The sequence below is a fragment of the Pseudomonas sp. 2hn genome (genome assembly GCF_019646095.1).
Classification (GTDB): domain Bacteria; phylum Pseudomonadota; class Gammaproteobacteria; order Pseudomonadales; family Pseudomonadaceae; genus Aquipseudomonas; species Aquipseudomonas peradeniyensis.
The window spans coordinates 5054791-5100000 of record NZ_CP081016.1 but is presented as its reverse complement, the minus strand read 5'-3'; the positions used below and the strand labels follow the sequence as shown (position 1 = coordinate 5100000).

42 protein-coding genes, 7 tRNA genes, 3 rRNA genes and 1 pseudogene (1 of these 53 only partly in view) are annotated in these 45210 nt (G+C 64.0%); 35 read left to right on the top strand and 18 right to left on the bottom strand.

Annotation, left to right across the window (positions count from 1 at the left end):
* The 9 genes from K2O50_RS23050 to K2O50_RS23010 all read left to right on the top strand — a co-directional run.
* Positions 1 to 173: ribosomal RNA gene (locus tag K2O50_RS23050) — 16S ribosomal RNA — on the top strand; it begins 1364 nt to the left of the window's first position.
* 77 nt (positions 174 to 250) lie between these two features.
* Positions 251 to 327 (top strand) — tRNA-Ile (locus K2O50_RS23045).
* 6 nt (positions 328 to 333) lie between these two features.
* Positions 334 to 409 (top strand) — tRNA-Ala (locus K2O50_RS23040).
* 242 nt (positions 410 to 651) lie between these two features.
* A 23S ribosomal RNA gene (locus K2O50_RS23035) occupies positions 652 to 3544 on the top strand.
* Positions 3545 to 3674: 130 nt separating this feature from the next.
* Positions 3675 to 3790: ribosomal RNA gene (gene rrf / locus K2O50_RS23030) — 5S ribosomal RNA — on the top strand.
* Together the 16S, 23S and 5S rRNA genes with 2 tRNA genes alongside form the textbook arrangement of a ribosomal RNA operon.
* Positions 3791 to 4112: 322 nt before the next feature.
* A complete protein-coding gene (locus tag K2O50_RS23025; protein WP_050703645.1) occupies positions 4113 to 4772 on the top strand; it encodes a paraquat-inducible protein A in 660 nt (219 codons plus the stop codon).
* Entirely contained in the window at positions 4759 to 5382 is a 624-nt protein-coding gene (locus K2O50_RS23020; protein ID WP_050703646.1) for a paraquat-inducible protein A, read from the top strand. The genes K2O50_RS23025 and K2O50_RS23020 overlap by 14 nt, the downstream gene beginning before the upstream one ends.
* Entirely contained in the window at positions 5375 to 7675 is a 2301-nt protein-coding gene (locus K2O50_RS23015; RefSeq protein ID WP_050703647.1) for a PqiB family protein, read from the top strand. Before K2O50_RS23020 ends, K2O50_RS23015 begins: the two co-directional genes overlap by 8 nt.
* A gap of 57 nt (positions 7676 to 7732) precedes the next feature.
* Positions 7733 to 8248, top strand: coding sequence for a histidine phosphatase family protein (locus K2O50_RS23010; protein ID WP_050703648.1), 516 nt, complete (start codon positions 7733 to 7735; stop codon positions 8246 to 8248).
* Here K2O50_RS23010 and K2O50_RS23005 read toward each other — a convergent pair.
* Positions 8245 to 9201 carry an arsenic resistance protein gene (locus K2O50_RS23005; RefSeq protein WP_050703649.1) on the bottom strand — a complete coding sequence of 319 codons (957 nt, stop codon included), beginning with the start codon at positions 9199 to 9201 and terminating at the stop codon, positions 8245 to 8247. The genes K2O50_RS23010 and K2O50_RS23005 overlap by 4 nt on opposite strands.
* Before the next feature lie 75 nt (positions 9202 to 9276).
* Here K2O50_RS23005 and K2O50_RS23000 point away from each other — a divergent pair, with 75 nt between their 5' ends.
* The gene (locus K2O50_RS23000) at positions 9277 to 9984 is read left to right on the top strand and encodes an SDR family oxidoreductase (protein WP_050703650.1); all 708 of its coding nucleotides are present in this window, start codon (positions 9277 to 9279) and stop codon (positions 9982 to 9984) included.
* 70 nt (positions 9985 to 10054) lie between these two features.
* On the opposite strand, the gene K2O50_RS22995 is transcribed toward K2O50_RS23000, so the two are convergent.
* On the bottom strand, positions 10055 to 11224 hold the full coding sequence (locus K2O50_RS22995) for a hypothetical protein (protein ID WP_050703651.1): 1170 nt from the start codon (positions 11222 to 11224) through the stop codon (positions 10055 to 10057).
* Between the two features lie 66 nt (positions 11225 to 11290).
* On the opposite strand from K2O50_RS22995, the gene K2O50_RS22990 reads away from it, so the two are divergent.
* Positions 11291 to 11875 (top strand): D-Ala-D-Ala carboxypeptidase family metallohydrolase, encoded by a 585-nt coding sequence (locus tag K2O50_RS22990; protein WP_177330816.1) that lies wholly within the window; start codon positions 11291 to 11293, stop codon positions 11873 to 11875.
* Here K2O50_RS22990 and K2O50_RS22985 read toward each other — a convergent pair.
* Positions 11815 to 12720, bottom strand: a complete 906-nt coding sequence (locus K2O50_RS22985; protein WP_050703652.1) for a LysR substrate-binding domain-containing protein — start codon at positions 12718 to 12720, stop codon at positions 11815 to 11817. The genes K2O50_RS22990 and K2O50_RS22985 overlap by 61 nt on opposite strands.
* A 218-nt stretch (positions 12721 to 12938) precedes the next feature.
* On the opposite strand from K2O50_RS22985, the gene K2O50_RS22980 reads away from it, so the two are divergent.
* A complete protein-coding gene (locus tag K2O50_RS22980; RefSeq protein ID WP_050703653.1) occupies positions 12939 to 13553 on the top strand; it encodes a LysE family translocator in 615 nt (204 codons plus the stop codon).
* A 54-nt stretch (positions 13554 to 13607) separates the two neighbouring features.
* Here K2O50_RS22980 and K2O50_RS22975 read toward each other — a convergent pair.
* Both K2O50_RS22975 and K2O50_RS22970 read right to left on the bottom strand, forming a co-directional pair.
* A tRNA-Met gene (locus tag K2O50_RS22975) sits at positions 13608 to 13684 on the bottom strand.
* A gap of 96 nt (positions 13685 to 13780) precedes the next feature.
* Positions 13781 to 14704 carry a FecR domain-containing protein gene (locus K2O50_RS22970; protein ID WP_050703654.1) on the bottom strand — a complete coding sequence of 308 codons (924 nt, stop codon included), beginning with the start codon at positions 14702 to 14704 and terminating at the stop codon, positions 13781 to 13783.
* A gap of 200 nt (positions 14705 to 14904) precedes the next feature.
* Here K2O50_RS22970 and K2O50_RS22965 point away from each other — a divergent pair, with 200 nt between their 5' ends.
* Both K2O50_RS22965 and K2O50_RS22960 read left to right on the top strand, forming a co-directional pair.
* On the top strand, positions 14905 to 16119 hold the full coding sequence (locus tag K2O50_RS22965; protein ID WP_050703655.1) for an MFS transporter: 1215 nt from the start codon (positions 14905 to 14907) through the stop codon (positions 16117 to 16119).
* A gap of 492 nt (positions 16120 to 16611) precedes the next feature.
* Positions 16612 to 17772, top strand: coding sequence for an MFS transporter (locus tag K2O50_RS22960; RefSeq protein WP_050703656.1), 1161 nt, complete (start codon positions 16612 to 16614; stop codon positions 17770 to 17772).
* A 345-nt stretch (positions 17773 to 18117) separates the two neighbouring features.
* Here the strand turns inward: K2O50_RS22960 and rpsT are convergent, their stop codons facing one another.
* Positions 18118 to 18396 (bottom strand): 30S ribosomal protein S20, encoded by a 279-nt coding sequence (gene rpsT, locus K2O50_RS22955; RefSeq protein WP_023533220.1) that lies wholly within the window; start codon positions 18394 to 18396, stop codon positions 18118 to 18120.
* Positions 18397 to 18646: 250 nt separating this feature from the next.
* Here rpsT and murJ point away from each other — a divergent pair, with 250 nt between their 5' ends.
* The 6 genes from murJ to ispH all read left to right on the top strand — a co-directional run bounded on the left by murJ (position 18647) and on the right by ispH (position 25979).
* Positions 18647 to 20185 carry a murein biosynthesis integral membrane protein MurJ gene (gene murJ, locus K2O50_RS22950; RefSeq protein ID WP_050703657.1) on the top strand — a complete coding sequence of 513 codons (1539 nt, stop codon included), beginning with the start codon at positions 18647 to 18649 and terminating at the stop codon, positions 20183 to 20185.
* 118 nt (positions 20186 to 20303) lie between these two features.
* Positions 20304 to 21254: a bifunctional riboflavin kinase/FAD synthetase gene (gene ribF, locus K2O50_RS22945; RefSeq protein ID WP_050703658.1), complete on the top strand. Its 951-nt coding sequence runs from the start codon at positions 20304 to 20306 to the stop codon at positions 21252 to 21254.
* Positions 21251 to 24082: an isoleucine--tRNA ligase gene (gene ileS, locus K2O50_RS22940; protein WP_050703659.1), complete on the top strand. Its 2832-nt coding sequence runs from the start codon at positions 21251 to 21253 to the stop codon at positions 24080 to 24082. The genes ribF and ileS overlap by 4 nt, the downstream gene beginning before the upstream one ends.
* A complete protein-coding gene (lspA, locus tag K2O50_RS22935; protein ID WP_028689904.1) occupies positions 24075 to 24590 on the top strand; it encodes a signal peptidase II in 516 nt (171 codons plus the stop codon). The genes ileS and lspA overlap by 8 nt, the downstream gene beginning before the upstream one ends.
* On the top strand, positions 24583 to 25020 hold the full coding sequence (locus tag K2O50_RS22930; RefSeq protein WP_023629753.1) for a peptidylprolyl isomerase: 438 nt from the start codon (positions 24583 to 24585) through the stop codon (positions 25018 to 25020). The genes lspA and K2O50_RS22930 overlap by 8 nt, the downstream gene beginning before the upstream one ends.
* Before the next feature lie 14 nt (positions 25021 to 25034).
* Positions 25035 to 25979 (top strand): 4-hydroxy-3-methylbut-2-enyl diphosphate reductase, encoded by a 945-nt coding sequence (gene ispH, locus K2O50_RS22925; protein ID WP_050703660.1) that lies wholly within the window; start codon positions 25035 to 25037, stop codon positions 25977 to 25979.
* Position 25980: 1 nt separating this feature from the next.
* Here ispH and K2O50_RS22920 read toward each other — a convergent pair whose 3' ends face one another.
* Complete coding sequence (locus tag K2O50_RS22920) at positions 25981 to 26430, bottom strand: GspH/FimT family protein (RefSeq protein ID WP_050703661.1); 450 nt, start codon at positions 26428 to 26430, stop codon at positions 25981 to 25983.
* A gap of 136 nt (positions 26431 to 26566) precedes the next feature.
* Here K2O50_RS22920 and K2O50_RS22915 point away from each other — a divergent pair.
* The 5 genes and pseudogenes from K2O50_RS22915 to thiO all read left to right on the top strand — a co-directional run.
* Positions 26567 to 26743 (top strand): annotated as a pseudogene (locus tag K2O50_RS22915) (pilus assembly protein PilV); the annotation flags it as partial.
* 179 nt (positions 26744 to 26922) lie between these two features.
* A complete protein-coding gene (locus tag K2O50_RS22910; protein ID WP_050703662.1) occupies positions 26923 to 27570 on the top strand; it encodes a hypothetical protein in 648 nt (215 codons plus the stop codon).
* A complete protein-coding gene (locus tag K2O50_RS22905) occupies positions 27567 to 28037 on the top strand; it encodes a hypothetical protein (RefSeq protein ID WP_050703663.1) in 471 nt (156 codons plus the stop codon). Before K2O50_RS22910 ends, K2O50_RS22905 begins: the two co-directional genes overlap by 4 nt.
* 1 nt (position 28038) lies before the next feature.
* Entirely contained in the window at positions 28039 to 28431 is a 393-nt protein-coding gene (locus K2O50_RS22900) for a type IV pilin protein (RefSeq protein WP_050703664.1), read from the top strand.
* 53 nt (positions 28432 to 28484) lie between these two features.
* Positions 28485 to 29582: a glycine oxidase ThiO gene (thiO, locus tag K2O50_RS22895; protein ID WP_050703665.1), complete on the top strand. Its 1098-nt coding sequence runs from the start codon at positions 28485 to 28487 to the stop codon at positions 29580 to 29582.
* A 145-nt stretch (positions 29583 to 29727) separates the two neighbouring features.
* On the opposite strand, the gene K2O50_RS22890 is transcribed toward thiO, so the two are convergent.
* Together K2O50_RS22890 and K2O50_RS22885 are read right to left on the bottom strand one after the other, a co-directional pair.
* Complete coding sequence (locus tag K2O50_RS22890; RefSeq protein WP_050703666.1) at positions 29728 to 29958, bottom strand: PP0621 family protein; 231 nt, start codon at positions 29956 to 29958, stop codon at positions 29728 to 29730.
* Positions 29959 to 30052: 94 nt separating this feature from the next.
* On the bottom strand, positions 30053 to 31072 hold the full coding sequence (locus K2O50_RS22885) for an outer membrane protein assembly factor BamD (protein WP_050703667.1): 1020 nt from the start codon (positions 31070 to 31072) through the stop codon (positions 30053 to 30055).
* Positions 31073 to 31221: 149 nt separating this feature from the next.
* Between K2O50_RS22885 and rluD the strand changes: the two genes are divergently transcribed.
* The 7 genes from rluD (at position 31222) to K2O50_RS22850 (ending at position 37110) form a co-directional block, all read left to right on the top strand.
* Positions 31222 to 32184, top strand: a complete 963-nt coding sequence (rluD, locus tag K2O50_RS22880) for a 23S rRNA pseudouridine(1911/1915/1917) synthase RluD (protein ID WP_028689894.1) — start codon at positions 31222 to 31224, stop codon at positions 32182 to 32184.
* Positions 32181 to 32921: a peptidoglycan editing factor PgeF gene (gene pgeF / locus K2O50_RS22875; RefSeq protein WP_050703668.1), complete on the top strand. Its 741-nt coding sequence runs from the start codon at positions 32181 to 32183 to the stop codon at positions 32919 to 32921. Before rluD ends, pgeF begins: the two co-directional genes overlap by 4 nt.
* Before the next feature lie 262 nt (positions 32922 to 33183).
* On the top strand, positions 33184 to 35748 hold the full coding sequence (clpB, locus tag K2O50_RS22870) for an ATP-dependent chaperone ClpB (protein WP_050703669.1): 2565 nt from the start codon (positions 33184 to 33186) through the stop codon (positions 35746 to 35748).
* 474 nt (positions 35749 to 36222) lie between these two features.
* Positions 36223 to 36298 (top strand) — tRNA-Asn (locus tag K2O50_RS22865).
* A 4-nt stretch (positions 36299 to 36302) separates the two neighbouring features.
* A tRNA-Pro gene (locus K2O50_RS22860) sits at positions 36303 to 36379 on the top strand.
* A gap of 6 nt (positions 36380 to 36385) precedes the next feature.
* Positions 36386 to 36461: transfer RNA gene (locus K2O50_RS22855), tRNA-Lys, on the top strand.
* Positions 36462 to 36573: 112 nt separating this feature from the next.
* Positions 36574 to 37110 carry a dihydrofolate reductase family protein gene (locus K2O50_RS22850; RefSeq protein ID WP_050703670.1) on the top strand — a complete coding sequence of 179 codons (537 nt, stop codon included), beginning with the start codon at positions 36574 to 36576 and terminating at the stop codon, positions 37108 to 37110.
* A gap of 118 nt (positions 37111 to 37228) precedes the next feature.
* Here the strand turns inward: K2O50_RS22850 and K2O50_RS22845 are convergent, their stop codons facing one another.
* From K2O50_RS22845 to K2O50_RS22830, 4 genes are all read right to left on the bottom strand, one after another.
* Positions 37229 to 38524, bottom strand: coding sequence for an NAD(P)/FAD-dependent oxidoreductase (locus K2O50_RS22845; RefSeq protein WP_050703671.1), 1296 nt, complete (start codon positions 38522 to 38524; stop codon positions 37229 to 37231).
* An 84-nt stretch (positions 38525 to 38608) separates the two neighbouring features.
* Entirely contained in the window at positions 38609 to 38782 is a 174-nt protein-coding gene (locus K2O50_RS22840) for a DUF3094 family protein (RefSeq protein ID WP_050703672.1), read from the bottom strand.
* Positions 38783 to 38914: 132 nt separating this feature from the next.
* Complete coding sequence (locus K2O50_RS22835; RefSeq protein ID WP_050703673.1) at positions 38915 to 39544, bottom strand: DUF1780 domain-containing protein; 630 nt, start codon at positions 39542 to 39544, stop codon at positions 38915 to 38917.
* A 55-nt stretch (positions 39545 to 39599) separates the two neighbouring features.
* Positions 39600 to 40031: a hypothetical protein gene (locus K2O50_RS22830; RefSeq protein ID WP_220689944.1), complete on the bottom strand. Its 432-nt coding sequence runs from the start codon at positions 40029 to 40031 to the stop codon at positions 39600 to 39602.
* An 86-nt stretch (positions 40032 to 40117) separates the two neighbouring features.
* Here K2O50_RS22830 and K2O50_RS22825 point away from each other — a divergent pair, with 86 nt between their 5' ends.
* Positions 40118 to 40825, top strand: a complete 708-nt coding sequence (locus K2O50_RS22825; RefSeq protein WP_050703675.1) for an energy-coupling factor ABC transporter permease — start codon at positions 40118 to 40120, stop codon at positions 40823 to 40825.
* Positions 40826 to 41022: 197 nt separating this feature from the next.
* Here K2O50_RS22825 and K2O50_RS22820 read toward each other — a convergent pair whose 3' ends face one another.
* The 5 genes from K2O50_RS22820 to K2O50_RS22800 all read right to left on the bottom strand — a co-directional run bounded on the left by K2O50_RS22820 (position 41023) and on the right by K2O50_RS22800 (position 44379).
* Positions 41023 to 41271 carry a hypothetical protein gene (locus K2O50_RS22820; RefSeq protein ID WP_050703676.1) on the bottom strand — a complete coding sequence of 83 codons (249 nt, stop codon included), beginning with the start codon at positions 41269 to 41271 and terminating at the stop codon, positions 41023 to 41025.
* A gap of 210 nt (positions 41272 to 41481) precedes the next feature.
* Positions 41482 to 41682, bottom strand: a complete 201-nt coding sequence (yacG, locus tag K2O50_RS22815) for a DNA gyrase inhibitor YacG (RefSeq protein WP_011535705.1) — start codon at positions 41680 to 41682, stop codon at positions 41482 to 41484.
* Entirely contained in the window at positions 41679 to 42302 is a 624-nt protein-coding gene (gene coaE / locus K2O50_RS22810) for a dephospho-CoA kinase (protein ID WP_011535704.1), read from the bottom strand. Before coaE ends, yacG begins: the two co-directional genes overlap by 4 nt.
* Positions 42302 to 43168, bottom strand: a complete 867-nt coding sequence (locus K2O50_RS22805; protein ID WP_050703677.1) for an A24 family peptidase — start codon at positions 43166 to 43168, stop codon at positions 42302 to 42304. The genes coaE and K2O50_RS22805 overlap by 1 nt, the downstream gene beginning before the upstream one ends.
* 2 nt (positions 43169 to 43170) lie before the next feature.
* Entirely contained in the window at positions 43171 to 44379 is a 1209-nt protein-coding gene (locus K2O50_RS22800) for a type II secretion system F family protein (RefSeq protein WP_220689943.1), read from the bottom strand.
* A 227-nt stretch (positions 44380 to 44606) separates the two neighbouring features.
* Here K2O50_RS22800 and K2O50_RS22795 point away from each other — a divergent pair, with 227 nt between their 5' ends.
* The gene (locus K2O50_RS22795) at positions 44607 to 45017 is read left to right on the top strand and encodes a pilin (protein WP_050703679.1); all 411 of its coding nucleotides are present in this window, start codon (positions 44607 to 44609) and stop codon (positions 45015 to 45017) included.
* A gap of 58 nt (positions 45018 to 45075) precedes the next feature.
* A tRNA-Thr gene (locus K2O50_RS22790) sits at positions 45076 to 45151 on the top strand.
* The last annotated feature ends 59 nt before the right edge of the window (positions 45152 to 45210 follow it).

The following is a 45210-nucleotide window of genomic DNA, read 5'->3' as shown; positions in this document are numbered from 1 at the left end:
GGTGAATACGTTCCCGGGCCTTGTACACACCGCCCGTCACACCATGGGAGTGGGTTGCACCAGAAGTAGCTAGTCTAACCTTCGGGAGGACGGTTACCACGGTGTGATTCATGACTGGGGTGAAGTCGTAACAAGGTAGCCGTAGGGGAACCTGCGGCTGGATCACCTCCTTAATCGAAGACATCAGCCTGCTGATGAGCTCCCACACGAATTGCTTGATTCATATGTGAAGACGATCAAGACCCTATATAGGTCTGTAGCTCAGTTGGTTAGAGCGCACCCCTGATAAGGGTGAGGTCGGCAGTTCAAATCTGCCCAGACCTACCAATATGCGGGGCCATAGCTCAGCTGGGAGAGCGCCTGCCTTGCACGCAGGAGGTCAGCGGTTCGATCCCGCTTGGCTCCACCACTTTCTGTTGTGTCTACTTGATCAGAACTTAGAAATGAGCATTCGTTGATGAATGTTGATTTCTGACTTTTGTCAGATCGTTCTTTAAAAATTCGGATATGTGATAGATAGACTGAATACCAGTTTCACTGCTGGTTATTCAGGCTAAGGTAAAATTTGTGAGTTCTGCTCAGCAATGAGCGAAATGCGAATTTTCGGCGAATGTCGTCTTCACAGTATAACCAGATTGCTTGGGGTTATATGGTCAAGTGAAGAAGCGCATACGGTGGATGCCTTGGCAGTCAGAGGCGATGAAAGACGTGGTAGCCTGCGATAAGCTTTGGGGAGTCGGCAAACAGACTGTGATCCAGAGATCTCTGAATGGGGGAACCCAGCCAGCATAAGCTGGTTATCTTGTACTGAATACATAGGTGCAAGAGGCGAACCAGGGGAACTGAAACATCTAAGTACCCTGAGGAAAAGAAATCAACCGAGATTCCCTTAGTAGTGGCGAGCGAACGGGGACCAGCCCTTAAGCTGGTTTGAGATTAGTGGAACGCTCTGGAAAGTGCGGCCATAGTGGGTGATAGCCCCGTACACGAAAATCTCTTGCCAGTGAAATCGAGTAGGACGGAGCACGAGAAACTTTGTCTGAACATGGGGGGACCATCCTCCAAGGCTAAATACTACTGACTGACCGATAGTGAACCAGTACCGTGAGGGAAAGGCGAAAAGAACCCCGGAGAGGGGAGTGAAATAGAACCTGAAACCGTATGCGTACAAGCAGTGGGAGCCTACTTTGTTAGGTGACTGCGTACCTTTTGTATAATGGGTCAGCGACTTATATTCAGTGGCGAGCTTAACCGAATAGGGGAGGCGTAGCGAAAGCGAGTCTTAATAGGGCGCTTTAGTCGCTGGGTATAGACCCGAAACCGGGCGATCTATCCATGGGCAGGTTGAAGGTTAGGTAACACTGACTGGAGGACCGAACCGACTACCGTTGAAAAGTTAGCGGATGACCTGTGGATCGGAGTGAAAGGCTAATCAAGCTCGGAGATAGCTGGTTCTCCTCGAAAGCTATTTAGGTAGCGCCTCATGTATCACTGTAGGGGGTAGAGCACTGTTTCGGCTAGGGGGTCATCCCGACTTACCAAACCGATGCAAACTCCGAATACCTACAAGTGCCGAGCATGGGAGACACACGGCGGGTGCTAACGTCCGTCGTGAAAAGGGAAACAACCCAGACCGTCAGCTAAGGTCCCAAAGTCATGGTTAAGTGGGAAACGATGTGGGAAGGCTTAGACAGCTAGGAGGTTGGCTTAGAAGCAGCCACCCTTTAAAGAAAGCGTAATAGCTCACTAGTCGAGTCGGCCTGCGCGGAAGATGTAACGGGGCTCAAACCATGCACCGAAGCTACGGGTATCACCTCTGGTGATGCGGTAGAGGAGCGTTCTGTAAGCCTGTGAAGGTGAGTTGAGAAGCTTGCTGGAGGTATCAGAAGTGCGAATGCTGACATGAGTAACGACAATGCGAGTGAAAAACTCGCACGCCGAAAGACCAAGGTTTCCTGCGCAACGTTAATCGACGCAGGGTTAGTCGGTCCCTAAGGCGAGGCTGAAAAGCGTAGTCGATGGAAAACAGGTTAATATTCCTGTACTTCCAGTTATTGCGATGGAGGGACGGAGAAGGCTAGGCCAGCTTGGCGTTGGTTGTCCAAGTTTAAGGTGGTAGGCTGAGATCTTAGGCAAATCCGGGATCTCAAGGCCGAGAGCTGATGACGAGTGCTCTTTAGAGCGCGAAGTGGTTGATGCCATGCTTCCAAGAAAAGCTCCTAAGCTTCAGATAACTGGGAACCGTACCCCAAACCGACACAGGTGGTTAGGTAGAGAATACCAAGGCGCTTGAGAGAACTCGGGTGAAGGAACTAGGCAAAATGGCACCGTAACTTCGGGAGAAGGTGCGCCGGTGAGGGTGAAGCACTTGCTGCGTAAGCCCACGCCGGTCGAAGATACCAGGCCGCTGCGACTGTTTATTAAAAACACAGCACTCTGCAAACACGAAAGTGGACGTATAGGGTGTGACGCCTGCCCGGTGCCGGAAGGTTAATTGATGGGGTTAGCGCAAGCGAAGCTCTTGATCGAAGCCCCGGTAAACGGCGGCCGTAACTATAACGGTCCTAAGGTAGCGAAATTCCTTGTCGGGTAAGTTCCGACCTGCACGAATGGCGTAACGATGGCGGCGCTGTCTCCACCCGAGACTCAGTGAAATTGAAATCGCTGTGAAGATGCAGTGTATCCGCGGCTAGACGGAAAGACCCCGTGAACCTTTACTATAGCTTTGCACTGGACTTTGAGCTTGCTTGTGTAGGATAGGTGGGAGGCTTTGAAGTGGGGACGCCAGTTCTCATGGAGCCATCCTTGAAATACCACCCTGGCAACCTTGAGGTTCTAACTCAGGTCCGTTATCCGGATCGAGGACAGTGTATGGTGGGTAGTTTGACTGGGGCGGTCTCCTCCCAAAGAGTAACGGAGGAGTACGAAGGTGCGCTCAGACCGGTCGGAAATCGGTCGTAGAGTATAAAGGCAAAAGCGCGCTTGACTGCGAGACACACACGTCGAGCAGGTACGAAAGTAGGTCTTAGTGATCCGGTGGTTCTGTATGGAAGGGCCATCGCTCAACGGATAAAAGGTACTCCGGGGATAACAGGCTGATACCGCCCAAGAGTTCATATCGACGGCGGTGTTTGGCACCTCGATGTCGGCTCATCACATCCTGGGGCTGAAGCCGGTCCCAAGGGTATGGCTGTTCGCCATTTAAAGTGGTACGCGAGCTGGGTTTAGAACGTCGTGAGACAGTTCGGTCCCTATCTGCCGTGGACGTTTGAGATTTGAGAGGGGCTGCTCCTAGTACGAGAGGACCGGAGTGGACGAACCTCTGGTGTTCCGGTTGTCACGCCAGTGGCATTGCCGGGTAGCTATGTTCGGAAGAGATAACCGCTGAAAGCATCTAAGCGGGAAACTTGCCTCAAGATGAGATCTCACTGGAGCCTTGAGCTCCCTGAAGGGCCGTCGAAGACTACGACGTTGATAGGTTGGGTGTGTAAGCGCTGTGAGGCGTTGAGCTAACCAATACTAATTGCCCGTGAGGCTTGACCATATAACACCCAAGCAATTTGCAAAGCGCAGATTGCGGTGGTGAAGACGAAAGAACCGAAAGTTCGCAACATCACAAATCGCATATCCGAATTCGCTGGAGTATCCATCTGGATGTTCTGGCAACAGAATTTCTTGACGACCATAGAGCATTGGAACCACCTGATCCCATCCCGAACTCAGCAGTGAAACGATGCATCGCCGATGGTAGTGTGGGGTTTCCCCATGTGAGAGTAGGTCATCGTCAAGATTCATTTCGCAAAACCCCTATCTGCGCGAGCAGGTAGGGGTTTTGTCTTTTCCGCGTAACAGAAACCAACACCGCCCCCTCCTGTAGGAGCGGCCTCGTGCCGCGAAAGGGCCGCAACGCGGCCCCGGCGATATCAGCGTGATGCACAAATCCTGGGTCTGCTACGCAGCCCATTCGCGGCACAAGGCCGCTCCTACAGGGGAGTAGCGTTGTCTGCGGAAAGTGTGACCCGAACACCGATACAGTTCCTCATAATGGCCATCTCCCACAATTCGAGTCGGAACACTAGAATAGAGCCGACGCATCCATTCAGAATGCCTTTATGCCCAACCCTGTCGATCCCGAAGCGCTCGCGCAGATGCCGCTGGACGAGCTCGTGGCCTGCCATGAGTGCGACCTGCTGATGCGCAAGACCACGCTGCAAAATGACGAGAAGGCCCTGTGCCCGCGCTGCGGCTACGAGCTGTATGCCCATCGCCACAACCTGATCAACCGCAGCCTGGCCCTGGTCCTGACCGCGTTGCTGCTGTATGTGCCGGCCAACTTCCTGCCGATCATGCAGTTGCACCTGCTCGGCCAGACCTCCGACGACACCGTCTGGAGCGGTGTGCTTGGCCTGTACAACTCAGAGATGCGCGGCATCGCCGTGGTGGTGTTCCTGTGCAGCATGGCCATCCCATTGCTCAAGCTGCTCTGCCAGTTGATGGTGCTGTTGAGCATCCGCCTGGACTTCGGCCGCAGCTACGGCCTGCTGATCTATCGTATCTATCACCACCTGCGTGAGTGGGGCATGCTCGAGGTCTACTTCATGGGCGTGCTGGTGGCCATCGTCAAGCTGGTCGACCTGGCCGAGCTGAGTATCGGCCTGGGCCTGTTCTGCTTCATCAGCCTGTTGCTGGTGCAGGTGTGGCTCGAGGTGGTCATGTCGCCGCACCAGATCTGGGTGGCCTTGTCGGGGGAGGATGTCCATGCGGGCGATTGATGCAGGCATCCTGGTCTGCAATGAATGTCACGAGCTGAATCGCCAGGAGCCGGACAGCACCTCGCAGGCCTGCACCCGCTGCGGCGCGGTGGTGCATGCCCGGCGCCCCAACAGCATCGTGCGCACCTGGGCGTTGCTGATCACGGCCATGGTGCTCTACATCCCGGCCAATGTGCTGCCGATCATGACCGTCAGCGCCCTCGGCCAGGGCAGCCCGGACACCATCATGTCCGGCGTCATCACCTTGATGAAGCACGGCATGCTGCCGATCGCCGCGGTGGTGTTCATCGCCAGCATCCTGGTGCCGACCTTCAAGCTGGTTGGCATCGCCCTGCTGCTGTACTCGGTGCAGCGCCACCAGCCGCTCTCGGCGCGCCAGCGCATCCTGATGTACCGCTTCATCGAATTCATCGGCCGCTGGTCGATGCTGGACATCTTCGTTATCGCCATCCTGGTGGCGGTGGTGAATTTCGGCCGCATCGCCAGTGTCGAAGCCAACCTGGGCGCCGTCGCCTTCGCCACCGTGGTGATCCTGACGATGCTCGCCGCTTTAACTTTCGATCCCCGACTGATCTGGGACAACACGGAGTCGGATGACGACCATGAGTGATTTGCCTACGGCTAAAACCCGCCCCGCTTCGAACTGGTCGGCCATCTGGATCCTGCCGCTGATTGCCTTGGCGATTGGTGGCTGGCTGGCCTGGAAGGCCTACAGCGATGCCGGTATCGAGATCCAGGTGCGCTTCGAGAGTGGCGAGGGCATCGTCGCCAACAAGACCGAGGTCATCTACAAGGGCATGTCGGTGGGCAAGGTCGTCGCCCTGGTGCTGGATGACAAGGGGGAAAACCGCGGTGTCATCGCCACCATCGAGATGCGCAAGGAGGCAGGACCTCACCTCACCAAGGGCACGCGATTCTGGCTGGTGAAGCCAAGTGTCAGCCTGGCCGGTATTTCGGGGCTGGAAACACTGGTTTCAGGCAACTATATCGCTGTCGATCCGGGGGAGGGCGAGCAGACCAAGCGTTTCACTGCGCTCAAGGAGGCGCCGCCGTTGTCCGATTCCGAGCCGGGCCTGCACCTCACACTCAAGGCCGAGCGCCTGGGCTCGCTCAATCGTGACAGCCCCGTGTTCTACAAGCAGATCCAGGTGGGCCGGGTGAAGAGCTATCGCCTGTCCGAAGACCAGGGCACGGTGGAGATCAAGGTGTTCATCGCCCCGGCCTACGCCAGCCTGGTACGCAAGCACACGCGGTTCTGGAACGCCAGCGGGGTCAGCATCGACGCCGACCTGTCCGGCGTGAAGGTGCGTACCGAGTCGCTGTCGAGCATCGTCGCCGGCGGTATCGCCTTCGCCACGCCGGAAAACCGCAAGGACAGCCCGCCCACCGATCCGAGCCTGCCGTTCCGCCTGTACGAAGACTTCGACGCCGCCCAGGCCGGCATCCGGGTCAAGGTCAAGCTCAGTGACTTCGAGGGGCTGCAGAAGGGGCGCACGCCGGTGCTGTACAAAGGTATCCAGGTGGGAACGCTGAAGGAATTGAAAGTCGAAGGCGATCTCTCCACTGCCATGGCCGAGCTGACCCTCGATCCGCTGGCCGAGGACTACCTGGTCGAAGGCACCCAGTTCTGGGTGGTCAAGCCGTCCATCTCGCTTGCCGGCATCACCGGCCTCGAGGCGTTGGTCAAGGGCAACTACATTGCCGTGCGCCCGGGTGAGCCAGGTGCCAAGCCGCTGCGCGAGTTCGAGGCGCGACCCAAGGCGCCGCCGCTGGACCTGAAGGCGCCGGGCCGGCACATGGTGCTGTTCGCCGATACCCTGGGCTCGCTGGAAGTGGGCAGCCCGGTGATGTATCGCCAGGTGCGCGTGGGTAGCGTGCAGAGCTACCAGTTCGCCCGCAACAGCAAGCGCATCCTGATCGGGGTGCACATCGAGAAGGAATACGAGAACCTGGTCAACGGCTCCTCGCGCTTCTGGAATGCCAGTGGCATCACCCTGACCGGCGGCCTCTCGGGGATCCAGGTCAAGAGCGAGTCGTTGCAGACGCTGATGGCCGGTGGCATCGCCTTCGATACGCCGAAACCGGATGTGCCGCTCAAGCGCCGCATTCCGCGCTTCCGCCTGCATGAAAGCCAGGATGCGGCCAACCGTGCCGGTACCCTGGTCACCATTCGCGTGGAGCGCGCCGAGGGCCTGAAACCGGGCACGCCGATCCGCTTCCGTGGGCTGGATGTTGGCAGTGTCGAGAGTGTCGACCTGACCGCCGACCTGCAGGCCGTGGTGCTGCGTGCACGGATCACCCAGGCGGCCGAGCGCATCGCCCGTGCCGGCACTCAGTTCTGGGTGGTCAAGCCGGCCTTGGGCCTGGTGCGTACCCAGAACCTCGACACGCTGATCGGCGGCCAGTACCTCGAGGTGCTGCCGGCGCTCAAGGACAAGGGGCCGCAGCGTGACTTCATCGCCCTGAGCGATGCGCCGGAAGTGAAAGGCGAAGAGGTCGGCCTGCCGCTGACCCTGAGCGCGGCGCGCCGTGGCTCGATCAAACCGGGCGTGCCGGTGACCTACCGCGAGGTCACGGTGGGCAGGGTCACCGGCTTCGAGCTGGGCCAGACCGCCGACCGGGTACTTATCCACATCCTGATCGAGCCGCGTTACGCCGGGTTGGTGCGCGGCGGCAGCCGCTTCTGGAACAGCAGCGGCTTCGGCTTCGACTGGGGCCTGTTCAAGGGCGCCACGGTGCGCACCGAGTCGGTGGAGACCCTGATCGAGGGCGGCATCGCCTTCGCCACGCCGGACGGCGAGCAGATGGGTAATCCGGCGCGACCGCAGCAGACCTTCGCCTTGTTCGACAAGCCCGAGGATGCCTGGCTGGAGTGGGCACCGAAGATCCAGATCGGCAAGTGATGCATGCCGGGCCGCCCGCCTGGGTGGCCCGGATTTGCGGGAGGGCGCGCGCCAGCCATGAAACCCATTCACCTCACCCTGGTCTGCCACGCCCGCACCGAGGCGCAGCGGGTGGGCCGCTTCGCGCTTGATGACGAGCCGCTGCGTGATCCTTCGGCGCCGCTATCGACAACCGCCCGTTGCCTCAGCGCGCCGGAGTTGCGTGCCCGCCAGACGGCCGAGGGCCTGAGCGCGACTGTCGATGAGGGGCTGCGCGACTGCGACCTGGGCGAGTGGAAGGGGCTGCTTCTCAAACAGCTGGACGAAGACGCCCTCCAGGCCTGGCTGTCCGACCCGCATGCCACGCCGCACGGCGGTGAGTCGATCGCCGCCTTGTGCGAGCGCGTCGCCAGTTGGATGGACAACGCGCTGATGCCTGGCCAGTGGCTCGCCATTACCCACCCCTTTGTCATCCGCGCCGCGATGCTGCATGCGTTGGCTGCGCCCCTGGCGTCCTTCCACCGGATCGATGTGCCACCCCTGGCCGAGGTGCGCTTCAGCCATTGCGGCCAGTGGCGCTTGCAACTGGCCTAACGGCGAATCAACGCCGGTACGGCGCGGACGTAGATCAACTCGCTGACCAGTTCCACCAAGGTCTGGGTAATCACCGCCGCCGCTGCCAGCGCCCGGATCGACTCTGGCAACGCCAGCGCCAAAGGCAGCACCACCAGCGAATTGCGCGTGGCGGCACTGAAGGTCACCGCCCGGGCCTCGCCTGTGGATAACCTCAATAGCCGCGCCGCAAGCAACCCGAGCAGCGGTGCCAGCAGGGCGAAGCCGACATACACCGGCAGCACCGGCAGCAGGTCGTCGAGACGGCTGGCCACCACGCCGATCTGCGAAGCGATCACCAGCACCAGCACCAGTGCCATGGCCGGCACCGGCAGCCAGGCCCAGGCGTCGTTCCACTTCGCGACCAGGGTCGAGCGCCGCGCCCCGGCGCTGCTGGCGACGGCCAGCAACAGCGGCAGTACGATCAATAGCACGAACGCCTCGACAAAGGGTGCCAGCGAGATTTCCACGCTGCCGGCGCCTTCGAGCATCAGCGCCAGGTACAAGGGCAGCAGCGCCAGTTGCACCAGCAACAGCACCGGCGTGGCGGCAAGGGTCAGGCGCGAGTCGCCTTTACCGATATGGGTGAACACCACCACGTAGTCGATGCACGGCGTCAGCAGCACCAGCAAGGCGCCGACCAGCACGGCGGGGTGTTCGACCAGGCCACGAGTGCCCGCCCACACCAACAGCGGCACCAGTACGAAGTTGGCCAGCAGCAGCGCGCCCATGAAACGCCGGTTGCCCAGGCCCGCGCGCAGGTCGAGGAAGGGGATCTGCAGGAACATCGCGTACATCAGCACGGCGATGGCCGGGGTCACCAGCGCCGCTAGTGGCGCGGCGGCGCCCGGTGCCAGCAGGCCGAGGGCGGCGGCCAGCGCCACGGCAACGAAGTAGAAGGGGATCTGGTTGCGTTCGAGTTGATCTCTGTCCACGGTGTCCTGGTATTTCCGACTGATTTGCTGGGTGGGGCAGGGTACTATCTGGCGCAGTCCATAGGGAGTGATTCGATGCGAATTCTAGTGGTCGGTGCAAGCAAGGGATTGGGACGGGCGCTGGTACAGGGCCTGGGTGGCGTGGGTGATACGCTGGTCGGTGTATCGCGCACCCGGCCAGCGGCGTTGCCGGGCGCGGTACGCTGGATCGAGGCCGACCTCGGCCAGCCGCGCCAGGCCGCCGCGATTATCCACGAGGCGGTGGCCGGGGACGGGCTGGATGTGCTGGTCTACAACGTCGGAATCTGGGAGGCGCGGGCCTTCGACGAGGGCTACAGCTTCCTCGACGACGACGAGGCGCAGATCGAGCGCATGGTCGACACCAACATCACTGCGCCGTTGTTGTTGATCAAGCGCCTGCTGCCGGTGCTGCTGCAAAGCGACCGGCCACGAATCATTCTTACCGGTTCGACCTCCGGCCTGCCAGGAAGCGGGCGCCCAGAGGTGACCTTCGGCGCCAGCAAGTTCGGCCTGCGCGGCATTGCCGAGGCGCTGCGCGAAGGCTTCCGCGACCAGGGCCTGGGCGTGAGTTGCCTGAACCTGGGCTACCTGAACACCGAGGACGGCCTGGATGTGCCGCTGGCCCAGGCCGAGCGGCGCGGGGAGGGGACGTTGATCCCCGTGCACGATGTGGTGCAGGTGTGCCGGATGATGCTGAGCCTGTCGTCGTCCAGCTACGTGCGTGACATCACCTTGCCGGCCTTGCGTGACGAGCGCTTCTGAATCCGTGTGACGCCAAAGGGGCACGGTGGCCCCTTTGGCCCAGGCTACCTGGAGCGATCGACTGGGCGGCTCAAAGCGCCCGGTCGGTCTCGTTGGTCTCCAAGGGTTTGCGCAGATCACGCAGACTGCGCGTCACCGTCCCGGTATTGCACTTGGCCGCCGCCTGTTCCGGCGTCATGTCGCGGATGGTGCGGTAGAACAGCTCGCAGGTCTGCTTCTTCTGGGTCACCTGCCACTTGCTGGTGCAGGCCTGCAGGGTGAGCGTGGCGTCGGCCTGCGGGTTGCGACCCATGCCGGCCTGCCAGCAGGCGGCGGAAAGGTCCTGGCCCATCATCTTCAGGCCCGCGGCGTCGGCCTTGTCCTGGTCGCCGTCGTAGCTTTTCGGGTCGGCGGCGTACCAGATCGCGCTTGGGTGGTTGGCGCCGAGCACAGGCACCTTGGCGCTGTCCGGCTCCGGCGCGATGCTGACCAGTCCCAGCACGTTGACCTTCGGTCCGTACTGCTGCTGGATCCACGCGCGCACCGGCGCGCCGAAGGCGACCATCGGCAAGGCGGTCTTGCCGTCGTGGGTGAGGGCCACTTCCTTGACCATTCGCACCTGGTAGTCGTTGAAGTAGCTGTAGACCCCTTCCAGGTCCTTGCCCGCGCTGGCCGGCGCGGCGATCGGGGCGATGTCGACGATGGTCTGGTAGGCCGGGGTCTGGGTGGCCTCGACGCCGTTGAAGGTCAGAAGCTCGGCCCAGCGGTCGGTGGTGTTGGACTTCAGGTAGTCTTGATAGCGGGTCAGCGAGTAGTCCGGCGGGAAGTGCAGCAGCTCGATGCTGCGGCGGTTTTCCAGGGCCATCCCCAGGGGCAGGAACAGGTACCAGCTGTAGTCCCAGCCGCCTTTCTGGTTGAGGCGGGTGGCGCCCTGGTAGGCCAGGTCGCCGCTGTCGAGCAGCTTGCGCAAGGGTTCGCTGTAGCTGGCCGGCACGCCGGTGATGCTGGCGTGCAGCTTGTCGTTGTCGCGGTTCACCGTGACCTTGGCGTTGGCGTAGCCATCGCGCTGCACGCTCTGGGTGAGGTAGTGCTCGACGGTCTGTTCGAGTGTCCAGTCGCGGTAGCAGATCACGTTGCAGTTGTTGGGGTAGGCGAACAACCGCGTGACCCGTTGGGCGTCGCCCAGGTCGATCTGCGCGTCGGCCATGGCCAGGCCGCTGAAGGCGAGGGCGGCCAGGCCCGATACAGCAATCTTGTGCATGCTTAACTCCTTGTCAGTGGCCGCCAGGACGGCGGGCGCGCCCATGGTGGACGAAGAGGAGGGGGAATGAAAAGCGCCAGGACATGGCTATTGGCTAGCGCGTTGATCGGGCTCGGTGCGGTCCAGGCCGATGAACGCGATGTGTGGATGTTCGCCCAGTGGGCCGGGGATCACGAGAACCGCAGGTTTCGTGAAATGTTGGTGGACGCCCGGCTGTATGGCGTGGTGCCGATCCATCAGCTGCTGCGCTCGGCCTCGGACTGGCGCCTGTGCAACGCCTCGCCGTTCGCGGTGCCGCCAGCGAGCCATTGGCCGGCGGTACGCTCGACGCTGGCCTTGATCCAGACCCTCGACCGACAGGGCATCCTGCGTCAGTTCGAAGTGGTGTCGGCCTACCGCGATCCCCGGCTCAATGCCTGTGCCGGCGGCGCGCCAAGCAGCGCGCACATGCGCGCTTTCGCCGTCGACCTGCTGCTGCCGCGCCGGGCCGAGCCGAGCCCGTTGTGCCGCTTCTGGCAGCAGCACGGCCAGGCCTGGAACATGGGGCTGGGCCGTTACCCTTCCGGGCGTATCCATATCGACACGGCCGGCTATCGCACCTGGGGCGGTGATGGCAGTGCCGGTTCGTCGTTCTGCAGCAAGCCCAGGTGAGCCAGGCAGGCCCGGCACTCGTCGCCGACCCACTGCGCGAAACACTGGCGCTTGCTGCCGTCATCCAGCGGCTGCGGGCTAAGCAGGTGGTAGCCGGAGCCATCGCGCAGGAAGCCGTACGGCGCCTGTAGCTGACCGTTGTCCAGTTCGTCACGGACCATCAGCGCCGAGGCGATGGCCATTCCCATGCCCGCGCTGGCGGCCTGGATCGACAGGTAGAAGTGTTCGAAGTCGCTGCGCGCCGTTTGCCGCAAGTCCTGGCCACTCAGGCGCAGCCAGGTGGCCCAGGCGTCGGGGCGGGTGGCGCTGTGCAGCAGGCGCTGGCTTTGGCGATCCGGCGTGGCGACCGGGCCGATCCACTCATCGCAGATCTTCAGGCTGTGCAGCTGGCGGTCCCAGTGGAAGTCATCGCGGCGCAGGGCGAGGTCGATGCCGCCGCGGGCGAAATCCACCGGGCCGCCGGCCGCCACCAGGTGCAGTTGCAGGTCGGGGTGCCGGGCATGGAAGCGCGGCAGGCGCGGGATCAGCCAGCGCATGGCGATGGTTGGCTCGCAGGACACCACCAGCACGTTGTCGTGAGCTTGCTGGTGCAGACGCTGCACGGCGCCCTCCAGTTGCTCGAAGATCGCCTGGGTGGTGGCCTGCAGGTCGCGTCCGGCGCGGGTGAGGAAGATCGCCCGGTTGCGCCGTTCGAACAGTTCCACGCCGAGGCTTTCCTCGAGCAGGCGCACCTGGCGGCTGACGGCGCCGTGGGTGACGTGCAGGTGCTCGGCAGCGCGCACGAAGCTTTCGGTGCGGGCGGCGATGTCGAAGTAGCGAAAGGCGGTGAGGGGAGGCAGTTTCATGTGCTGGCCTGTCCCGGCCCTGTCGCGGGGCAAGCCCGCTCCCACAAGTGCAGCGTGAAGCACGCGTGGGAGCGGGCTTGCCCCGCGATAGGCCGGTCGATTCAATGCAAATAGGTGAGTAAAACTAGCAGATTAGCCTCACTATAAATCGATTTTTACCCGTTCAAGGCAACAGGATAATCCGGTCTTCCGTGAATTTTCATCGAGGATACCTGTTCGTGAACGAGCTCATTGCCGTCGCCCTCTTCACCCTCCTGGCCGTCATCAGCCCCGGCGCCGACTTCGCCATGGTCACCCGCAGCAGTTATGCACAGGGGTGCAAGGCCGGTCTCGCGGCAGCGGTGGGCATCGCCCTGGGCGTGCAAGTGCATGTGCTGTACACCGTGCTTGGCATCGCCGTGATCATCAGCCAGAGCCCGACCCTGTTCCTGGCCATGAAGGTGGTGGGGGCGGGCTATCTGGTGTACCTGGGCTACAAGTCGCTGACCAATACCACGCGTATAAGCCTCGACGGCCTGGCGCACAGCGAGACAAATGTAGCGAGCGCCTTGCGCACGGGCTTTCTGACCAACGCGCTGAACCCCAAGACCATGCTTTTCGTGGTCAGCGCCTACACCCAGGTGGTGCAGCCCGGCAGCCCGCTGGCGCTGGACTTCGCCTATGGCGCGTTCATGTCGTTCGCCCATTGGGTGTGGTTCAGCCTGGTGGCGGTGTTCTTCTCCAATCACCTGCTGCGTCGGGCGATGATCGAGCGCCAGGTGGTGGTCGACCGGGTCATCGGCGTGGCGTTGATCAGCCTGGGGCTGGCCGTGGTGGTGGCAGGCGTGAAGTAGCTTTTTCGCGGGCAAAGAAAAAGGGCTTATCTTTCGATAAGCCCTTTTAGAAGGTGGTGGCTACACAGGGACTTGAACCCCGGACCCCAGCATTATGAATGCTATGCTCTAACCAACTGAGCTATGTAGCCAACTTGGCGCGCATTATTAGCTCGAATCGCGATCCTGTCAACAACGTTTTTAAAAAAAATTGCCAACCTTTCAAAAACTTAGCCGGGAAGGGCGCTTCAGCGCACGATCAGCCAGTGGCCGAGCAGGTTGTGCAGGCGCAGTTGCTGGTCGGCGGCCAGGCGCTCGAGGCTCTGCGCCGGGTGGTCGAGGTCGAAATCGCCGCTGACGCGCTGATAGGCCGCTTGCTCGTTCAGCAGCCAGACCCGCTGGCCACGGTAATCGGCCAGGCGCTCCAGCACCTCGCTCAACGGCAGGTTCCTGGCCTTCAATTGACCGTTGCGCCAGGCATCGGCCAATTTGGCATCGATCTTTTCGACCGGATTGATGCGGCTTTCGCTGAACGTCACCCGTTCGCCGGCATTGACCAGGCGTTGGTCGCCGCCCTGCAACACCGCAGCCTTGCCGCCGAACACCACCAGTTCGTCGTGGTCGGCATGGCGGGCGATCTGCAGGCGGGTGCCGAACACCTGGATCCGCGTGTCATCGACCTGCACCTCCATAGCCCGGCCATCGAGCATCACCTCCAGGTATACCTGTCCCTGCACCAGGTGCAGCTGGCGGGTGCGGCCACGCAGGTCGACATTCATCGCGCTGGCGCTGTCCAGGTGCAGGGTCGAGCCATCGGCCAGGCGCACGCTGCGGCGCTCGCCGCTGTCGGTGTGCAGTTCGCTGCCCAGACGCTGCATCACCGGCCAGTAGAGCCAGGCCAGTGCGCCCACCAGCAGCAGGAACAGCAGCGCCAGGCACAGCCCGGCCCGGCTGCGACGGACCTTGGCGATGCGTGGTCGCGGGCGTGCCGCCGGCACCTGCAGTTGCTGCCAGTAGGCTTCGAGCTGGGCATAGGCCCTGGCGTTGAGCGGGTCCTGGCACCAGCTGGCGAATGCCTGGCGCAGGGCCTCGTCGCAGTCGGGTTGGCGCAGGCGCGAGAACCATTCCAGGGCTTCCTGCTCGGGGTCGGGCGTGGGCTGCAAGGCGGGCATCGGGCTCATGGGATCGGTCTGCTCGCAGGAGGAGGGCGGTTTTGCCCAGCGTTTACAGGGAAGAGGAGAAGGATGCTAATTATATTGAGAATTATTTACAAGTACGTGTCGGATGGAAGTCTCGGCAAAATAAAAAGGTAGCTTCGTATCTATTTGTTTCACGATAATCGGATCCCAACCCGCGGACGGACATCGAGCCCATGGCCATCAGCAGTACCACCACTTCCAGTGTCAGCAGCCCGGCAAGCCAGGTCTCGCCGCTGGTGATGCGCATCATCGGTTTCTGCGCCCTGGCGCATCTGATCAACGACCTGATCCAGTCGGTGCTGCCGGCGATCTACCCGATGCTCAAGGCCAACTACAACCTGAGCTTCGCCCAGATCGGCCTGATCACCCTGACCTTCCAGATCACCGCCTCGCTGCTGCAACCGTGGGTGGGCTTTTTCACCGACAAGCGGCCCACGCCGAACCTGCTGCCGCTGGGCACGGTGTGCACCCTGGTGGGTATCGTGATGCTGGCTTTCGTCGGCAGCTTCCCGATGATCCTGCTGGCCTCGGCGCTGGTGGGCATCGGTTCGTCGACCTTCCACCCCGAGACCTCGCGCATCGCCCGCCTGGCTTCCGGTGGGCGCTTCGGCCTGGCGCAGTCGAGCTTCCAGGTCGGCGGCAACGCCGGCTCCGCCCTCGGCCCGCTGCTGGCGGCGGCGATCGTGATTCCCTTCGGCCAGACCCATGTCGCCTGGTTCGGCGTGGCCGGGTTGTTCTTCTTCGCCGTGAGCCTGATGCTGCGCCGCTGGTACAAGGAGCACCTCAACCAGGCCAAGGCGCGCAAGGCGGTGCAGGCCACCCACGGCATCTCGCGCCAGCGGGTGATCCTGGCGCTGGTGGTGCTGGGCTTGCTGGTGTTCTCCAAGTACTTCTATATGTCCAGCTTCACCAGCTACTTCACCTTCTACCTGATCGAGAAGTTCCAGCTGTCGGTGGCCAGTTCGCAGTTGCACCTGTTCCTGTTCCTCGGCGCGGTGGCGGCGGGCACCTTCTTTGGCGGGCCGATCGGTGACCGCATCGGGCGCAAGGCGGTGATCTGGTTCTCGATCCTCGGGGTGGCGCCGTTCACCCTGGCGCTGCCGTATGCCGACCTGTTCTGGACCACCGTGCTCAGCGTGGTGATCGGTTTCATCCTGGCGTCGGCGTTCTCGGCCATCGTGGTGTATGCCCAGGAACTGGTGCCGGGCAATGTCGGGATGATCGCCGGGATCTTCTTCGGCCTGATGTTCGGCTTCGGCGGCATCGGTGCTGCGCTGCTGGGGTATGTGGCTGATCTGCGTGGGATCGAGTATGTGTATGGGGTTTGCTCGTTCCTGCCGTTGTTTGGGTTGCTGGCGGTGTTCCTGCCGTCCACTGGCAAACGCTGAAAGTCGGCCGGATGCATTCTTTGTAGGAGCGGCCTTGTGCCGCGAAAGGGCCGCAAAGCGGCCCCAGGATTGTCGCGTTTAACCAAAGATTTCCGGGGCCGCTTCGCAGCCCTTTCGCGGCACAAGGCCGCTCCTACAGGGAAGTGCATCAAGGCCGACGATTGACGATTTGGATCCGCATGGCCTAGAGTGCCGCCTCCTCAATCCCTGCGTAGTCGATGCAATGCGCCGTACCCGTAGTCTCCGCCCGCACCGCCAGCCTGTCGCCCCGACAGCGCGCCGCGCGTGGCCGAGCGACACGGTGCTCAAGCGTCGACGCAGCGTGCTGTTCGCCTTCACTTTCTCGCCACACCTTGCCCTGAACTGATCCGCGCCCCTGCATCCCGCGCCATTGCGGCGTGACTGCGGGCGCCTGCGTTCGAACATCTTTCAGCGGATTTTCCAGTCGGCCAGGGCCAGAGCCCCTGTGCGCCGGCTTGCAAGGAGTGGTACATGAACATGCGTTTGCTGGCGGGCCTGTTGTTCGCCGTGTCGGTGGTCGGTTTCAGCCTCGGGGCGAGCCTGCCACTGGTGTCGTTGCGCCTGCACGAGGCGGGGGCGGGGACACTGGAGATCGGCATCATCTCGGCGATCCCGGCGGCGGGCATGATGCTTTCGGCCTTCATGGTCGACGCCTGCTGCCGGCACCTGACCCGGCGCGTCATCTACCTGCTCAGCTTCAGCCTGTGCACCCTGAGCATCGCCCTGCTGGAATGGGCCTTCGACTCGATGCTGTGGCTGGCGCTGCTGCGCCTGGGGCTCGGCATCGGCATGGGCATCGCGATCATCCTCGGCGAATCGTGGGTCAACGAGCTGTGCCCGGAGCACAACCGCGGCAAGATCATGGCCCTGTACGCCACCAGCTTCACCGGCTTCCAGGTGCTCGGCCCGGCACTGCTGGCGCTGCTCGGCGCCGACAGCCCGTGGCTGACCGGCGTGGTCACCGTCTGCTACGGGTTGGCGCTGCTGTGCATCCTGTTCACCGTGCCCAACGACCATGTCGAGCATGGCGACGAAGGCGAGAAGAGCTTCGGCCTGGCTGGCTTCTTCCGCGTCGCCCCGGCCTTGTGCGTGGCGGTGCTGTTCTTCTCGTTCTTCGATGCGGTGGTGCTGTCATTGCTGCCGGTGTACGCCAGCAGCCACGGTTTTGCCGTGGGCGTGGCGGCGCTGATGGTGACCGTGGTGTTCGCCGGCGACATGATCTTCCAGCTGCCGCTGGGCTGGCTTGCCGATCGGGTCGAGCGCACCGGGCTACACCTGGTATGCGGGCTGGTGGCGATGAGCATCGGAATTGCCTTGCCCTGGCTGCTGCAGATGACCTGGCTGCTGTGGCCGCTGCTGGTGGTGCTCGGGGCGGTGGCCGGTGGCATCTATACCCTGGCGCTGGTGTTGATCGGGCAGCGCTTCAGGGGCCAGGACCTGGTGACCGCCAACGCCAGTGTCGGCCTGCTGTGGGGTGTCGGCAGCCTGGTCGGGCCGCTGGTCAGCGGCGCGGCGATGGATGTGGCGCCCCATGGCTTGCCCATGGCGCTGGCGCTGATGGCAGGGTTGTTCGTGTGTTTCGCCCGGCAGGCATACCGTCGGGCGGGCAGGCTGCAGGCAGCGGTGGACTGAGCAGCCGGGTAGTCCGCTGGTTGGCAGGCGTGGTGCTGGTGGGCTTTGCCCGCGAAACAGCTGCCACGCCATGGGCTAATGCCAGTCAGGTAAGCCAATTGGGGTCGCTGCGCGACCCTTCGCGGGTAAACCCGCTCCCACAAGTACGGTACTCGATTCAGCGTTTGCGCGATCCTGTGGGAGCGGGTTTACCCGCGAAGGGCTGCAAAGCAGCCCCAACCAAGCGCGATGAAGCGCTAACTGACAGGCATTACGCCATGGGCCTTCTTTATATAGGCAATCCACACGTTATTGCAGGCATAAAAAAACCGACCCTAGGGTCGGTTTTTTCGACAAGAACGTCGCTTAGGCAGCTGCAGCTTCTTTCAGCGCCTTGATGTGGCCATTCAGACGGCCTTTGTGGCGAGCAGCTTTGTTCTTGTGAATGATACCCTTGTCGGCCATACGGTCGATTACAGGTACAGCCAGAACGTAAGCGGCTTGCGCTTTTTCGGCGTCTTTTGCGTCGATGGCCTTGACTACATTCTTGATGTAGGTGCGGACCATGGAACGCAGGCTGGCGTTGTGGCTGCGACGCTTCTCAGCCTGTTTTGCACGTTTCTTGGCGGAAGGTGAGTTGGCCACCGTCGAGCTCCTCGAAAGACTTTAGGTAAATAGCAAACAAAATAGGCCGCGAATCATGCCGATGAGTCGAACGGATGTCAAGGCCACCTGCAGGGTTCCGCCGAGTGGTGAGCCAACAGGAGGGAAATATTCCTTTCTGTCGCACGACCTGTAAACTCGGGAATTTTTGGCTCCCCTGCGAAGGCGCGGGAGTATCGCACATTCGGACGCTGTCTGGCAGCGCCCTCTGTCTCTGGCGTGAAACTTTTCGATGAACCTGCTCAAATCCTTGGCCGCGGTCAGCTCCATCACCATGATTTCCCGGGTGCTCGGCTTCGTGCGCGATACCATCCTGGCGCGGGTGTTCGGTGCCGGCATCGCCACCGACGCCTTCTTCATCGCCTTCAAACTGCCCAACCTGCTGCGGCGGATCTTCGCCGAGGGGGCCTTCTCCCAGGCCTTCGTGCCGATCCTGGCCGAGTACAAGACCCAGCAGGGCGAGGAGGCCACCCGTACCTTCATCGCCTATGTGAGCGGCCTGCTGACCCTGGTCCTGGCCCTGGTCACGGTGATCGGCATCCTCGCCGCGCCGTGGGTGGTCTGGGCCACCGCGCCGGGCTTCGTCGACAGCGCGGAGAAATACGAGCTGACCACTTCGCTGCTGCGGGTGACGTTTCCTTATATATTGCTGATCTCGCTGTCGTCGCTGGTCGGCGCGATTCTCAATACCTGGAACCGCTTCAGCGTGCCGGCGTTCACCCCCACGCTGCTCAATGTTGCGATGATCGCTTTCGCCGTGCTGCTGACGCCGTACTTCGACCCGCCGATCATGGCCCTGGGCTGGGGCGTGCTGGCCGGTGGCCTGGCGCAACTGCTGTACCAGCTGCCGGCGCTGAAGAAGATCGGCATGCTCGTGCTGCCTCGCCTGAACCTGCGCGACACCGGCGTGTGGCGCGTGCTCAAGCAGATGCTGCCGGCCATCCTCGGGGTGTCGGTGAGCCAGATCTCGCTGATCATCAACACCATCTTCGCCTCGTTCCTGGTGGCAGGCTCGGTGTCGTGGATGTACTACGCCGACCGTCTGATGGAGCTGCCCTCCGGCGTGCTCGGCGTGGCCCTGGGCACCATCCTGCTGCCGACCCTGGCCAAGACCTATGCCAACAAGGACCGTGAGGAGTATTCGCGGATCCTCGACTGGGGCCTGCGCCTGTGCTTCCTGCTGGTGCTGCCCTGCACCCTGGCCCTGGCCATCCTCGCCGAGCCGCTGACCGTGGCGCTGTTCCAGTACGGCAAGTTCACCGCCTTCGACGCGGCCATGACCCAGCGCGCCCTGATCGCCTATTCGGTGGGCCTGCTGGCGATCATCCTGGTCAAGGTACTGGCACCTGGCTTCTATGCGCAGCAGAATATCCGCACGCCGGTGAAGATCGCGGTCTTCACCCTGGTCTGCACCCAGCTGCTCAACCTGGTGCTGATCGGCCCGCTGGCCCATGCCGGGCTGGCCCTGGCCATCAGCCTGGGCGCGTGCCTGAACGCCGGCCTGCTGTACTGGAAGCTGCGCAGCCAGCAACTGTTCCAGCCGCAGCCGGGCTGGCTGGCGTTCCTGCTCAAGCTGGTGCTGGCCGTGACCCTGATGGCGGGCGTGCTGCTGCTGGGCATGCACTACCTGCCGGCCTGGGAACAGGGCAACATGCTCGCGCGCTTCCTGCGCCTCGGCGGCCTGATCGCGGCGGGCGTGGTGACCTACTTCGGCTGCCTGTTCCTGTGCGGGTTCCGCCCTCGGCATTTCGCCCGCAAGGCGTTGCATTGAGGCGCGAGAGGGGTCAGGCGTCGGTTTTTCGCATTCCACGCCCCATGGGGGCGCTGCTGCCTGTCACCAGCGCCCGGGTGTGGTTATAATCGGCCACTTTATGAGCAAGAAGCGCGTTATGCAGCTGGTTCGAGGTCTTCACAACCTGCGCCCCGAGCACCGGGGCTGTGTCGCCACCATTGGCAACTTCGACGGGGTCCACCGCGGCCACCAGGCGATCCTCGCACGCCTGCGCGAACGCGGTCAGGAACTGGGCCTGCCCACCTGCGTGGTGATCTTCGAGCCGCAGCCGCGCGAGTACTTCGCCCCGCAGAGCGCCCCGGCGCGCCTGGCCCGCCTGCGCGACAAGGTCGAGCTGCTGGCCGGCGAGGGCATCGACCGAGTGCTGTGCCTGTCGTTCAACCAGCGCCTGAGCCAGCTCAGCGCCGAGCAGTTCGTCAAGGCGGTGCTGGTCGACGGCCTGGGCGTGCGCCACCTCGAAGTGGGCGATGACTTCCGCTTCGGCTGCGACCGCGCCGGCGACTTCGTCTTCCTCACCGAAGCCGGCAAACGCCACGGCTTCACCGTCGAGGCGGCCAATACCGTGATCCAGGACGGCCTGCGGGTCAGCAGCACCGAAGTGCGCAAGGCCCTGGCCGAAGGCAACTTCGAGCTGGCCGAGCACCTGCTGGGGCGTCCGTACCGTATCACCGGGCGCGTGCTGCATGGCCAGAAGCTGGCCCGCCAGCTCGGCACCCCCACCGCCAACATCCAGCTCAAGCGCCGTCGCGTGCCGCTGTCCGGGGTCTACCTGGCCAGCATCGAGATCGACGGCAAGGCCTGGCCGGGTGTCGGCAATATCGGAGTGCGCCCCACCGTTGCCGGTGACGGGCGTCCTCACCTGGAGATTCATCTCCTGGACTACGCCGGCGACCTGTATGGCCGGCGCCTGACGGTGGAATTCCACCACAAGCTGCGTGAAGAGCAGCGTTTCGCCTCCCTGGAGGCGCTGAAGTCGGCGATCGACGCGGACATCGCCGCCGCACGTGCCCACTGGCACGCTCAACCGCTAACGAAGAGCCTGAAATGACCGACTACAAAGCCACGCTTAACCTTCCGGACACCGCCTTCCCCATGAAGGCCGGCCTGCCTCAGCGCGAACCGCAGATCCTGCAGCGCTGGGACAGTATTGGCCTGTACGGTAAGTTGCGCGAGATTGGCAAGGATCGTCCGAAGTTCGTCCTGCACGACGGCCCGCCCTATGCCAACGGCAAGATCCACATCGGTCATGCGCTGAACAAGATTCTCAAGGACATGATCGTCCGCTCCAAGACCCTGTCCGGCTTCGACGCGCCGTATGTGCCGGGCTGGGACTGCCACGGCCTGCCGATCGAGCACAAGGTCGAGGTCACCCACGGCAAGCACCTGACCGCCGACCGCACCCGCGAGCTGTGCCGCGAGTATGCCGCCGAGCAGATCGAAGGGCAGAAGACCGAGTTCATCCGCCTGGGCGTGCTGGGCGACTGGGACAACCCGTACAAGACCATGAACTTCGCCAACGAGGCCGGTGAAATCCGCGCCCTGGCCGAGATGGTCAAGCAAGGCTTCGTGTTCAAGGGCCTCAAGCCCGTGAACTGGTGCTTCGATTGCGGCTCGGCCCTGGCTGAAGCCGAGGTCGAGTACGCCGACAAGAAATCCCAGACCATCGACGTCGCCTTCCCGGTGGCCGATGCCGACAAGCTGGCCGCCGCCTTCGGCCTGGGCGCGCTGGCCAAGTCCGCCGCCATCGTGATCTGGACCACCACCCCGTGGACCATCCCGGCCAACCAGGCGCTGAACATCCACCCGGACTTCAAGTACGCCCTGGTCGATACCGGCGAGCGCCTGCTGGTGCTCGCCGAAGAGCTGGTCGAGTCGTGCCTCAAGCGCTACAACCTGGAAGGCTCGATCATCGCCACCGCCCCGGGCTCGGCCCTGGAACTGATCAACTTCCGCCACCCGTTCTACGACCGCCTGTCGCCGATCTACCTGGCCGACTACGTCGAACTGGGCGCCGGTACCGGCGTGGTGCACTCCTCGCCGGCCTACGGTGAAGACGACTTCGTCACCTGCAAGCGCTACGGCATGGTCAACGACGACATCCTCACCCCGGTGCAGAGCAACGGCGTGTACGTCGAGTCGCTGCCGTTCTTCGGCGGCCAGTTCATCTGGAAGGCCAACCCGGCCATCGTTGAAAAGCTCAGCGAAGTCGGTGCGCTGATGCACACCGAGACCATCAGCCACAGCTACATGCACTGCTGGCGCCACAAGACCCCGCTGATCTACCGCGCCACCGCGCAGTGGTTCGTCGGCATGGACAAGCAGCCGAGCACTGGCGAGCCGCTGCGCGAGCGCGCCCTCAAGGCCATCGAAGAGACCAAGTTCGTTCCGGCCTGGGGCCAGGCGCGCCTGCACTCGATGATCGCCAACCGTCCGGACTGGTGCATCTCGCGTCAGCGCAACTGGGGCGTGCCGATCCCGTTCTTCCTCGACAAGCAGACCGGCGAACTGCACCCGCGTACCGTCGAGCTGATGGAAGAAGTCGCCAAGCGCGTCGAGCAGGAAGGCATCGAGGCCTGGTTCAAGCTGGACGCCGCCGAGCTGCTCGGTGACGAAGCCGGCCAGTACGACAAGATCACCGACACCCTCGACGTCTGGTTCGACTCCGGCACCACCCATTGGCACGTGCTGCGCGGCTCCCACGACATCGGCCACGCCACCGGCCCGCGCGCCGACCTGTACCTGGAAGGCTCCGACCAGCACCGCGGCTGGTTCCACTCCTCCTTGCTGACCGGTTGCGCCATCGACGGCCACGCGCCGTACCGCGAGCTGCTGACCCACGGCTTCACCGTGGACGAGAACGGCCGCAAGATGTCCAAGTCGCTGGGTAACACCATCGAGCCGCAGAAGGTCAACGACACCCTGGGCGCCGACATCCTGCGCCTGTGGGTCTCGGCCACCGACTACTCCGGCGAGATGGCGGTTTCCGAGCAGATCCTGCAGCGCAGCGCCGATGCCTACCGGCGTATCCGCAACACCGCGCGCTTCCTGCTCTCGAACCTGTCTGGCTTCGACCCGGCCCGCGACCTGCTGCCAGCCGAAGACATGCTGGCCCTGGACCGCTGGGCGGTCGACCGCACCCTGTTGCTGCAGCGCGAGCTGGAAGAGCACTACAGCGAGTACCGTTTCTGGAACGTCTACTCGAAGATCCACAACTTCTGCGTGCAGGAGCTGGGTGGCTTCTACCTCGACATCATCAAGGACCGCCAGTACACCACCGGCGCCAACAGTGTCGCCCGCCGCTCGTGCCAGACCGCGCTGTACCACATCAGCGAGGCACTGGTGCGCTGGATCGCGCCGATTCTGGCGTTCACCGCCGACGAGATCTGGCAGTACCTGCCGGGCGAGCGCAACGAGTCGGTGATGCTCAACACCTGGTACCAGGGCCTGGCCGAACTGCCGGCCGACGCCGAGCTGGACCGTGCCTACTGGGACCGCGTGATGGCCGTCAAAGCCGCGGTCAACAAGGAGCTGGAGAACCAGCGTACCGCCAAGGTCATCGGTGGCAACCTGCAGGCCGAAGTCACCCTGTTCGCCGAAGAGGGCCTGACCGCCGACCTGAACAAGCTCGGCGACGAACTGCGCTTCGTGCTGATCACCTCGGCCGCCAGCGTGGTGCCGTTCGTCCAGGCGCCGGCAGATGCCGTGACAACCGAAGTCGAAGGCCTCAAGCTGAAAGTGGTCAAGTCCGGCCATGCCAAGTGCGGCCGCTGCTGGCACTTCCGCGCCGATGTGGGCAGCCACCCGGAGCATCCGGAGATCTGCGCCCGTTGCGTCGACAACCTGAGCGGTTCGGGCGAGGTGCGCCACTATGCCTAATGCTCCTGCAGGGCGCTTCGGGCGCCTTGCCTGGCTCTGGCTGAGCCTGGTGGTCCTGGTCCTCGACCAGGCCACCAAGCTGTACTTCGACAACGCGCTGACCATGTACCAGCAGATCGTGGTCATCCCCGACTACTTCAGCTGGACCCTGGCCTACAACACCGGCGCGGCGTTCAGCTTCCTGGCCGACAGCTCCGGCTGGCAGCGCTGGCTGTTCGCGCTGATCGCCGTGGTGGTCAGCGCCGTGCTGGTGGTCTGGCTCAAGCGCCTGGGGCGCAACGAGACCTGGCTGGCCGTGGCCCTGGCCCTGGTGCTGGGCGGCGCGCTGGGCAACCTGTACGACCGCGTCGTGCTGGGCCATGTGGTCGATTTCATCCTGGTGCACTGGCAGAACCGCTACTACTTCCCGGCCTTCAACCTGGCCGACAGCGCGATCACCGTGGGCGCGGTGATGCTGGCGCTGGACATGTTCAAGAGCAAGAAGTCCGAGGAAGCCGTCCATGACTGAGACCCGCATCGGCCAGAACACCGAAGTCACCCTGCACTTCGCGCTGCACCTGGAAAACGGCGACACCGTCGACAGCACCTTCGACAAGGCCCCGGCCACGTTCAAGGTCGGCGACGGCAACCTGCTGCCGGGCTTCGAGAACGCCCTGTTCGGCTTCAAGGCCGGTGACCAGCGCAAGCTGAGCATCGCCCCGGAGAACGCCTTCGGCCAACACAACCCGCAGAACGTGCAGGTGATGCCGCGCTCGCAGTTCGAAGGCATGGAGCTGTCCGAAGGGCTGCTGGTGATCTTCAACGACGCCGCCAACACCGAGCTTCCGGGCGTGGTCAAGGCGTTCGACGACAACCAGGTGACCATCGATTTCAACCATCCACTGGCTGGCAAGACCCTGAACTTCGAGGTGCAGATCCTCGACGTGAAGGCCGTGTGAGCCTGGAGCCGAGCATGCAAATCAAACTCGCCAACCCGCGCGGCTTCTGCGCGGGGGTCGACCGGGCGATCGAGATCGTCAACCGCGCCCTGGAAGTCTTCGGCCCGCCGATCTACGTGCGCCATGAAGTGGTGCACAACAAGTTCGTGGTCGAGGACCTGCGCAACCGTGGCGCGATCTTCGTCGAAGAGCTGGACCAGGTACCGGACGATGTCATCGTCATCTTCAGCGCCCACGGCGTTTCCCAGGCCGTGCGCCAGGAAGCCGCCGGCCGTGGCCTGAAGGTGTTCGACGCCACCTGCCCGCTGGTGACCAAGGTGCATATCGAGGTCGCCAAGTACAGCCGCGACGGCCGTGAGACCATTCTCATCGGCCACGAGGGGCACCCGGAAGTCGAAGGCACCATGGGCCAGTACGACGCCAGCAACGGCGGTGCCATCTACCTCGTCGAGGACGAGGACGATGTCGCCAGGCTGCAGGTGCGCAACCCTGACCACCTGGCCTTCGTCACCCAGACCACCCTGTCGATGGATGACACCAGCCGGGTGATCGACGCCCTGCGCGAACGCTTCCCGAACATCGGCGGCCCGCGCAAGGACGACATCTGCTACGCCACCCAGAACCGCCAGGATGCCGTCAAGCAGCTGGCCGACGAGTGCGACGTGGTATTGGTGGTCGGCAGTCCCAACAGCTCCAACTCCAACCGCCTGCGCGAGCTGGCCGAGCGCATGAGCACACCGGCCTACCTGATCGACGGCGCCGAGGACCTGCAACGCAGCTGGTTCGACGGGGCCGAGCGCATCGGCATCACCGCCGGGGCCTCGGCACCGGAGGTGCTGGTGCGTGGCGTGATCGACCAGCTCAAGGCCTGGGGCGCGAGCGGCGCCGAAGAGCTCGACGGGCGCGAGGAGAACATCACCTTCTCCATGCCCAAGGAGCTGCGGGTCCGCTCGATCTGAGTCAGTCCGGCGCACAGCGGCGGCCCTCGTCGCTGCGCAGGCTGACCCGGCCACTGGGGCTGAGCACCACCTGATGACGGCTGTCGAGGGTGGTGCGCGGGCAGATGTCCAGCGTGGTGCCGACGAAGCCCACCCCCAGCGGCGCACCCCGGGCGCTGAACCTCACGACCCGGTCCGAGGTCGTGGCAATCCTCAGCGGCCTGTGCAGGCGATGCGTCTGCAACAGCTCGCCATCCTGTTCCAGCACCACTCGCCAGCCCTTGCCCCAATCCTCCTCCAGTGGCCGGAGCAGCACGGCCTGGTGCCTTAGCGCCGCCTGATTTCGGGCGCCGCGCAGGGCCTGTGCCAGCTCCCTGGCCACGGCACCGACGTAAAGCTCATCGCTGAACTTGCCGTAGGCCGATATGCCCTGGTGTGTCAGAAGGCTCAGCACGCCCAGTGCGAACATCATTTGTATCAGTGTTACGCCTTGTTGCCCCACGCTGCATTCCTCCCTGGAAGTGCTTCTCTGTAGCTTCCAGGACGCCCGGCAAGGGCGCCAGTCGGCCGGTTCGGGTTGCGGCCTAGGAAAGATCCCAGGAGGGGTTATGGGGGCTAGGGAAGGGGGCATGACACTGCTGGAGGTGCTGCTGGCCGTCACGGTGCTGACGCTGGGGCTGTTCGCATCGGCGGCCTTGCAGCTGCGTGGGTTGCAGGCGGTCGAGGGGGCGCGGCGGGAAGCGCAGGTGTTGCAACTGGCACAGGGCATGTTGGAGCGCGTGAGGGCCGCCGGGGCGCTCGAAGCGGGCGAGGAAGCGGCCTGGCAGTCGCGCCTGACCCAGGTGCTCGGTGGTGCGGCGCAAGGGCGCATGAACCTGGTCGGGGGCGTGCTGGTGCTGGAGGTCGATTGGCCGGACATGGGAGAGGGGCGGCAGTCGCTGAGCGTGCAGGGCAGGGTGCTGCCATGAGGCGTCGGCAGGTGGGTTTCGGCCTTGTCGAGGCACTGCTGGCCCTGGCACTGGGCCTGATGTTGCTGGTGGCCGCCGGCCAGGTATTCGTCTCGGCGTATCAGGCCTTGCAACTCCAGGGCGCGGCGGCGCGCCTGCAGGATGACGCCCGCCTGGCCTTGCAGCGAATGGCCGAGGATATCCGCCAGGCGGGGATGTTCGGTTGCCTGCGTCTTGAAGCCGAGGACTTCGCCGATCCTGGCGCAGCACAGGCCTTCGCGTCGCCCATAGAGGTCACCGGCGACAGCCTGACCCTGGTCGGCGCCGAGTTGCCCGGGTTGCTCGGCACCCCGGACTGGACCGTGCTCAGCGATTGCCGCAGTTGGGCGCGGGTGCAGCCCGGGCAGCACGTCGGGGACGGCGAGTTGTTGGCCCTGCCGGTGCGCCGGGTGACCTACCGGGTGCGCAACGGCAGCCTGATGCTCACCAGCAATGCGCAGCATGCCAGCCTCATCGACCAGGTGCGGGCGCTGGAGGTCAGCCGTGTCGAGGCGGGGGCGGGTGAGCGGCTGGATATCCACCTGACCTTGCATGACCGGCAGCATGGGCTCGAGCAGCGCCATTCACTGAGCGTGGCCCTGCGCAACCCGGGAGCCGAGTCGTGACGGGGCAGCGTGGCGTTGTGCTGTTGCTGGCGCTGGTCCTGAGTCTGCTGTTCGGCCTGCTGGCAACCCTGGCCATGCGCGAGGCGCTTTTGCAGCAGCGCCAAGCAGGCGATCAGCTGGCCGGCGCGCGAGCCTTCGAGCAGGCTGAGGCTGCCTTGATCGAGGGCGCAGAACTGCTCGCAGGCAGCATCCCTGCCCGATGCCAGGCCTGTCCGCCACCCAGTCCACCTGATCCGCAGCCTTCTCCACCCTGGCTGGTGACCCGCAGTGGCTTCGTTTACCTGCAAACCCTGGGAGACAGCTTGCGTGTCGTGGGTCAGCCCGTCGGGGACAGGCTGACGCTGGTCCGGGTGACGGCGGTGGGCCTTCAAGCCCGCGGGCGGCAACTGCTGGAGGCGGTCTATGCCATCGATGATGGCGGCGCGGTGAAGCGGATCAGCTGGCGCCAGCGCCTGGGGGAGGGCTGAGATGCAGCGCGGCCTTGGTCTGATCGAATTATTGATTGTCGTGGCGCTGATCGGCATGCTGGCAGCCATTGCCTACCCCAGCTACAGCGACCAGTTGCGCCGCGCCGCACGAAGCGAAGCGCTCGGCCTGCTGCAGGACGCGGCATTGCGCCTGGAGCAGCACCGCGCGCGCGTGGGCGGTTATGCCGACAACGAGCAGTTGACCACCGTGTTGCCCGCGGGCACACGCTACTACCGCCTGCAGGCCTGGCGCGACACTGACCGGTTCAGCCTGCGCGCCAGCCGTGTGCCCGAGGCCTTCATGGCGGATGACCGCTGCGGCGACTTCCTGCTCGACCAGGCGGGCGTGCGCGATAACACGGGCGCGGGCGACGAGGTGTGCTGGGGAAGCTGAAGATCATGAGGTGCCCAGGCGCCGTGGAATTACTTCAGGTGTTGGATCGAACCATGAGCAAGCAAGTAGTGATTGTCGGCGGCGGTGTCATCGGCCTGCTGACCGCGTTCAACCTGGCCGCGGATGTCGACCGGGTGGTGGTGTGCGACCAGGGCGAGGTGGGTCGGGAGTCGTCCTGGGCCGGTGGCGGGATCGTTTCGCCGCTGTACCCGTGGCGCTACAGCCCGGCGGTGACCGCCCTGGCGCACTGGTCGCAGGATTTTTATCCACAGCTGGGCGAGCGCCTGTTCGCCAGCACCGGGGTCGACCCCGAGGTGCATATCACCGGGCTGTACTGGCTGGATCTGGACGACGAAGCCGAGGCCCTGGCCTGGGCCGCACGCGAGCATCGCCCGCTCAGTGCGGTGGATATCTCGGCGGCCTACGATGCCGTGCCGGTGCTTGGCCCGGGTTACCGCCATGCCATCTACATGGCGGGCGTGGCCAACGTGCGCAACCCGCGCCTGGTGAAGTCGCTGAAGGCCGCGTTGCAGGCATTGCCGAACGTGACCCTGCGCGAGCATTGCCAGATCACCGGGTTCGTCCATGAAGGTGGTCGCGTTACCGGTGTGCAGACCGAGGACGGTGTGATCGCCGCTGACGATGTGGTGCTCAGCGCCGGAGCCTGGAGCGGTGACCTGCTGCAGACCCTCGGGCTGACGCTGCCGGTGGAGCCGGTGAAGGGGCAGATGATCCTGTTCAAGTGCGCCGAGGACTTCTTGCCGAGCATGGTCCTGGCCAAGGGGCGCTATGCGATCCCGCGCCGCGACGGGCATATCCTGGTGGGCAGCACGCTGGAGCATGCCGGCTACGACAAGACCCCGACGGGGGAGGCGTTGGAGAGCCTGAAGGCCTCGGCGGTGGAGTTGCTGCCGGCGCTGGCGGAGGCCGAGGTAGTGGGGCATTGGGCTGGCTTGCGCCCTGGCTCGCCTGAAGGTATCCCGTATATCGGCGCGGTGCCGGGGCATGAAGGGCTATGGCTGAACTGCGGGCATTACCGCAACGGGCTGGTGCTGGCGCCGGCGTCGTGCCAGCTGTTCGGTGATTTGCTGATGGGGCGCGAGCCGATTATCGATCCGGCGCCGTATGCGCCTGGGGGGCGTCTGGGCTGAGCGCATAACCACTGTAGGAGCGGCCTTGTGCCGCGAAAGGGCCGTGAAGCGGCCCCAGGATTTCAGCGTTGACGCAAAGATCGCCGGGGCCGCTTTGCGGCCCTTTCGCGGCACAAGGCCGCTCCTACAGAGGGCGCGTAGGCTGTCAGCGTTGCTGGCCAGGCCCTTGTTCCAGATGCTGCTGGCTGCAGTACCACTCCTGGCCACGCTGCAACGCCCGGTCGTTGGGCAGGTGCACGCCGCAATGGGCGCAGCGCACCATCTTCAGCGGATCCTGCAGGCGCGGCTCGGCAGGTGATTGCTGACTGGTCTTGAACTTGCGCCACAGCCAGAACGCGGCGGCGATCAGGGCGATCCAGAAGAGTAGGCGAACCATGGTGTCCAGCTTGTCGAGAAAAGAAGCCGACAGTCTAGGACGCAGGCATGAAAAAAGGGAGGCCTCGGGCCTCCCTTTCTTTGCGTGCGTGGTATCAGTCGAACAGACCGAAGGTCATGTAGCTGAACCAGGAACGGTCCTTCTCGGCTTCCTTCGGACCTTCCGGCAGGATCGGGTCGCCGTTCTCGTCCTTGGGCAGCAGCTCTTGCGGAATCTCGGAACGGGCGTCCTGGAACTGCTTGACCACGTCCTGGTTGGCGCGGGTCTCGCCCGGCGGCAGCGGCGCCTGGGTGTCGATCAGGCCCAGGGTGGCCTTGGACAGCCACGAGCGGTTGCCGTTTTCATCCACTTTGGCGACGAACTGGCCATCGACCAGGCTCGGGTGGTTCGGGTAGTTGAGCTTGAGGGTCTCGAGGCTGGTGGCCGCCAGCTCGTCCAGGTGCATGCGCTGGTACGACTCGACCATCACCGCCAGGCCATCGCCTACCGACGGGGTTTCCTGGAAGTTCTCCACCACGTAGCGGCCACGGTTGGCGGCGGCCACATAGGCCTCGCGGCTCAGGTAGTAGTTGGCCACGTGGATTTCGTAGGAGGCCAGCAGGTTGCGCAGGTAGATCATGCGCTGCTTGGCGTCCGGGGCGTAGCGGCTGTTGGGGAAGCGGCTGGTCAGCTGGGCGAACTCGTTGTACGAGTCGCGGGCGGCGCCCGGGTCACGCTTGGTCATGTCCAGCGGCAGGAAGCGCGCCAGCAGGCCACGGTCCTGGTCGAACGAGGTCAGGCCCTTGAGGTAGTAGGCGTAGTCGACGTTCGGGTGCTGCGGGTGCAGGCGGATGAAGCGCTCGGCGGCGGACTTGGCGGCCTCGGGCTCGGAGTTCTTGTAGTTGGCGTAGATCAGCTCGAGCTGGGCCTGGTCGGCGTAGCGGCCGAACGGGTAGCGCGATTCCAGGGCCTTGAGCTTGTTCACGGCGCTGGTGTAGCTGGAGTTGTCCAGGTCGGCCTGCGCCTGCTGGTACAGCTCGGCCTCGCTGAGGTTCTCGTCAATGACTTCCTTGTTCGAGGAACAGGCAGCGGTGAGCCCGAGGATGGCGATCAGCAGCAGGTGTTTCACTTGCATGGCGGCTTGCGTCCCTTTGACGGCCGCTGTCTTGGGCGGTGCCGTCCTGTTATGATGAGCGCCCCCGGCCAAACCCCGGGGCAAAAGAAGCCGTATTTAACCACAAGCGCGCAGCCGAAACCAAAGGCTGAACGCCCGTCGATTCGAGCATGTCCGAGATCATTCAACTTAGCGCAGAGGTCCCGTCCGAACTGGGCGGCCAACGCCTCGACCAGGTCGCCGCCCAATTGTTCGCCGAGTACTCGCGTTCGCGCCTGTCCTCGTGGATCAAGGATGGCCGCCTGACCGTCGATGGCGCGGTGCTGCGACCGCGCGACACCGTCCACACCGGCTCCATCCTGGCCCTCGAAGCCGAGCAGGAGGCCCAGGGCGAATGGGTGGCTCAGGACATCGAGCTGGACATCGTCTACGAGGACGACCAGATCCTGGTGATCAACAAGCCCGCCGGGCTGGTGGTCCACCCGGCGGCCGGTCACCCCGACGGCACCTTGCTCAACGCCCTGCTGCACCATGTCCCGGACATCGTCAACGTGCCGCGCGCCGGCATCGTGCACCGCCTGGACAAGGACACCACTGGTCTGATGGTGGTGGCCAAGACCCTGCAGGCGCAGACCAACCTCGTCGACCAGCTGCAAAAGCGTTCGGTCAGCCGTATCTACGAGTGCATCGTGGTCGGCGTGGTGATCGCCGGCGGCAAGATCGACGCGCCGATCGGCCGTCACGGCGGCGAGCGCCAGCGCATGGCGGTGACCGAGGGCGGCAAGCCGGCCGTCAGCCACTACCGCGTGCTCAAGCGCTTCCGTTCGCACACCCATGTGCGGGTCAAGCTGGAAACCGGCCGCACCCACCAGATCCGTGTGCACATGGCGCATGTCGGCTATCCGCTGGTCGGCGACCAGACCTACGGTGCACGCTTCCGCATCCCGCCGGCCGCCAGCGTGGCCATGGTCGAGGCGGTCAAGCACTTCCCGCGCCAGGCCCTGCACGCGCGTTTCCTGGCGCTGGACCACCCGACCACGGGTGAGCGCATGGAATGGAAGTCGGAGTTGCCGGACGACTTCCAGTGGCTGCTGTCGCTGCTCGACCAGGACCGCGAGAGCTTCATCGGATGAGTGGCCTGACGCAGTCGCTGATCCTCCCCGACTGGCCGGCCCCGGCCTCGGTTCGCGCCTGCGTCACCACCCGCGAGGGCGGCGTCAGCCTGCCGCCCTATGAATCCTTCAATCTTGGCGACCATGTGGGCGATGACCCGCAGGCGGTCGCCGAGAACCGACGTCGCCTGAGCGACGAATTCGCCATCCAGCCGGCCTGGCTCAAGCAGGTGCATGGGTTGGTGGTGGCGGATGCCAATCCCGCCGTGGTTGCCGAGGCCGATGCCAGCTGGACCGACCAGCCGGGCATCGCCTGCACCGTGATGACCGCCGATTGCCTGCCTGCCCTGTTTTGCGACCGCGCCGGTACCCGAGTGGCGGCTGCGCATGCCGGCTGGCGCGGGCTGGCCGGTGGCGTGCTGGAGGCCACCCTTGAGCGCCTGGCGCTGGCGCCTGAAGAGGTCATGGTGTGGCTGGGGCCTGCGATTGGGCCGCAGGCGTTCGAGGTGGGGCTGGAAGTGCGCGATGCCTTTACTGCCGTGCATCCCGAGGCGGCTGAGGCGTTTGTCGAGGGCGAGCGCCCGGGCAAGCTGATGGCCGATATCTATCAGCTGGCGCGGATCCGCCTGGCGGCGCGTGGCGTTACCGCCGTTTATGGTGGCGGGTTCTGCACGGTCAGCGATCCACGCTTCTTCTCTTATCGCCGCACCCCGCAGGGTGGGCGTTTTGCTTCGTTGGTCTGGTTGCAGCCGCGCTGACCTTACCCGGCCTACGCGGACATCGCGTGGGAGCGGGCTTGCCCCGCGATAGCGCAGGCCCTGCCACCTCTATCTCATCTGCTGGCGCCATCGCGGGGCAAGCCCGCTCCCACGTTGCCTGACGTCACTGGTGCTGACCTCTGTCAACCCCGCTACGCTTGAATCTTCCAGAATCACCCTTATCTATTGGTCATCTCAGGCAGGTTCTTCATTACAGGTGCTGTCCATCGCTCCGCCTGCCCTTTAAAGGAAGGTATCCCCCATGCGAATAGACCGACTGACCAGCAAGCTGCAACTCGCGTTATCCGACTCCCAATCCCTGGCCGTGGGCATGGACCACCCGGCCATCGAGCCCCTGCACCTGCTGCAGGCGCTGATCGACCAGCAGGGCGGCTCGATCAAGCCGCTGCTGATGCAGGTCGGCTTCGACATCAACAGCCTGCGCAAGGCGTTGACCAAGGAGCTCGACCAGCTGCCGAAAATCCAGAATCCGACCGGCGACGTGAACATGTCCCAGGACCTGGCGCGCCTGCTCAACCAGGCCGACCGCCTGGCCCAGCAGAAGGGCGACCAGTTCATCTCCAGCGAGCTGGTGCTGCTCGCCGCCATGGACGAGAACAGCAAGGTCGGCAAGCTGCTGCTCGGCCAGGGCGTGAGCAAGAAGGCCCTGGAGAACGCCATCAACAACCTGCGCGGCGGCGCGGCGGTGAACGACGCCAATGCCGAGGAATCGCGCCAGGCCCTGGACAAGTACACCGTCGACCTGACCAAGCGCGCCGAGGAAGGCAAGCTCGACCCGGTGATCGGCCGTGACGACGAGATCCGCCGCACCATCCAGGTGCTGCAACGCCGGACCAAGAACAACCCGGTGCTGATCGGCGAGCCCGGCGTGGGCAAGACCGCCATCGCCGAGGGCCTGGCCCAGCGCATCATCAACGGCGAGGTGCCCGACGGCCTGAAAGGCAAGCGCCTGCTGGCCCTGGACATGGGGGCGCTGATCGCTGGCGCCAAGTACCGCGGCGAGTTCGAAGAGCGCCTCAAAGGCCTGCTCAACGAACTGAGCAAGCAGGAAGGCCAGATCATCCTGTTCATCGACGAACTGCACACCATGGTCGGCGCCGGCAAGGGCGAGGGCGCCATGGACGCCGGCAACATGCTCAAGCCGGCCCTGGCCCGTGGCGAGCTGCACTGCGTCGGCGCCACCACGCTCAACGAATACCGCCAGTTCATCGAGAAGGACGCCGCCCTCGAGCGTCGTTTCCAGAAGGTGCTGGTCGAGGAGCCGAGCGAGGAAGACACCATCGCCATCCTGCGTGGCCTGAAAGAGCGCTATGAAGTGCACCACAAGGTGGCCATCACCGACGGCGCCATCATCGCCGCGGCCAAGCTCAGCCACCGCTACATCACCGACCGCCAGCTGCCGGACAAGGCCATCGACCTGATCGACGAAGCGGCCAGCCGCATCCGCATGGAGATCGACTCCAAGCCGGAAGTGCTCGACCGCCTCGACCGTCGCCTGATCCAACTGAAGGTGGAGTCCCAGGCGCTCAAGAAGGAAGAGGACGAAGCGGCGAAGAAACGCCTGGAGAAACTGACCGAGGAAATCGACCGCCTGGAGCGCGAGTACGCCGACCTCGAAGAGATCTGGGCCTCGGAAAAAGCCGAGGTGCAGGGCTCGGCGCAGATCCAGCAGAAGATCGAGCAAGCCCGCCAGGAACTGGAAGCCGCCCGCCGCAAGGGTGACCTCAGCCGCATGGCCGAGCTGCAGTACGGGGTAATCCCGGACCTGGAGCGCAGCCTGCAGATGGTCGACCAGCACGGCAAGACCGACAACCAGTTGCTGCGCAACAAGGTCACCGAGGAAGAAATCGCCGAAGTGGTCTCCAAGTGGACCGGCATCCCCGTGGCCAAGATGCTCGAAGGCGAGCGCGAGAAGCTGCTGAAGATGGAAAGCCTGCTGCATGAACGGGTGATCGGCCAGGACGAGGCGGTGACCGCCGTGGCCAACGCCGTGCGCCGTTCCCGTGCCGGGCTGTCCGATCCGAACCGCCCCAGCGGCTCGTTCCTGTTCCTTGGGCCTACCGGCGTGGGCAAGACTGAGCTGTGCAAGGCGCTGGCCGAGTTCCTGTTCGACACCGAAGAGGCCATGGTGCGCATCGACATGTCCGAGTTCATGGAGAAACACTCCGTGGCTCGCCTGATCGGCGCCCCGCCAGGCTACGTGGGTTATGAAGAGGGCGGCTACCTGACCGAGGCCGTGCGTCGCAAGCCGTACTCGGTGGTACTGCTCGACGAGGTGGAGAAGGCCCACCCGGATGTGTTCAACGTGCTGCTGCAGGTGCTGGAAGATGGCCGCCTGACCGACAGCCACGGCCGCACCGTGGACTTCCGCAACACGGTGATCGTGATGACCTCCAACCTGGGCTCGGCGCAGATCCAGGAACTGGCCGGTGACCGCGAGGCGCAGCGTGCGGCGGTGATGGACGCGGTGGGTTCGCACTTCCGTCCGGAGTTCATCAACCGCATCGACGAAGTGGTGGTGTTCGAGCCCCTGGGCCGCGAGCAGATCGCCGGCATCACCGAGATCCAGCTCGGCCGACTGCGTGGCCGCCTGGCCGAGCGCGAGCTGTCGCTGAGCCTGAGCCCGGAGGCGTTGGACAAGCTGATCGCCGTGGGGTACGACCCGGTGTATGGCGCACGGCCACTCAAGCGTGCGATCCAGCGCTGGATCGAGAACCCGCTGGCGCAGTTGATCCTGGCCGGCGAGTTCTTGCCGGGTGCGGCGATCACCGCGAAGGTGCAGGGCGAGGAGATTGTCTTCGACTGATCACTGCCGTCATGAAGAGCCCCGCGAAAGCGGGGCTTTTTTATGTGGGTCATCCCGACGCCATCGCGGGGCAAGCCCGCTCCCACGCAGATCGGTGCCACAGGTACCCTATGCGCGTGGGAGCGATCAGCGTGGGAGCGGGCTTGCCCCGCGATAAGGCCAGTGCAGGCGCCGCAAACCCCTGATTTTCCGGCTTCCTACCTAACTTGCTGAAAATTTTGAAAAAAGTGCTTGCACAAAATTCAGAGTGCCCCTAATATTCGCCCCGCTGTCAGGCACTGAGCGAATCACCAGCAACATCGGAGATCGCAAAACAACTTACAAATCAGTAAGTTGAATGAAAAAAAGTGGTTGACAAGCAAAACGAAGAATGTAGAATAGCCGGCCTCAGCAGCGACAACGCGAAAGCGAAGCAGCTAAAGAGTTCGAAGCTAACACAGGCTTCGAAGCAGTAAAGATGTACCGAAGTTCAGTTCCGCGATAGCTCAGTCGGTAGAGCAAATGACTGTTAATCATTGGGTCCCTGGTTCGAGTCCAGGTCGCGGAGCCAATCTCGGGGTGTAGCGCAGTCCGGTAGCGCGCCTGCTTTGGGAGCAGGATGTCAGGAGTTCGAATCCCCTCACCCCGACCATTTTCCGGGTCGTTAGCTCAGTTGGTAGAGCAGTTGGCTTTTAACCAATTGGTCGTAGGTTCGAATCCTACACGACCCACCATGTAAAAAGGGCATCTCGACTGAGATGCCCTTTTTCTTTTGTCCGCGTTTTTTGGGTGTGGCATATCCCCGCCCTTGCTACCCTGTGGCCTTTGCCCGCAGGAGCGCCACGCATGTCCCTCAAAGCCCGTGTTTTCATCGCCACCAGCCTGGATGGCTACATCGCCCGTGAAGACGGCGGCCTCGATTGGCTGATGGGCGCCACCCAATCCACCGACGACCATGGCTATGCCGGGTTCATGGCGGGCGTTGATACGCTGGTGATGGGGCGGGGGACTTTCGACAAGGTCATGACCTTTGGCGAGTGGCCGTATCCCGATACGCGGGTCGTGGTGGTCAGCGCCAGCCTCGAGGCCTTGCCCAAGGGCGCACCGGAGCAGGTCGAGCTACACCCCGGGCCGATTCCGGCGTTGCTCGAGCATCTGCAGGGCACGGGGGCGAAAAGCCTGTACCTGGATGGCGGCAAGCTGATTCAGGGGTTCTTGCGTGAGGGGTTGGTGGATGAACTGACCATCACCCGCATTCCCGTGCTGCTGGGGCAGGGGATTCCGTTATTCGGCGGGTTGGCGAAGGATGTGCTGTTGCAGCACATGAAGACGACCAGTTACGAGAGTGGGTTCGTGCAGAGTACGTATCGCGTGGTCAGGTGAAGTCGCCAGCGTGGGAGCGGGCTTGACCCGCGATGGCGTCGGTTCAGGCCACCCGGTTATGGCGGCTGTCGCTATCGCGGGGCAAGCCCGCTCCCACCGGGGAGAGCAGGGCCTGTTATCAGTGCAACTTCAAACGCGGCTCAGTCCCCCGCCCAATCTTGCTACCCAGCATCATCATCGCCGTGCGGAAGAACCCATACAGCGCCATCTGGTGCATCCGGTACAGCGACACATAGAACATCCGCGCCAGCCAGCCCTCCAGCTTCACGCTGCCCATCAGGTTACCCATCAGGTTGCCCACCGCCGAGAACCGCGACAGCGATACCAGCGAGCCGTAGTCCTTGTACTCGTAGGTCGGCAGCGCCTTGTTCTCCAGGCGCGCCTTGAGGCTCTTGGCCAGTAGCGAAGCCTGCTGGTGCGCAGCCTGCGCCCGTGGCGGCACGTTGCGGTCGCTGCCCGGCTGCGGGCAGGCGGCGCAGTCGCCGAAGGCAAAGATATTGTCGTCGCGGGTGGTCTGCAGGGTCGGGCGCACCACCAGCTGGTTGATGCGGTTGGTTTCCAGCCCGTCGATGTCCTTGAGGAAGCCCGGCGCGCGAATGCCCGCCGCCCAGACCTTCAGGCTGGCCTGGATCACTTCGCCGGCCGCCGTCTTCAGGCCATCCTCGGTCACTTCGCTGACTGCGGCATTGGTCATCACCGTCACGCCGAGTTTTTCCAGGGTCTTGTGCACCGGCACGCTGATGCGCTCCGGCAGCGCCGGCAGTACCCGTGGGCCGGCTTCGATGAGGGTGATGTGCATGTCTTTCGGCTGGATCTTGTCCAGGCCATAGGCCGCCAGCTCGTGGGCGGCGTTGTGCAGCTCGGCCGCCAGCTCCACACCCGTGGCGCCGGCACCGACGATGGCCACGCTGATCTTCTCGCTGGCCACATCGCCCGCGTGGGCACGCAGGTAGTGGTTGAGCAGCTGCTGGTGGAAGCGCTCGGCCTGCTTGCGGCTGTCGAGGAACAGGCAGTGTTGCGCTGCGCCCAGGGTGCCGAAGTCGTTGGTGTTACTGCCCACGGCGATCACCAGGCTGTCGTAGCCAATGGTGCGCGCAGGCAGCAGCTCGCGGCCCTCGTCGTCGAGGGTCGCGGCCAGCTGGATCAGCTTGCTTTCGCGGTCCAGGCCGCTCATGCGGCCCATCTGGAAGTTGAAGTGGTTCCACTTGGCCTGGGCCACGTAGTTCAGTTCGTCTTCCGAGGAGTTCAGCGAGCCGGCCGCCACTTCGTGCAGCAGTGGCTTCCAGATGTGCGTCAGGTTGGCATCAACCAGGGTGATCTCGGCCTGTTTGCGCTTGCCCAGGGTTTTACCCAGGCGGGTCGCCAGTTCCAGGCCGCCGGCGCCGCCGCCGACAATCACGATGCGATGAGTCATGGGGATATCTCACAAGTTTTACGGAATTCGTGGACACAAGGTCCGGCCGCATCCAGCACGAGGGGCGGGCGAGCGCAAGGCAGCTCATAGCACCAGTCCACTCAGCAGGCGGCTCAACAGGCCCAGACCGATGGTCACGGCCACCACCAGCAACAGGAGCAGCAACGGCCGGAAGGGCCTGCGCTCTACTTGATGCTGGGGGGCGCTCAGATACTCATCGACGCGACGCTGATCTTCGGGATTCAGGCGGCTGGTCATGGTGGGCCTCGTCAGATAGACGTTTGTGACTGCGTGTACGCCACAGCGTTCACGCAAACGCATGGGTCGAATGATAATGCTTTCTATCCCTGGCGCCGAGTGTACGTGATCGCAAACACACCCGGCACTGGATCAAAGACTGATACCTACGTCGAACACAATGCTGCGCCCCAGGTTGCCGCGCAGGAAATCCGGCGCGTCCGGATGGGCGAACAGCACCCGGGCGAAGGTCGGCCCCACCAGCGACAACGAGCGCCAGCCCTGGCGCAGGTACTCGGTGGGCGGCGGGAAATGGCTGTTGAGGTCGAGCACTTCGCGCTTGAGGCTGGAGAAGGCGATGATGTCCAGCTCACCCAGGTCCAGCCCGCGTTCGCGGTAGTTGTGCGATTTCTTGCGCAGCGTGGGCGCCAGGCGTGCCAGCAGTTCCTGGGCGCTGATCCGCCGGGGGCGTTGTTCGCGGCGCACCAGTTGGCTCAGGGAGAACGCGCTGCGCCGGCGTTGCAGCTCTTCGCGCCACTCGTCATTGAGCCGCCGGCCCTCGTCGAGCACGAAGAACACCTCGAACGCCGCGTCGCGGAACAGCACGTCTGGCGGTTCCTGCCCGGCCGGGGTGAAGTCCTCGCTGCGGTAGGGAATGTTCAGCCCCTGCAGCAGGCGCTGGCAGACCCAACGCTCGCGTTCCCATTTGCGGGCATTGGACAGGAACGCATTGGCTTGTTCGGCCTGGATGGTAAGCAGGCGCAGGTAGTCTGAGTCATCCATGGGGACAAGCTTAGTCGCTAATTGATGACGGTAAGATGCTGTTTGTGCGTGGGAATCAGCCCAGCACCAGCCATTGCTGCACGACCCCGAACAGGTGCAGCAGCCCGCCGCCCACACAAATGGCCGAACTGACCGCGATGAAACGCCGGCTGCGCCCGGTGCCGGCCAGCAAAAGCGGCCCCAGCAGGCCACGGGCCAGGTACACCAGGGTGATCAAGCAGATGATCGGCATCAGCAATGGCAAGGGCGCGATCACACCGGCCGCCGACAGCGCGTAGGCGGCCCAGGCCAGCAGTACCGACGCGATCGCCGCTGTGACCAGGGCAGGGTAGGCGCGCCCTTGTTCCGCGGCCCGGGCCATGCGTTCGCCCGCGCCGAACAGACGGTACCAGCGCGGGCCCACGGCGATGACCATCAGGTGCAGTACCCCCGCGGTGGCGCTGAACAGCGCGCCCAGCAGCAAGGGCAGGTTGATGCCTTCGGTCATTGGGGATGCGTCCTGCAGCGAAAGGAGGTGTCAGCCTATAGCAACCGGACGAAAGGGAGAATGGGTGTAGACTCAGGCTTGTCCACATGGCCGACAGGGATATTGTTCAGGTGATTAGCGCACAGGTCTTGTCCAGCACCAGCCTTACCCTTGGCTGGCTCGGTTACGTGCCCCTGCTGGTCTGGGCCGCCAGCCGCACGCGCTGGGTGGAGTTGTTCGCTGACACCCGCCGCCAGCACCTGCTGTTCGGCACGGTGTTCTGCCTGTTCGTGCTGTGGCTGGTGCGGCGTGATTTCGATACTGGCGTGTCGTACCACTTCATCGGCATGACTGCCGTTACCCTGCTGCTGGACTGGCCGCTGGCGGTGCTCGGCGGCTTTCTCGCCCAGCTTGGCCTGTTGCTGCTCGGCCGCCAGGACCTCGCTGCTATCGGCGTCAACGGCCTGCTGATCGTAGGGTTGCCGGTGCTGGTCACCGAGGTGTGCGCGATCCTGGTCGAGCGTGCCCAGCCGCGTAACCTATTTGTGTACATCTTCTGTTGCGGTTTTTTCCCCGCTGCGCTGACCGTGCTGGTGTGCCTGGCGGCTGGGCTGGGGTTGCTGTGGATGGACGAGCGTTTCGCCATGCCGGAGTGGCTGAGCGACTTTGTTGGTTACCTGTGGTTGATGATGTTCCCCGAGGCGTTCATCAATGGCACGGTGATCAGTGCCTTGGTGGTGTTCTGCCCCGAGTGGCTGGAGACGTTCAACCGCACTCGTTATTTGCAGGCGCCATGGAAGGATGAAGAGAAGTGATGATGTGAATGGCACCGGCTTTGCCGGTGATCGCGGGGCAAGCCCGCTCCCACGTTGTTTCCTCCACGATAACCTTCACCTACAGAAACTCGCTCGTAGCAATATCGATGGATGACGCATGGGCGAGGGTTGGCGTGAGAGCGGGGGGGGCGTGGGAGCGGGCTTGCCCCGCGATTGAGTGACCTCGGCCTGTCGTCTCAATCCGAATCATCACGAAAATAGCGTGAGCGTTTGAACAGCAAGCGCTGGCCGACCAGCATGAACAACATCCCCCACAGGCCGCCATCGAGCTGCAGCACTTGCCGTTCACCCAATTGGGAGCAAGTGGTGATGCCGACCACCATGAAGATGATGTACACAGCCCTTCGCAACCCTTTAGGGCGGCACAGCCAGTCGAGCAGTACGCCCGCCGCCAATCCGTAAGCGATGAAATACAGTTCTGGCATGTTGGCGTCCTGCTCGGATGACCAGCAGCAAGGAGAATGGCTGGTGCATCGAACGATGCCAATGGATAGGGCGAGCGCCTATTCAGCGCGGTCTGATTAACCGGTAAGAAATGTCTGAGGCTTGAACGCCGGCCTCCCAGTTAATGGACGACCGGCGTGGGAGCGGGCTTGCCCCGCGATTGCGGCGGTGCTCTCACCACCAAGCCCAGCTTAGTGCCGTGGCTCCAGATCCCCCGAATACAACTCATCCTCGGACTCTTCCGCCCCCGCGATCTTGTGCTCCTCGGCCGCCCAGGCCCCCAGGTCGATCAGCTTGCAGCGGTCCGAGCAGAACGGCCGGAACGGGCTCTTCTCCCCCCATTCCACAGGCGCCCCACAGGTCGGGCAATCAACGGTCATCGGCTGGCTCATGGCTGGCCTCCTCGCAAAGTCAGGTAAAAGTGGTGCAGGCGGTCGATCTCGTCGTGCAGCGATTGCAGGTCACGATCATTGACCACCACGTCATCGGCATGGCGCAGGCGCTCTTCCCGGGCCAGCTGGGCCTTGAGAATCGCCTGCACCTGCTCGGGGCTGGTGTTGTCCCGTTGCAGGGTGCGCTGCACCTGCAACTCGGTCGGCGCATCGATCACCAGGATGCGCTGGGTCTTGCTGAACTGCCCCGACTCGATCAACAGCGGCGACACATACACCGCATAGGGCGTCTCGGCCTTGGCCAGGTAGCTGAAGATCTCCTGGCCGATCAGCGGGTGCAGCAGCTGCTCCAGCCATTGCCGTTGCGCAGGGTCAGCAAAGATCTGCTGGCGCAGGGCGCCACGGTCGAGCTGGCCGTCCTCCAGCAGTACACCGGGGCCGAAGCGCTCGACGATGCGGGCCAGGGCAGGGCGCCCCGGCTCGACAACCCAGCGCGCCGCCTGGTCGGCATCGACCAGGTGCACGCCCAGCTCGACGAAACGCTCGGCGGCGGCGCTCTTGCCGCTGCCGATGCCGCCGGTCAGGCCGAGAATCCAGGGGGTGAAAGGCGCTGTGCTCATCAGGTTCCAAGCAGTTGCAGGTAAGAAGCGACTATTTCATCACCCCAGAGCACGGCGATCCACCCCGCAATGGCCAGATAAGGCCCGAAAGGCAATGCAGCGCCCATTTGCGTGCGCTTCAAACGCACCAGCGTCAGCCCAATCAGCGCCCCCACCAGGGAGGCCAGCATCAAGGTCAGCGGCAAAATCTGCCAACCGCCCCAGGCCCCGAGCATGGCCAGCAGCTTGAAGTCGCCAAAGCCCATGCCCTCCTTGCCGGTCACCAGCTTGAACACCCAGTACACCGTCCACAGGCTCAGGTAACCCGCCACCGCGCCCCACACCGCGTCGGCCAGCGGCACCAGCAACCCGAAGGCGTTGACCACCAGCCCCAGCCACAACAGCGGCAGCACCAGCACATCCGGCAGCAACTGGTGCTCGGCATCGATCAGGCTCAAGCCGATCAGGCCCCAGGTCAGCAGCATCACCGCCAGCGCCTCCACCCCCGGCCCGAAATGCCAGGCCACCAGCAGCGACAGCAGGGCGGTGGCCAGCTCCACCAGTGGATAACGCGCACTGATTCGCGCTTTGCACCCCGAGCAACGTCCGCGCAAGGCCAGGTAACTCAGTACCGGAATGTTTTCCCACGCCCGGATCGGGCGCTGGCAGTGGGGGCAACGCGACGCCGGCAGGCACAGGTCGAAGCGCTCGTGCTCGGCCTGCGGCAGCCCCAGCACCTCCTGCGCCTCCCGCTGCCACTGGCGCTCGAGCATCAGCGGCAGCCGGTACGCCAGCACATTGAGAAAACTGCCCACCAGCAACCCCAGCACCGCGGCCAGGGCATAAAAGAACGGCGGATGATCGACGATTACGGCCCAGGCATTCATGTTCAGATCAGGCTACCCAACTGGAAGATCGGCAAGTACATCGCCACGACAAGGCCCCCCACCAGCAGCCCGAGGATCAGCACGATGGCCGGCTCCAGCAGCGTGGTCAACTGCTCCAGCGCCTGGCTCACCTGCTCTTCGTAATGTAGCGCGGCCTTGTCCAGCATGGTGTCGAGGGTGCCGCTGGCCTCGCCGACCGCCACCAGCTGGCGCAGCAGCGGCGGAAACAGCCCGTCCGCCTCCATTGCCTGTTGCAGGCTCGCCCCGTTGGCCACGCCCTGGCGCAACGCCAGGATCGCCCGCTCATGCAGGCAGTTGCCACTGACCGGCGCCACCGTTGCCAGCGCATCCAGCAACGCCACGCCCGCTGTATAAGAAGTCGCCAGGCTGCGCGCAAACCGCGCCAACGCTGCCTGCCCGAGCAAGGTGCCAACCACCGGCACCCGCAGCCCCCAGCGCACCATCCACAACCGTGCAGGAAGATGCCGCCGATACACCTCCCGCCCGCCAACCCCCAACACAGTTATCAACAGCACCAGCCACCCCAGGTGATTGCCCAGCCCTGTGGATAAATCGATCACCCACTGGGTGAACGCCGGCAGTGCCTTGTCGAAACTGGCGAACAACCCCTGGAACCGCGGCACCACCTCCAGCAGCAACAACGCCGCCACCCCCAGCCCGGTCAGCAGCAACAGCGCCGGATACAGCATCGCCTTGCGCACCTTCTGCCGCAGCGCCTGGCGCTTCTCCAGCATCCCCGCCATCTGCTCCAGCTGCCGGTCCAGCGTGCCCGACTGCTCGCCCACCCGCACCAGGTTGCAGTACAGCGCATCGAACCACGCCGGATGCCGCTGCAACGCCTCCGCCAGCCCAAGCCCCGCCGCCACATCCTGCTTCAACCGCGCCAGCAACGCCGCCATGCCGCTGTCCACCGTGCTACGCGCCATCACCTCGAACGCCTGCAACAACGGCACCCCCGCCGTCAGCAAGGTCGCCAGCTGCCGGCTGAACCCCGCCGCATCCGCCTTGCCCGCCCGCTGCGGCCAGCGCCACTGCAACCCACCCGCCAACCTCACCCGCGTGGCCCGGATGCCCTGGCGTTGCAGCCAAGCCTGTACAAAGGCCGGGCTGCGCCCCGGTTGCTGGCCGTGTTGACGAGTGCCGGAGGCATCGATGCCCTCCCAGGCGTAGAGGCGGGTAGACGGTGGCATATGAAGGTCCTTTGCAGTGCGGCGACAAGCCCCGTAACAGCTTGCCGGGCCCGAGAGCGGGCGCGTTTCCATGACGCTCACTAGAGTAGTTCAGCGAAGATGACGCCCTGCCGTGCAGGGGTGACAAAAGGTGTCGGTTCAGGCCTACTGCGCGCCTGCCGGCCGGGGCGCCGAAAAGATGAACATGCGCCGACCGCGCCTCCATGTATTACGAAGGAAGAGCGTTCATGAAAGGGCAACGAGGTATCACCCTGATCGAACTGATGATCGTCGTCGCGATCATCGGCATCCTGGCGACCATCGCCATCCCCATGTACACCAACCACCAGGCCCGCGCCAAAGCCGCGGCGGCGCTGCTGGAAATCTCCGCGCTGAAAACGCCGATGGACATCCGCCTGAACGAAGGCAAGGACGTGCCCGACGTCGCCAGCCTCGGCGGCCAGCCCACCACCGCCCATTGCGCGATCACCGCCAGCGGCACGGCGGCCGACGGCACCGCCAGCATCGCCTGCACCCTGGCCGATGCACCGGCCAATGTGCTGGGCAAGACCGTGACCCTGGCCCGCACCCAGGCCGGGTGGAGCTGCGTGACCACGGTGGAGGAAGACCTCGCGCCGAATGGCTGCAAGGCGCCGTGAAAGTGAGGTGAAACAGAGGTTTGCGTAACGGACACGGCAATGGTACGTTGCGCAACACGCCGGTGTAGCTCAGTCGGTAGAGCAGCGCACTCGTAACGCGAAGGTCGCAGGTTCGATTCCTGTCTCCGGCACCAGAAATGTCGATAGTGTTCAGTTAACCTATCGGGCTGATGAACCGCCTTCGGGCGGTTTT

Excerpts from the sequence above, each read along its gene's own strand:
- K2O50_RS23025 (WP_050703645.1), top strand. The coding sequence starts at position 4,113 with ATGCCCAACCCTGTCGATCCCGAAGCGCTCGCGCAGATGCCGCTGGAC.
- K2O50_RS23020 (WP_050703646.1), top strand. The coding sequence starts at position 4,759 with ATGCGGGCGATTGATGCAGGCATCCTGGTCTGCAATGAATGTCACGAG.
- K2O50_RS23015 (WP_050703647.1), top strand. The coding sequence starts at position 5,375 with ATGAGTGATTTGCCTACGGCTAAAACCCGCCCCGCTTCGAACTGGTCG.
- K2O50_RS23010 (WP_050703648.1), top strand. The coding sequence starts at position 7,733 with ATGAAACCCATTCACCTCACCCTGGTCTGCCACGCCCGCACCGAGGCG.
- K2O50_RS23000 (WP_050703650.1), top strand. The coding sequence starts at position 9,277 with ATGCGAATTCTAGTGGTCGGTGCAAGCAAGGGATTGGGACGGGCGCTG.
- K2O50_RS22995 (WP_050703651.1), bottom strand. The coding sequence starts at position 11,224 with ATGCACAAGATTGCTGTATCGGGCCTGGCCGCCCTCGCCTTCAGCGGC.
- K2O50_RS22990 (WP_177330816.1), top strand. The coding sequence starts at position 11,291 with ATGAAAAGCGCCAGGACATGGCTATTGGCTAGCGCGTTGATCGGGCTC.
- K2O50_RS22985 (WP_050703652.1), bottom strand. The coding sequence starts at position 12,720 with ATGAAACTGCCTCCCCTCACCGCCTTTCGCTACTTCGACATCGCCGCC.
- K2O50_RS22970 (WP_050703654.1), bottom strand. The coding sequence starts at position 14,704 with ATGCCCGCCTTGCAGCCCACGCCCGACCCCGAGCAGGAAGCCCTGGAA.
- K2O50_RS22965 (WP_050703655.1), top strand. The coding sequence starts at position 14,905 with ATGGCCATCAGCAGTACCACCACTTCCAGTGTCAGCAGCCCGGCAAGC.
- K2O50_RS22960 (WP_050703656.1), top strand. The coding sequence starts at position 16,612 with ATGAACATGCGTTTGCTGGCGGGCCTGTTGTTCGCCGTGTCGGTGGTC.
- murJ (WP_050703657.1), top strand. The coding sequence starts at position 18,647 with ATGAACCTGCTCAAATCCTTGGCCGCGGTCAGCTCCATCACCATGATT.
- ribF (WP_050703658.1), top strand. The coding sequence starts at position 20,304 with ATGCAGCTGGTTCGAGGTCTTCACAACCTGCGCCCCGAGCACCGGGGC.
- ileS (WP_050703659.1), top strand. The coding sequence starts at position 21,251 with ATGACCGACTACAAAGCCACGCTTAACCTTCCGGACACCGCCTTCCCC.
- lspA (WP_028689904.1), top strand. The coding sequence starts at position 24,075 with ATGCCTAATGCTCCTGCAGGGCGCTTCGGGCGCCTTGCCTGGCTCTGG.
- K2O50_RS22930 (WP_023629753.1), top strand. The coding sequence starts at position 24,583 with ATGACTGAGACCCGCATCGGCCAGAACACCGAAGTCACCCTGCACTTC.
- ispH (WP_050703660.1), top strand. The coding sequence starts at position 25,035 with ATGCAAATCAAACTCGCCAACCCGCGCGGCTTCTGCGCGGGGGTCGAC.
- K2O50_RS22920 (WP_050703661.1), bottom strand. The coding sequence starts at position 26,430 with ATGATGTTCGCACTGGGCGTGCTGAGCCTTCTGACACACCAGGGCATA.
- K2O50_RS22910 (WP_050703662.1), top strand. The coding sequence starts at position 26,923 with ATGAGGCGTCGGCAGGTGGGTTTCGGCCTTGTCGAGGCACTGCTGGCC.
- K2O50_RS22900 (WP_050703664.1), top strand. The coding sequence starts at position 28,039 with ATGCAGCGCGGCCTTGGTCTGATCGAATTATTGATTGTCGTGGCGCTG.
- thiO (WP_050703665.1), top strand. The coding sequence starts at position 28,485 with ATGAGCAAGCAAGTAGTGATTGTCGGCGGCGGTGTCATCGGCCTGCTG.
- K2O50_RS22890 (WP_050703666.1), bottom strand. The coding sequence starts at position 29,958 with ATGGTTCGCCTACTCTTCTGGATCGCCCTGATCGCCGCCGCGTTCTGG.
- K2O50_RS22885 (WP_050703667.1), bottom strand. The coding sequence starts at position 31,072 with ATGCAAGTGAAACACCTGCTGCTGATCGCCATCCTCGGGCTCACCGCT.
- rluD (WP_028689894.1), top strand. The coding sequence starts at position 31,222 with ATGTCCGAGATCATTCAACTTAGCGCAGAGGTCCCGTCCGAACTGGGC.
- pgeF (WP_050703668.1), top strand. The coding sequence starts at position 32,181 with ATGAGTGGCCTGACGCAGTCGCTGATCCTCCCCGACTGGCCGGCCCCG.
- clpB (WP_050703669.1), top strand. The coding sequence starts at position 33,184 with ATGCGAATAGACCGACTGACCAGCAAGCTGCAACTCGCGTTATCCGAC.
- K2O50_RS22850 (WP_050703670.1), top strand. The coding sequence starts at position 36,574 with ATGTCCCTCAAAGCCCGTGTTTTCATCGCCACCAGCCTGGATGGCTAC.
- K2O50_RS22845 (WP_050703671.1), bottom strand. The coding sequence starts at position 38,524 with ATGACTCATCGCATCGTGATTGTCGGCGGCGGCGCCGGCGGCCTGGAA.
- K2O50_RS22840 (WP_050703672.1), bottom strand. The coding sequence starts at position 38,782 with ATGACCAGCCGCCTGAATCCCGAAGATCAGCGTCGCGTCGATGAGTAT.
- K2O50_RS22835 (WP_050703673.1), bottom strand. The coding sequence starts at position 39,544 with ATGGATGACTCAGACTACCTGCGCCTGCTTACCATCCAGGCCGAACAA.
- K2O50_RS22830 (WP_220689944.1), bottom strand. The coding sequence starts at position 40,031 with ATGACCGAAGGCATCAACCTGCCCTTGCTGCTGGGCGCGCTGTTCAGC.
- K2O50_RS22825 (WP_050703675.1), top strand. The coding sequence starts at position 40,118 with ATGGCCGACAGGGATATTGTTCAGGTGATTAGCGCACAGGTCTTGTCC.
- K2O50_RS22820 (WP_050703676.1), bottom strand. The coding sequence starts at position 41,271 with ATGCCAGAACTGTATTTCATCGCTTACGGATTGGCGGCGGGCGTACTG.
- yacG (WP_011535705.1), bottom strand. The coding sequence starts at position 41,682 with ATGAGCCAGCCGATGACCGTTGATTGCCCGACCTGTGGGGCGCCTGTG.
- coaE (WP_011535704.1), bottom strand. The coding sequence starts at position 42,302 with ATGAGCACAGCGCCTTTCACCCCCTGGATTCTCGGCCTGACCGGCGGC.
- K2O50_RS22805 (WP_050703677.1), bottom strand. The coding sequence starts at position 43,168 with ATGAATGCCTGGGCCGTAATCGTCGATCATCCGCCGTTCTTTTATGCC.
- K2O50_RS22800 (WP_220689943.1), bottom strand. The coding sequence starts at position 44,379 with ATGCCACCGTCTACCCGCCTCTACGCCTGGGAGGGCATCGATGCCTCC.
- K2O50_RS22795 (WP_050703679.1), top strand. The coding sequence starts at position 44,607 with ATGAAAGGGCAACGAGGTATCACCCTGATCGAACTGATGATCGTCGTC.